Origin of the sequence: Microbacterium sp. Mcb102, from assembly GCF_024519805.1 — a bacterium.
Taxonomy (GTDB): Bacteria; Actinomycetota; Actinomycetes; order Actinomycetales; family Microbacteriaceae; genus Microbacterium.
On sequence record NZ_JALJRG010000006.1, the window covers coordinates 1 to 55,486 of the forward strand.

Annotated in this window: 55 protein-coding genes (1 of these 55 cut by a window edge); 28 read left to right on the forward strand and 27 right to left on the reverse strand. The window is 67.6% G+C overall.

Annotated features, from left to right (window positions below; genetic code table 11):
- Positions 1-134: 134 nt before the first annotated feature.
- The gene (locus OC372_RS14450; protein ID WP_410054871.1) at positions 135-917 is read right to left on the reverse strand and encodes an IclR family transcriptional regulator; all 783 of its coding nucleotides are present in this window, start codon (positions 915-917) and stop codon (positions 135-137) included.
- A gap of 58 nt (positions 918-975) precedes the next feature.
- Here OC372_RS14450 and hutH point away from each other — a divergent pair, with 58 nt between their 5' ends.
- From hutH to hutI, 3 genes are read left to right on the forward strand one after another with little or no spacing between them, the layout of a single operon-like run.
- Complete coding sequence (gene hutH, locus OC372_RS14455; RefSeq protein ID WP_262002479.1) at positions 976-2,517, forward strand: histidine ammonia-lyase; 1,542 nt, start codon at positions 976-978, stop codon at positions 2,515-2,517.
- Entirely contained in the window at positions 2,510-4,174 is a 1,665-nt protein-coding gene (hutU, locus tag OC372_RS14460; RefSeq protein ID WP_262002480.1) for a urocanate hydratase, read from the forward strand. The genes hutH and hutU overlap by 8 nt, the downstream gene beginning before the upstream one ends.
- A gap of 34 nt (positions 4,175-4,208) precedes the next feature.
- Positions 4,209-5,372, forward strand: a complete 1,164-nt coding sequence (hutI, locus tag OC372_RS14465; RefSeq protein ID WP_262002481.1) for an imidazolonepropionase — start codon at positions 4,209-4,211, stop codon at positions 5,370-5,372.
- Positions 5,373-5,391: 19 nt separating this feature from the next.
- Here hutI and OC372_RS14470 read toward each other — a convergent pair whose 3' ends face one another.
- Positions 5,392-6,324 (reverse strand): agmatinase family protein, encoded by a 933-nt coding sequence (locus tag OC372_RS14470; protein ID WP_262002482.1) that lies wholly within the window; start codon positions 6,322-6,324, stop codon positions 5,392-5,394.
- Between the two features lies 1 nt (position 6,325).
- The gene (locus OC372_RS14475) at positions 6,326-7,603 is read right to left on the reverse strand and encodes a DUF445 domain-containing protein (protein WP_262002483.1); all 1,278 of its coding nucleotides are present in this window, start codon (positions 7,601-7,603) and stop codon (positions 6,326-6,328) included.
- A gap of 34 nt (positions 7,604-7,637) precedes the next feature.
- Here OC372_RS14475 and OC372_RS14480 point away from each other — a divergent pair, with 34 nt between their 5' ends.
- Positions 7,638-7,910 carry a metal-sensitive transcriptional regulator gene (locus tag OC372_RS14480; RefSeq protein WP_029262067.1) on the forward strand — a complete coding sequence of 91 codons (273 nt, stop codon included), beginning with the start codon at positions 7,638-7,640 and terminating at the stop codon, positions 7,908-7,910.
- Positions 7,911-7,948: 38 nt separating this feature from the next.
- On the opposite strand, the gene OC372_RS14485 is transcribed toward OC372_RS14480, so the two are convergent.
- From OC372_RS14485 to OC372_RS14525, 9 genes are all read right to left on the reverse strand, one after another.
- A complete protein-coding gene (locus tag OC372_RS14485) occupies positions 7,949-9,343 on the reverse strand; it encodes an aspartate aminotransferase family protein (protein WP_262002484.1) in 1,395 nt (464 codons plus the stop codon).
- The gene (locus OC372_RS14490) at positions 9,340-9,807 is read right to left on the reverse strand and encodes an Lrp/AsnC family transcriptional regulator (protein WP_029262065.1); all 468 of its coding nucleotides are present in this window, start codon (positions 9,805-9,807) and stop codon (positions 9,340-9,342) included. The genes OC372_RS14485 and OC372_RS14490 overlap by 4 nt, the downstream gene beginning before the upstream one ends.
- Before the next feature lie 86 nt (positions 9,808-9,893).
- Entirely contained in the window at positions 9,894-11,054 is a 1,161-nt protein-coding gene (locus OC372_RS14495; protein WP_262002485.1) for an acyl-CoA dehydrogenase family protein, read from the reverse strand.
- Positions 11,051-11,809 (reverse strand): alpha/beta fold hydrolase, encoded by a 759-nt coding sequence (locus OC372_RS14500; protein ID WP_262002486.1) that lies wholly within the window; start codon positions 11,807-11,809, stop codon positions 11,051-11,053. The genes OC372_RS14495 and OC372_RS14500 overlap by 4 nt, the downstream gene beginning before the upstream one ends.
- A gap of 118 nt (positions 11,810-11,927) precedes the next feature.
- Positions 11,928-13,061, reverse strand: a complete 1,134-nt coding sequence (locus OC372_RS14505) for a hypothetical protein (RefSeq protein ID WP_262002487.1) — start codon at positions 13,059-13,061, stop codon at positions 11,928-11,930.
- Positions 13,062-13,163: 102 nt separating this feature from the next.
- Positions 13,164-15,179, reverse strand: coding sequence for a metallophosphoesterase (locus tag OC372_RS14510; protein ID WP_262002488.1), 2,016 nt, complete (start codon positions 15,177-15,179; stop codon positions 13,164-13,166).
- Positions 15,180-15,217: 38 nt separating this feature from the next.
- Positions 15,218-17,101 carry a purple acid phosphatase family protein gene (locus OC372_RS14515; RefSeq protein ID WP_262002489.1) on the reverse strand — a complete coding sequence of 628 codons (1,884 nt, stop codon included), beginning with the start codon at positions 17,099-17,101 and terminating at the stop codon, positions 15,218-15,220.
- A gap of 252 nt (positions 17,102-17,353) precedes the next feature.
- Positions 17,354-18,274: a sugar kinase gene (locus tag OC372_RS14520; RefSeq protein ID WP_262002490.1), complete on the reverse strand. Its 921-nt coding sequence runs from the start codon at positions 18,272-18,274 to the stop codon at positions 17,354-17,356.
- Positions 18,271-19,479, reverse strand: coding sequence for an MFS transporter (locus OC372_RS14525; RefSeq protein ID WP_262002491.1), 1,209 nt, complete (start codon positions 19,477-19,479; stop codon positions 18,271-18,273). The genes OC372_RS14520 and OC372_RS14525 overlap by 4 nt, the downstream gene beginning before the upstream one ends.
- A gap of 390 nt (positions 19,480-19,869) precedes the next feature.
- Here OC372_RS14525 and nrdH point away from each other — a divergent pair, with 390 nt between their 5' ends.
- Genes nrdH through nrdF form a run of 4 tightly spaced genes read left to right on the forward strand, consistent with a single transcriptional unit; the run spans position 19,870 to position 23,710 of the window.
- Positions 19,870-20,103, forward strand: a complete 234-nt coding sequence (nrdH, locus tag OC372_RS14530; protein WP_028503264.1) for a glutaredoxin-like protein NrdH — start codon at positions 19,870-19,872, stop codon at positions 20,101-20,103.
- Positions 20,104-20,109: 6 nt separating this feature from the next.
- Positions 20,110-20,544: a class Ib ribonucleoside-diphosphate reductase assembly flavoprotein NrdI gene (nrdI, locus tag OC372_RS14535; RefSeq protein ID WP_029262703.1), complete on the forward strand. Its 435-nt coding sequence runs from the start codon at positions 20,110-20,112 to the stop codon at positions 20,542-20,544.
- On the forward strand, positions 20,541-22,685 hold the full coding sequence (gene nrdE, locus OC372_RS14540; RefSeq protein ID WP_036303651.1) for a class 1b ribonucleoside-diphosphate reductase subunit alpha: 2,145 nt from the start codon (positions 20,541-20,543) through the stop codon (positions 22,683-22,685). Before nrdI ends, nrdE begins: the two co-directional genes overlap by 4 nt.
- Positions 22,686-22,732: 47 nt before the next feature.
- Complete coding sequence (gene nrdF, locus OC372_RS14545) at positions 22,733-23,710, forward strand: class 1b ribonucleoside-diphosphate reductase subunit beta (protein ID WP_017828866.1); 978 nt, start codon at positions 22,733-22,735, stop codon at positions 23,708-23,710.
- Between the two features lie 16 nt (positions 23,711-23,726).
- Here the strand turns inward: nrdF and OC372_RS14550 are convergent, their stop codons facing one another.
- The 6 genes from OC372_RS14550 to OC372_RS14575 all read right to left on the reverse strand — a co-directional run bounded on the left by OC372_RS14550 (position 23,727) and on the right by OC372_RS14575 (position 30,873).
- Positions 23,727-24,725: a hypothetical protein gene (locus tag OC372_RS14550; protein ID WP_262002492.1), complete on the reverse strand. Its 999-nt coding sequence runs from the start codon at positions 24,723-24,725 to the stop codon at positions 23,727-23,729.
- 691 nt (positions 24,726-25,416) lie between these two features.
- Entirely contained in the window at positions 25,417-26,523 is a 1,107-nt protein-coding gene (locus OC372_RS14555) for an AI-2E family transporter (RefSeq protein WP_262002493.1), read from the reverse strand.
- The gene (locus OC372_RS14560; RefSeq protein ID WP_105710990.1) at positions 26,516-27,907 is read right to left on the reverse strand and encodes a threonine/serine exporter ThrE family protein; all 1,392 of its coding nucleotides are present in this window, start codon (positions 27,905-27,907) and stop codon (positions 26,516-26,518) included. The genes OC372_RS14555 and OC372_RS14560 overlap by 8 nt, the downstream gene beginning before the upstream one ends.
- Positions 27,904-29,499, reverse strand: coding sequence for a helix-turn-helix transcriptional regulator (locus tag OC372_RS14565; RefSeq protein WP_262002494.1), 1,596 nt, complete (start codon positions 29,497-29,499; stop codon positions 27,904-27,906). Before OC372_RS14565 ends, OC372_RS14560 begins: the two co-directional genes overlap by 4 nt.
- Before the next feature lie 7 nt (positions 29,500-29,506).
- On the reverse strand, positions 29,507-30,547 hold the full coding sequence (locus tag OC372_RS14570) for a linear amide C-N hydrolase (RefSeq protein ID WP_262002495.1): 1,041 nt from the start codon (positions 30,545-30,547) through the stop codon (positions 29,507-29,509).
- Between the two features lie 71 nt (positions 30,548-30,618).
- A complete protein-coding gene (locus OC372_RS14575; RefSeq protein WP_029262697.1) occupies positions 30,619-30,873 on the reverse strand; it encodes a LapA family protein in 255 nt (84 codons plus the stop codon).
- A gap of 227 nt (positions 30,874-31,100) precedes the next feature.
- Between OC372_RS14575 and OC372_RS14580 the strand changes: the two genes are divergently transcribed.
- From OC372_RS14580 to OC372_RS14625, 10 genes are all read left to right on the forward strand, one after another.
- A complete protein-coding gene (locus OC372_RS14580; RefSeq protein WP_262002496.1) occupies positions 31,101-32,354 on the forward strand; it encodes a metal-dependent hydrolase family protein in 1,254 nt (417 codons plus the stop codon).
- 52 nt (positions 32,355-32,406) lie between these two features.
- On the forward strand, positions 32,407-33,177 hold the full coding sequence (locus tag OC372_RS14585; RefSeq protein ID WP_219860785.1) for a hypothetical protein: 771 nt from the start codon (positions 32,407-32,409) through the stop codon (positions 33,175-33,177).
- The gene (locus OC372_RS14590; RefSeq protein ID WP_029262694.1) at positions 33,174-35,120 is read left to right on the forward strand and encodes a YhgE/Pip domain-containing protein; all 1,947 of its coding nucleotides are present in this window, start codon (positions 33,174-33,176) and stop codon (positions 35,118-35,120) included. The genes OC372_RS14585 and OC372_RS14590 overlap by 4 nt, the downstream gene beginning before the upstream one ends.
- 76 nt (positions 35,121-35,196) lie before the next feature.
- On the forward strand, positions 35,197-36,606 hold the full coding sequence (locus OC372_RS14595; protein ID WP_029262693.1) for a glutamate decarboxylase: 1,410 nt from the start codon (positions 35,197-35,199) through the stop codon (positions 36,604-36,606).
- Between the two features lie 76 nt (positions 36,607-36,682).
- Positions 36,683-37,396, forward strand: a complete 714-nt coding sequence (locus OC372_RS14600) for a hypothetical protein (protein WP_051662581.1) — start codon at positions 36,683-36,685, stop codon at positions 37,394-37,396.
- 41 nt (positions 37,397-37,437) lie between these two features.
- Positions 37,438-38,514, forward strand: coding sequence for a DUF998 domain-containing protein (locus OC372_RS14605; protein WP_262002497.1), 1,077 nt, complete (start codon positions 37,438-37,440; stop codon positions 38,512-38,514).
- A complete protein-coding gene (locus OC372_RS14610) occupies positions 38,511-39,182 on the forward strand; it encodes a GAP family protein (protein ID WP_029262690.1) in 672 nt (223 codons plus the stop codon). Before OC372_RS14605 ends, OC372_RS14610 begins: the two co-directional genes overlap by 4 nt.
- A 29-nt stretch (positions 39,183-39,211) precedes the next feature.
- The gene (locus OC372_RS14615; protein ID WP_262002498.1) at positions 39,212-40,861 is read left to right on the forward strand and encodes a cation:proton antiporter; all 1,650 of its coding nucleotides are present in this window, start codon (positions 39,212-39,214) and stop codon (positions 40,859-40,861) included.
- Positions 40,858-41,763 carry a multidrug DMT transporter permease gene (locus OC372_RS14620; protein WP_262002499.1) on the forward strand — a complete coding sequence of 302 codons (906 nt, stop codon included), beginning with the start codon at positions 40,858-40,860 and terminating at the stop codon, positions 41,761-41,763. Before OC372_RS14615 ends, OC372_RS14620 begins: the two co-directional genes overlap by 4 nt.
- A 334-nt stretch (positions 41,764-42,097) precedes the next feature.
- A complete protein-coding gene (locus OC372_RS14625; RefSeq protein WP_105710982.1) occupies positions 42,098-43,645 on the forward strand; it encodes a helix-turn-helix transcriptional regulator in 1,548 nt (515 codons plus the stop codon).
- Between the two features lie 70 nt (positions 43,646-43,715).
- Here the strand turns inward: OC372_RS14625 and OC372_RS14630 are convergent, their stop codons facing one another.
- On the reverse strand, positions 43,716-44,276 hold the full coding sequence (locus OC372_RS14630; RefSeq protein WP_029262686.1) for an HdeD family acid-resistance protein: 561 nt from the start codon (positions 44,274-44,276) through the stop codon (positions 43,716-43,718).
- 38 nt (positions 44,277-44,314) lie between these two features.
- A complete protein-coding gene (locus OC372_RS14635; protein WP_105710981.1) occupies positions 44,315-45,406 on the reverse strand; it encodes a linear amide C-N hydrolase in 1,092 nt (363 codons plus the stop codon).
- A gap of 248 nt (positions 45,407-45,654) precedes the next feature.
- On the opposite strand from OC372_RS14635, the gene OC372_RS14640 reads away from it, so the two are divergent.
- From OC372_RS14640 to OC372_RS14655, 4 genes are read left to right on the forward strand one after another with little or no spacing between them, the layout of a single operon-like run.
- Positions 45,655-46,092 carry a hypothetical protein gene (locus OC372_RS14640; protein ID WP_262002500.1) on the forward strand — a complete coding sequence of 146 codons (438 nt, stop codon included), beginning with the start codon at positions 45,655-45,657 and terminating at the stop codon, positions 46,090-46,092.
- Positions 46,085-46,420, forward strand: a complete 336-nt coding sequence (locus OC372_RS14645; protein ID WP_105710979.1) for a transcriptional regulator — start codon at positions 46,085-46,087, stop codon at positions 46,418-46,420. Before OC372_RS14640 ends, OC372_RS14645 begins: the two co-directional genes overlap by 8 nt.
- Positions 46,417-47,427 (forward strand): hypothetical protein, encoded by a 1,011-nt coding sequence (locus OC372_RS14650; RefSeq protein WP_262002501.1) that lies wholly within the window; start codon positions 46,417-46,419, stop codon positions 47,425-47,427. The genes OC372_RS14645 and OC372_RS14650 overlap by 4 nt, the downstream gene beginning before the upstream one ends.
- Before the next feature lie 43 nt (positions 47,428-47,470).
- On the forward strand, positions 47,471-47,971 hold the full coding sequence (locus OC372_RS14655) for a GNAT family N-acetyltransferase (protein WP_262002502.1): 501 nt from the start codon (positions 47,471-47,473) through the stop codon (positions 47,969-47,971).
- Between the two features lie 6 nt (positions 47,972-47,977).
- On the opposite strand, the gene OC372_RS14660 is transcribed toward OC372_RS14655, so the two are convergent.
- Positions 47,978-48,589: a flavodoxin family protein gene (locus tag OC372_RS14660; protein WP_105710976.1), complete on the reverse strand. Its 612-nt coding sequence runs from the start codon at positions 48,587-48,589 to the stop codon at positions 47,978-47,980.
- A 66-nt stretch (positions 48,590-48,655) separates the two neighbouring features.
- Here OC372_RS14660 and OC372_RS14665 point away from each other — a divergent pair, with 66 nt between their 5' ends.
- Positions 48,656-48,883, forward strand: coding sequence for a hypothetical protein (locus tag OC372_RS14665; RefSeq protein ID WP_231481831.1), 228 nt, complete (start codon positions 48,656-48,658; stop codon positions 48,881-48,883).
- Positions 48,884-48,910: 27 nt separating this feature from the next.
- Here OC372_RS14665 and OC372_RS14670 read toward each other — a convergent pair whose 3' ends face one another.
- From OC372_RS14670 to OC372_RS14680, 3 genes are read right to left on the reverse strand one after another with little or no spacing between them, the layout of a single operon-like run.
- The gene (locus OC372_RS14670) at positions 48,911-49,513 is read right to left on the reverse strand and encodes a GNAT family N-acetyltransferase (RefSeq protein ID WP_029262679.1); all 603 of its coding nucleotides are present in this window, start codon (positions 49,511-49,513) and stop codon (positions 48,911-48,913) included.
- An 8-nt stretch (positions 49,514-49,521) separates the two neighbouring features.
- Entirely contained in the window at positions 49,522-49,914 is a 393-nt protein-coding gene (locus OC372_RS14675) for an ImmA/IrrE family metallo-endopeptidase (RefSeq protein WP_105710975.1), read from the reverse strand.
- A gap of 42 nt (positions 49,915-49,956) precedes the next feature.
- Positions 49,957-50,331, reverse strand: a complete 375-nt coding sequence (locus OC372_RS14680; RefSeq protein WP_262002503.1) for a helix-turn-helix domain-containing protein — start codon at positions 50,329-50,331, stop codon at positions 49,957-49,959.
- A gap of 94 nt (positions 50,332-50,425) precedes the next feature.
- Between OC372_RS14680 and OC372_RS14685 the strand changes: the two genes are divergently transcribed.
- From OC372_RS14685 to OC372_RS14695, 3 genes are read left to right on the forward strand one after another with little or no spacing between them, the layout of a single operon-like run.
- On the forward strand, positions 50,426-50,653 hold the full coding sequence (locus tag OC372_RS14685; protein ID WP_262002504.1) for a helix-turn-helix domain-containing protein: 228 nt from the start codon (positions 50,426-50,428) through the stop codon (positions 50,651-50,653).
- Between the two features lie 29 nt (positions 50,654-50,682).
- On the forward strand, positions 50,683-51,612 hold the full coding sequence (locus OC372_RS14690; protein ID WP_262002505.1) for an aldo/keto reductase family oxidoreductase: 930 nt from the start codon (positions 50,683-50,685) through the stop codon (positions 51,610-51,612).
- A 50-nt stretch (positions 51,613-51,662) separates the two neighbouring features.
- On the forward strand, positions 51,663-52,055 hold the full coding sequence (locus OC372_RS14695) for a PLD nuclease N-terminal domain-containing protein (RefSeq protein ID WP_105710972.1): 393 nt from the start codon (positions 51,663-51,665) through the stop codon (positions 52,053-52,055).
- Here OC372_RS14695 and OC372_RS14700 read toward each other — a convergent pair.
- Genes OC372_RS14700 through OC372_RS14710 form a run of 3 tightly spaced genes read right to left on the reverse strand, consistent with a single transcriptional unit; the run spans position 52,052 to position 54,340 of the window.
- Positions 52,052-53,023 carry an epimerase gene (locus tag OC372_RS14700; RefSeq protein WP_262002506.1) on the reverse strand — a complete coding sequence of 324 codons (972 nt, stop codon included), beginning with the start codon at positions 53,021-53,023 and terminating at the stop codon, positions 52,052-52,054. The two genes, OC372_RS14695 and OC372_RS14700, sit on opposite strands and share 4 nt — an antisense overlap.
- The gene (locus OC372_RS14705) at positions 53,020-53,673 is read right to left on the reverse strand and encodes a DUF4166 domain-containing protein (RefSeq protein ID WP_262002507.1); all 654 of its coding nucleotides are present in this window, start codon (positions 53,671-53,673) and stop codon (positions 53,020-53,022) included. The genes OC372_RS14700 and OC372_RS14705 overlap by 4 nt, the downstream gene beginning before the upstream one ends.
- A gap of 49 nt (positions 53,674-53,722) precedes the next feature.
- Positions 53,723-54,340, reverse strand: a complete 618-nt coding sequence (locus OC372_RS14710; RefSeq protein WP_262002508.1) for a TetR/AcrR family transcriptional regulator — start codon at positions 54,338-54,340, stop codon at positions 53,723-53,725.
- Positions 54,341-54,448: 108 nt separating this feature from the next.
- On the opposite strand from OC372_RS14710, the gene OC372_RS14715 reads away from it, so the two are divergent.
- A complete protein-coding gene (locus tag OC372_RS14715; protein WP_262002509.1) occupies positions 54,449-55,255 on the forward strand; it encodes a sugar phosphate isomerase/epimerase family protein in 807 nt (268 codons plus the stop codon).
- Positions 55,255-55,486: the 5' end (the start) of a Gfo/Idh/MocA family protein gene (locus OC372_RS14720; RefSeq protein WP_262002510.1), read on the forward strand. Its footprint extends 899 nt past the window's final position; only the first 232 of its 1,131 coding nucleotides appear in the window; it begins with the start codon at positions 55,255-55,257; the stop codon falls past the right edge of the window. Before OC372_RS14715 ends, OC372_RS14720 begins: the two co-directional genes overlap by 1 nt.

Here is a 55,486-nt window from a genome sequence, read left to right on the forward strand (position 1 = left end):
ACCGCCGGACTCCTTTTAGACAAAATGGCCACCCATCGATGGGTGGCCATTTTGCATTGTGCTGGAGAAGAACAGAAGAGCCATCCCTCGCGGGGTGGCTCTTCTGCGTTAACGCGCGCCGCGACGTCGTTGCTTCACCGCTTCAGACGAGCCTCGAGCATGGCTGCGCACTCCTGCACAGCTGCGGCCAGAAGGTTCTCGTCCAGATCCGCTCGCCCCCAAGTCACAGCCACCGCGGCCACCGGCCACCCGGCGGCGTCGAGAACTGCGGCGCCCACGCTGCGCAGTCCGTCCGCGATCTCGCTGTTCTCTGTCGCGTACCCTCGTGAGCGCACCTCGCGGAGGAGCTCCCGCAGCTCTCGTGGTGAGCGCGGCCCGAGCCCCGTCCGGTCGGGGAACGCCGACAGATCCGGGTACAGGGCCCGCACCTGCTCACGGGGGAGAGCAGCGAGCATCGCTCGCCCCGACGCGGTGAGGTGTGCCGGGAGCCGTACACCGACGTCGGTCACGAGAGCGGGCCGTCGCGGCGCGCGCTCCTCGACGATGTAGAGCACATCGCCGCCGCTCATCACTGCAAGATGCGCGGTCTCTCCCAACCGGTCGGAGAGCGCGGCCACGAGCGGTCGGCCTCTCCGCGCAAGTGGCTGCTGGCGGGTGTAGCCGCCGGCCAACTCGAATGCCGACGCGCCGAGCCCCCATCGCCGTTCCTCGCGCAGATGCAGAACGAACCCGTGAGAGGCCAGCGTGGTGAGGAGGTGGTAGACCGTCGACCGCGGCAGATCGAGCTCGCGCGCGATCGCCGACGCCGCCACCGGAGCGGGCCGCCCGGCGAGAAAGCTCAGGATGCGGAGCGTGTTGTCTGCCGCAGGTACCTGCGTGCCGACGACCGGTGATGCATCGGGCTTGTCTGGGATCACAGACAAAGCATTGCATGAACGGGTGCCGCTCACGACACGTCGGGTGTGGAATCGAGTCATGACTGTTCCTGTTCCCGTTGTCATCGGAGCGGCCCCGCTGTCTCCTGCCGATGTCGTCGCCGTCGTCCGCCACGATGTCCCCGTGCAGATCGACGCGGATGCTCTCGGCCGCGTCGCAGAGACCCGTCGCGTGATCGACGGCCTCGCCGCAGACCCGCATCCGCACTACGGAGTCTCGACGGGATTCGGCGCCCTCGCGACCACGTTCATCGCGCCCGACCGGCGCCTGCAGCTGCAGGCCAGCCTGATCCGTTCTCACGCCGCAGGCACCGGCGCCGAGGTCGAGCGCGAGGTCGTCCGGGGACTGCAACTCCTCCGCCTGCAGACCCTGAGCTCGGGGCGCACGGGCGTGCGCCCCGTCGTCGTCGAGACCTATGCGGCCATGTTGAACTCCGGGATCACCCCCGTCGTGCGTGAGTACGGCTCGCTCGGGTGCTCCGGCGACCTCGCGCCCCTCGCGCACATCGCCCTCGCCGCGATGGGGGAAGGTGAGGTCCGCGACGCATCGGGTGCTCTCGTCCCCGCGTCCGAAGCGCTCGCGACGGCGGGGATCGTACCGCTCGTGCTTGTCGAGAAGGAGGGTCTCGCCCTCATCAACGGCACCGACGGCATGCTCGGCATGCTGGTGCTTGCGCTGTACGACCTCGAGATGCTCTTGCTCACTGCCGACGTGGCTGCGGCGATGTCGGTGGAGTCTCAGCTCGGTACCGACGCGGTCTTCGCCGCCGACCTCATGGCCCTGCGCCCGCAGACGGGGCAGACCGCATCCGCCGGTAACCTTCGGGCGCTGCTGTCGGACTCCCCGATGGTCGCCAGCCACAAGGGGCCCGAGGACGGGCGCGTGCAGGACGCCTATTCGCTGCGCTGCTCGCCCCAGGTGCACGGCGCAGCCCGCGACACGCTCGCACACGCAGCGATGATCGCCGGCCGCGAGCTTGCCAGCGTCATCGACAACCCGGTCATCACCGTGGACGGACGCATCGAGTCCAACGGCAACTTCCACGGCGCCCCGGTGGCTGCCGTCCTCGACTTCCTGGCCATCTCGGTCGCCGACGTCGCGTCGGTGTCGGAGCGCCGGACCGACCGCGCGCTGGATCCGGCACGCAGTCACGGCCTCCCTCCATTCCTCGCCGACGAGGTGGGCGTCGACTCGGGCCTCATGATCGCGCAGTACGCGGCCGCGGGCATCGTCTCCGAGCTGAAGCGCCTGGCGGTGCCGGCATCCGTCGATTCGATCCCATCGTCCGCCATGCAGGAGGACCACGTCTCGATGGGGTGGGCCGCCGCGCGCAAGCTGCGCCGTGCGATCGACGGCCTTGGCCGCGTGCTCGCGATCGAGATCCTCACCGGCGCTCGCGCCCTCGATCTGCGCGCCCCGCTGCAGGCAGGACCCGCGACCGGCGCCGTACGCGACCTGGTCCGCACGGTCGCCGCCGGCCCCGGCCCCGACCGCTTCCTCTCCCCGGAGATGGAAGCGGTCACCGCCCTCGTCCAGTCGGGCGACGTCGCCCGCATCGCAAAGGAGCACATCGATGGCTGAGAACACGACCGCTGGGCCGCGTGCCGTCCGCGCTGCGCGCGGAAACACACGCACCGCGAAGAGCTGGGGCGCTGAAGCCGCCAAGCGCATGCTGATGAACAACCTCGACCCCGAAGTGGCCGAGCACCCCGAGGACCTCGTCGTGTACGGCGGGACGGGCAAGGCCGCCCGCAGCTGGGAGGCCTACGACGCGATCGTGCGCACTCTCGACGAGCTCGAACCCGACGAGACGCTGCTCGTGCAGTCGGGCAAGCCGGTCGGCGTCTTCCGCACCCACGAGTGGGCGCCGCGCGTGCTCATCGCCAACTCGAACCTGGTGGGGGACTGGGCGAACTGGCCGGAGTTCCGCCGTCTCGAGGAACTCGGCCTCATCATGTACGGGCAGATGACCGCCGGCTCCTGGATCTACATCGGTACGCAGGGCATTCTGCAGGGGACCTACGAGACGTTCGCCGCAGTGGCGCGCTCCCTCGGCCGGGATTCCCTGGTCGGCACCCTCACCCTCACCGGCGGTGCCGGTGGCATGGGCGGGGCCCAGCCCCTGGCGGTCACCATGAACGACGGCGCGGTGCTGATCGTCGACGTCGACGAGTCGCGTCTCGCTCGGCGGGTGGACCACGGCTATCTCGACGAGTACACGACCGACCTCGACGCGGCTGTCGCACGGGTCATCGCCGCGAAGGAGGCCGGTGAGGCGCTCTCGGTCGGTGTCGTCGGCAACGCGGCCGAGGTCTTCCCCGAACTGCGGCGCCGTGGCGTGCCGATCGACATCGTGACCGATCAGACCAGCGCGCACGATCCGCTCGCGTACCTCCCGATCGGGATCGGCGTCGAGGAGTGGAAGGCCGAAGCCGAGCGCGACGCCGAGGAGTTCACTCGCCGGTCGCGCGAATCCATGGCGGCACATGTCGAGGCGATGGTCGCGTTCCAGGACGCGGGAGCTGCCGTGTTCGACTACGGCAACTCGATCAGAGCCGAGGCGCAGCTCGGTGGCTACGACCGGGCCTTCGCGTTCCCCGGATTCGTGCCCGCCTACATCCGTCCGCAGTTCGAAGAGGGGCGCGGTCCGTTCCGCTGGGCGGCTCTCTCCGGAGACCCCGAGGACATCTACAAGACCGATCGCGCCATCGCCGAACTCTTCCCCGAGGACGCGGCCCTGCACCGCTGGCTGGAGAAGGCCGCCGAGAAGGTGCACTTCGAGGGACTCCCCGCACGCATCTGCTGGCTCGGCTACAAGGAGCGGCACCTCGCGGGGCTCAAGTTCAACGAGATGGTCGCGTCGGGCGAGATCTCGGCGCCGATCGTGATCGGACGGGACCACCTGGACTCGGGCTCGGTCGCCTCGCCGTACCGCGAGACCGAAGCCATGAAGGACGGCTCCGATGCCATCGCCGACTGGCCCCTGCTGAACGCGCTGCTGAACACGGCATCCGGTGCCTCCTGGGTATCGCTGCACCACGGAGGCGGTGTCGGCATCGGCCGCTCGATCCACGCGGGTCAGGTGACCGTCGCCGACGGCTCGGCCCTCGCCGCGGAGAAGCTCGAACGGGTGCTCACCAACGACCCGGGCACCGGTGTGATGCGCCACGTGGATGCCGGGTATGAGCACGCCCGCGAGGTCGCGCGCGAGCGCGGCCTGAACATCCCGATGCTCTGACACACTCGAAGGATCTCGAACGGGAGGAACGGCGATGCGCACGCTGCTGACCAACATCGCAGAACTCACCACCAATATCGCCGCCGATGGCGACCCCTGCGGAACGCTGAGCGATGCGGCCGTCCTGATGGAGGACGACCGCATCGCCTGGGTCGGCGCGGCCGCGGACGCACCGGCGTCCGATGGCACGGTGGATGCCGGCGGCCGGGCCGTGATCCCCGGATTCGTCGACAGCCACAGCCACCTGGTGTTCGCGGGCGACCGCGCGGCGGAGTTCGAGGCGCGCATGGCGGGGCAGAAGTACGCCGCCGGCGGCATCCGCTCCACCGTCGCCGCCACCCGGGCAGCGAGTGACGAGGAGCTGCGCGCGCGACTCCGCGGGTTCCTCGCCGAGATGCTCGCGCAGGGGACGACCACCGTCGAGGTCAAGAGCGGCTACGGGCTGAGTGTCGCCTACGAGGAACGGCTCGTGCGTCTGGCGGCGGAGGTCACATCGGAGGTGACCTTCCTCGGCGCGCACGTCGTTCCCGCGGAGTACGCCGACCGCCCGGATGAGTACGTGGACCTGGTCACGGGCCCCATGCTCGACGCCTGCGCACCGCACGCGAAGTGGATCGACGTGTTCTGCGAGACCGGCGCATTCACCGTGGCGCAATCACGGCGGGTGCTCGAGGCGGGGATGGCGCGCGGACTCGCGCCCCGCGTCCATGCGAGCCAGCTCGGACCGGGCGACGGCGTGCGCCTCGCGGTCGATCTGGGCGCAGCGTCCATCGACCACGGCACTTACCTGACGGACGCCGACATCGACGCGCTCGCCCAGAGCTCCACCGTCCTCACGCTGCTTCCGGGAGTCGAGTTCTCGACCAGACAGCCCTACCCCGACGCGCGACGCCTGATCGATGCGGGCGTCACCGTGGCCCTCGCCTGCGACACGAATCCGGGATCGAGCTTCACCTCGTCGATGCCGTTCTGCATCGCGATCGCTGTGCGCGACATGGGCCTGACCCCGGCCGAAGCCGTCTGGGCGGCGACCGCAGGGGGCGCCCGTGCGCTGCGGCGCGACGACGTCGGGATCATCGCCCCCGGAGCCCGCGCCGACCTCGTGCTGCTCGATGCCCCCACCCGCGTGCATCTCGCGTACCGCCCGGGCGTGCCCCTGGTGCGTCAGGTGTGGAAGGACGGCACGACCGTCGTGTGAGTCGTCGCCGTCGTGTGAGTCACCGACGGGCGGCGAGACCGGCGAGCAGTTCGAGCACGCACAGCGCCGCGAGCCGGACCGTGCGGGCATCCTCGGCATCGGCCGTCGCGTCGACCTCGGCGATGTCGGCGCTCACGACGCGGGGATCCGCGGCCACGGCACGGGTCAGCGCGCGCAGCTCCCATGCCTGGAGCCCGCCCGGCACACTCGCGGGGCAACCCGGTGCGACCGAGCGGTCGCACACGTCCACGTCGATGTCGAGGTGCACGCGGGAGTCCTCACCGGCGCCCGCGATCTCCAGGGCCTCCGCGACCACGTCGTCGACGCCGCGACGGCGCAGCTCGTCGAGGGTGATCACCCGGATGCCCCACTCAGCGGCACGCTGCGCGTAGGCGGCGGAGTTCGCGAAGTCGGCGATGCCGATCTGAACGATCCTGGACGGATCGATGCGCGCGGTGCCGAGCGACGACGCGGCAGGCACGTCTTCGACGAGGCGGCGCACCGGCGTGCCGTTGGAGATCCCGTCGCGAAGGTCGAAGTGCGCGTCGAAGGTGATCAGCCCGGTCGCCTGGGCGCCGAGGGCCACCGGATACGTGAGCGAGTTGTCGCCGCCGAGCGCGATCACGAGGTCCGTGGCACCGGTGAGCTCTCGCACGCGGGAGATGACCCTCGCCTCGCCGGCGGATCCGTCGGGATCGGTCACGTCGCCGGCGTCGGCGATGCGCAGCACGTCATCGAGTTCGATCACGGGCGGGCCCATCAGGGCGGTTCCGTATCGGGGGAGGGCTTCGCGGATCGCGGTCGGTGTCGCGTGCGCACCTGTCGGTGAAAGCGACGTGCGCCAGGTCGGTACGCCGAGCAGCACGGCATCGGCTGCACCGCTGAAGGCGGGCCAGGATCCGGCGCGCCGCCAGAGCGGGTCGTGACTCAGCTGTGGGGATGCGGGTGCCATGTCAGACTCCGGGGATCAGGGCGTGGGCGATCGTGAAGATGGCGAGGCCGGCGAGGGCGCCGACGAACGTGCCGTTCAGGCGGATGTACTGCAGGTCGCGTCCGACCATGAGCTCGATCTTCTCCGTGGTCTCGGCCGGGTCCCAGCGCTCGACGGTGTCGGTGATGATCGACGCGATGTCGTGGCGGTAGCGGTCGACGAGGAAGACGGCGGCATCGGACACCCAGGTGTCCACGCGGTTCTGCAGCGCGGCATCCGTCGTCAGGCGTTCGCCGACCTCCTGCAGCGCCTGCACCGCTCGTCGGCGCAGACCGCTCTCGGGGTCGGCGAGAGCCGCGAGCAGCCCGTTCTTCGCGGTGTTCCACGCCTCGGCGGCCAGGGCACCGACCCGAGGGCTGTCGAACAGCGACGCCTTCGCGTTCTCGAGCTTGGCGCGGGTGGCGGGGTCGTTCTGCAGGTTGTCGGCGAGGCGGCCGAGGTAACCGTCGACGGCGATGCGCGCGGGGTGCCGCGGGTCGGCCTGCACGGCGTGGACGAACTTGATCGCCTCGTTGTAGACCGTGTCGTCGACGAAGCGATGGGCGAGCTTCGGCACCCAGCCGGGAAGGCGGCGCGAGACGAGCCCGGCGAACGACTCGGCGTTGGCCTCGAGCCAGCGTCCGATGCTGTCGACCGCGAGATCGACGGCGCCGTGATGTGCATCGGCCTCGACGATCTTCTCGAGCCACGCGCCCGCGGGCGGGCCCCACTCCGGAGCGACGAGGTGCTCGCGCGCGAGGTCGGTGATGAGGTCGCGCACGTCGTCGTCGCTCAGTGCGTTGAGCACCGCCGTCGCGATGGTCGCCCCCTCGGCGCCGACGCGCTCGGCGTGCGGAGCCTCACGCAGCCACTCACCGGCACGGAGGGCGATCCGCGTGCTCGACAGCTTGGTGCGCACGACATCGCCCGCCAGGAAGTTCGTCTCGACGAATTCGCCGAGGCTCCGGCCGATCTCGTCCTTGCGGCTCGGGATGATCGCGGTGTGCGGGATCGGCAGTCCCAGCGGGCGGCGGAACAGCGCGGTCACGGCGAACCAGTCCGCGAGCGCGCCCACCATGCCGCCCTCTGCCGCGGCCCGGACATAGGCCAGCCAGTCGAACCGCTGCTGGAAGGCGAAGGCGAACACGAAGACCACGGCCATGAACACCAGAGCTCCGAGGGCGACGGCCTTCATTCGGCGGAGCGCGCGCAGGCGTTCCTGGTCAGCAGGCGAGAGCTGCGTCATCGGTGTTCGCGGCATGACGTCATCCTTTCACGGGCGGTAGCCTCGAGACGTGATCGAAGACATCAAGAAGCGCGCCCTGCACCGCACCAGCATCCTCGAGGGGCAGATGCGCGGCGTCGCGCGGATGATCGAGAACGAGGAGTACTGCATGGACATCATCACGCAGTCGCGTGCGATCCAGCGTTCCCTCGAGTCGCTGAACCGGCTGCTGCTCGAGAACCACCTCCGCACGCACGTCACCCACATGTTCGATGCGGGTGGAGACGAACGCGACAAGGCCGTGGTCGAGCTGCTCAAAGCCTTCGACTTCGACTCCAAGTAGCAGGTTCTCGTCCGCCCACCTGCGACGGACTCGACGCCTTAGAGCACCGACTGCGCGCGCGTCAGCACGTCACGGAGGATCTGCTCGATCTCGCGGAACTCGGCCGGCCCGACGGTGAGCGGTGGCGCGAGCTGGATGACGGGGTCGCCGCGGTCGTCGGCGCGACAGTACAGGCCCGCCTCGAACAGCGCGGGGGAGAGGAACCCACGCAGCAGCCGCTCGGACTCGGCGCCGTCGAAGGTCTCCTTGGTGGCCTTGTCCTTCACGAGCTCGATGCCGAAGAAGTACCCGTCCCCGCGCACGTCACCGACCATGGGCAGGTCGAGCAGCTTCTCGAGCTCGGCGCGGAAGAGCGGAGAGTTCTCGCGGACATTCGCGTTGAGTCCCTCCTCGTCGAAGATGTCGAGGTTTTCCAGGGCGACTGCCGCGGAGACGGGGTGACCGCCGAACGTGTAACCGTGCGGGAAAGAGACGTCTCCCTTCGAGAACGGCTCGTAGATGCGGTCGCTGACTATCGTCGCGCCGATCGGGGAGTAGCCGCTCGTCATGCCCTTGGCGCAGGTGATCATGTCGGGCACGTAGCCGAGGCCCGTGCAGGCGAACGTGTGGCCGAGGCGCCCGAAGGCGCAGATGACCTCGTCCGACACGAGGAGCACGTCATGGCGGTCGCAGATCTCGCGGACGCGCGCGAAGTAGCCGGGAGGCGGCGGGAAGCAGCCGCCGGAGTTCTGCACCGGCTCGAGGAACACCGCGGCGACCGTGTCGGCACCCTCGAACAGGATCATCTCCTCGATGCGGTCTGCCGCCCAGCGTCCGAAGGCCTCGAGGTCGTCGGCAGGCGCACCCATCTCGGCCGCGCGGTAGAAGTTGGTGTTCGGCACGCGGAAGCCGCCAGGGGTGACCGGCTCGAACATCGACTTCATCGCCGGGATGCCGGTGATCGCCAGCGCTCCCTGCGGGGTGCCGTGGTACGCGACCGCCCGGGAGATCACCTTGTGCTTGGCGGGCTTCCCCTGCAGCTTCCAGTAGTGCTTCGCGAGCTTGAACGCGGTCTCGACGGCCTCGCCGCCGCCCGTGGAGAAGAAGACTCGGTTGAGGTCGCCCGGAGCCTCGTCCGCGAGACGGTCGGCCAGCTCGATCGCCGCCGGATGCGCATACGACCACAGCGGGAAGAACGCCAGCTCGGATGCCTGCGCGGCGGCCGCCTCGGCTAGTCGTCGCCGACCGTGACCGGCGTTCACCACGAACAGGCCGGCGAGGCCGTCGAAGTACTCCTTGCCCTTCGCGTCCCAGATCCGATGGCCGTCGCCTTTGACGATGATCGGGACACCGGACTCGGCCATCGTGGACTGCCGGGCGAAGTGCATCCAGAGATGGTCCTTCGCCATCGTCTGCAGCGCGGACTCCGACGGGATGGTGCGTGCGGTGTTCATCTGGTCCCCCAGTTGTAGAGCTGCTTCTGCAGCTTCGCGTAGATGAAGGTCTCGGTGGAGAGGACGCCGTCGATCGGGCGGATGACGTCGTTGATCAGAGACAGCAGGTCGTCGTCGTCCTCACAGACCACCTCTGCGAGGACGTCGAAGGAGCCGACCGTGATGACGACATAGTCGACGGCATCGATCGCCGCCACGGCCTCGGCGACGTGTCGTGTATCTCCCGACACGCGGATGCCGATCATCGCCTGCCGGGGGAAACCGAGCTGCATCGGATCGGTGACCGCGACGATCTGCATCACCCCGGACTCCGTCAGCCGCTGCACGCGCTGCCGTACGGCGGCCTCGCTCAGGCCGACCACACGACCGATGTCGGAATACGAGCGGCGTCCGTCTTCCTGGAGCAGCTCGATGATCGTCTTGGAGATCGCGTCGAGTGTGGGATTCTTCTTCACCGGACCCATGGTGCGATCTTCGCACTCGTCACCGCGTCAGGCAACCGATTCCGCGGTCGCGACGTGCTTCATCGACGGAACCGGCGGGAATGCGCTCAGGACTCGATCGGACCCAGCAGTGCGCTCGCCGCAGTGGAATGCGCGGATTCGGGGTCGGAGGGGTGGAAGGCACCCGCCAGCACGTCGCGATACAGCCGGGACAGCTCGTTCGCCGAGAAGTAGGAGCCACCGCCCGCCACGAGCATCGCCTCGTCGACGACGTGCTTGGCCATCGTGATCGCGCGGTGCTTGACGCCCGAGAGCAGCGGGAACCAGCGCACCCCGTTGTCGACACGATCGTCGACGTCGCGGGCGAGCGCCGCGATCTGCGGAGGCAGCGCGTCGTACGCGAGCCCCATGTCGGCGATGCGCCAGCGGATGTCGGGGTCCTGGCTGTATGCCAGCCCGGTCTTCTTCGAGTGCCGCTTCTGCGCGGTGGCGACCGCCAGCTCGAGTGCGCGCCGGGCGATGCCGGTGTACACCGAGGCCAGGAGGATCTCGAACACCGAGAAGATGCCGAACACGATCGGGTCGGGGCTGGGACCGGGATCGATGCGGCGCACCACGTGCGCGGCATCCGCCATTGCACCGTTCAGACGCGTGGTGCGGCTCTGCGTTCCGCGCATGCCCAGGGTGTCCCAGTCATCGGAGGTGGTGACGGCATCCGTCCGCTCCACGAACGCGAACACCAGCTTCGGCGCGTCGGAGCTCGTGGTGTCGAGGCCGTGCAGTCCGAGCCGCGTCCACACCGGGGCGAGAGACGTGAAGATCTTCGTGCCGGTGAAGGCGTAGCCGCCGTCCCCGTCGGGCACGGCGGCGGTGTCGCTGCCGAAGAGCACCAGGTCGTTGCCGCCCTCGCTGATGCCGAACGCGAAGACCTCGCCCGCGACCGCGCCGTCCTGCACGAACTCGAGGCCCGGAACGCCGCGGTCGGAGAACACCTTCGCCACCCCGGTCCACACCAGGTGCATGTTGATGGCCAGCGCCGTCGCCGGAGCGGCACCCGCCAGTCGCTGCTGGAGGAGCGCGGCCTCGGCGAGTCCGAGCCCGGCACCGCCGCGTTCGGTGGGCACCAGGATCGACAGGTAGCCGGCGTCGCGCAGCTCATCGAGATCCTGCTGGGGGAAGGTGTTCTCGCGGTCGTGGATCGGCGCGCGCTCCCTGATTCGTTCGAGAAGGTCGTCGGGCAGGAAGGCTGTGGGATCGAACGTGCTCATGCGAGTGCCTCCAGAAGCTGACGGACGGATTCGTCCGGGCGATCACGGTGCAGCGAATGTCCTGCACCCTCGACGACGGACAGGGTGATCAGCGGATTCGCGGCGAGGACTTCCGCGGCGAGGTCCCCGGTGAAGATGCTGTAGACCGCGGGATCGGCGCCGATCACGTGCGTCGGCACGGTGAGGCGCGCGGCGTCGGCGCGCACGTCCCACGGCTGGTTCTGGACGCTGGTCTGCTCCACCGCCCAGGCGCTGGCGCGCAGGACGGCGTCGACTTTGAGCTCCTGGTCCTGCGGATGCCAGTGCGGGTGCTCCTGCTGCACGACCTCGAGCCGGGTGTCGGCGAAGGCGCGCTCCTGGCTCCGGCGGACGATGGCCGCGTCGCGTCCGTCGACATGGATCGCGGGATCGATGAGCACGAGGCGTCGCGTCCATTCGGGGGAGGATGCCGCCGCGACCGTGCTCGCCGCGCCGCCGAGGGAGTGGCCGATGACCGCGTCCCACGCTCCGCCGTCCGCCGGATGGGTGGCGGCGACATCGGCGCCGTAGGCGGCGACGGAATAGTCGAGGGAGCGCGGGGCATCGCCGTGACCCCGGAGATCGACGGCCGTGGCATGCCATCCGGCGTCGGCGAGAGCATCACCCAGGCGCCACATCAGCGCGCCCGAAGAGCCGAGACCGTGGACCAGAAGCGCCCGCCGCGAGGCCGACGGAGTGCCCCACGAGAGGCGGGGCAGCGTGAGCGGTGCAGGCATGGCACCAGCCTACGACCGGGAGCGATGTCCGTCTCCGGAAGCGCCCGAGCAGCTCCGACCCGAGCAGCACAGAGGGGATGCACCCGGGCGGATGCATCCCCTCTGCCGGTCGGTCCGGTCAGTCGGTGCTGATCGCGATCAGGCCCGAGGGGAACCGGTCACGCGCCGACACGTAGATCTCGCCGTCGGTGGGGTTCACCGAGACGCCGTAGACCTTGTCGCCGTAGGCATGAGCGCTCAGACGGGCGACCAGCGAGAGGTCGTCGGTCGAGTAGACCGACACCCCGCTCGCATCGAAGGTTGCCGACTGGTGTCCGGCGATGAGCCGTCCGCTCGCGGTGTCCACAGCCAGCGAGCGCAGGTCGGCGTTCGCCATCGGGATGGTCCCGACGAGCTCCCACGTTCCGCCCGCGAACACCCGCACACCGTCGGTCGAGCCCTCGGCGTCCGCCGTGCCGACGTAGAGGCGGTCGTTCACCCCGTCCCAGGCGACGCCATGCGAACGCCAGGGCGACGCGCCCGCCGGTGTCACGGTGATCGGCGCCCCCGTCGCGGCATCAATGATCTCTACACCCGACCCGCGCGTGGCTCCGAACACCAGGCCCGCCTCGGGGTCGACGTCGATGCCGCGCACGTTCGCCGTGAACGCGTACGGACCGCGCTTCAGGTCGCCGCTGGCCGCGTCCATCACGAGCCACTGGTTCGAGTAGGCGACGTACAGCTCACCCGTCGACTCGTCGAGCGCGACGTCTCGCACACCCTCGTCTGCCGCGGTGGGGGCCGGCACGTCGAGCGTGCGCACCAGGGCGTCCGTCTCCGGGTCGATCTCCCAGACGCGCGCCGGGCGCATCTCGTTGCCGACGAAGAGGTTCCCGGTACGACTGTCGACGGCCGATCCGACCGGTCGATCATCCGACTCGGGGACGTCGGTCGCCGAGGGGATCACGGTCAGCGAACGGGCCGTGAACTCCGGGGTATCCGGATCTGTCGGGTCCGTGGGATCGGTCGGGTCCGTGGGATCCGTCGGATCGGTCGGGTCCGTGGGATCGGTCGGGTCCGTGGGATCGACCTTGCGGATGCTGACGGTCACGGCGGCGGAGGTGAGTTCCTCTCCTGGCGGGTTGAGGCGGAAGTCGCGGTTGGAGACGAACACGCGCTGGTGCTCCTCGTCGACTGTGATGCCGTAGCCGTCCTTGCCGTACTTCGCCCCGGCGAAGTCGCCGAGCAGTGCACCTGTCGCCAGGTCGTGCACGGAGAATCCGCCGCGGTCGGCCGTCGTGCCGGTGTAGCCGATGTAGAGCAGGCCATTGGTGGAGTCGATGTCGAGCTGACGCGGATTCGCCCTGCGAGTGGCCTACCAGAGCTTCGCGAACCCGTTCGACGCGTCGAAGGCCTCCAGGTTGATCACGTCCGTGAGGTCGTGGAACTTGGTGCTGACGACGGTGCCGGTGGTGGGGTCGGCGGCGACGTAGTAGGCGTCTGCGGTGCCGTTGATGACTCCGAGGGAGGCTCCGGTGTCGACGTCGAGGACTTCGATGCCGCGGGAGGGGACGGCGACGTAGACGTGTCCGAGTTTCGGGTCGACGTCGATCGAGCGGTTGGACTCGATGGTGGGGAAGGGTCCTCGGACGACTTGTCCGAAGGTGTCGGGGGCGATGGATACGACGAGCCAGTTGCGGTTCTGCTGTCCGACGTAGAGGAGGTTCTTCTCGTCGTCGATGCCGATGTCGCGGATGTTCTCCGGCAGTGTCATCTCGCCCAGGACCTTGTCGGTGTCGGGGTCGATCTCGAAGATCTTCCGGCTGTTCTGGTCGCCCAGGTACAGCAGGTCGCGGGACTCGGAGTAGGCCATGCCCGCCGGCAGGCTAGCCTTCGAACGATCCACCGACGCCAGGTTCCCGGTGACCTCGTAGTCGACCTCGCCGGTCGGCACCTCGGGCGTGACCTCACCGGGGTCGGGGTTGCCGCCGCAGCCGAGGCACGGTTGCACGGGACCGGTCGGGATCTCCTGCGGGTCCACGCCGTCGGTGACGAGCTTGCCCTTCTCATCCTTCTTGATGGTCACACCGTCGAAGAACTCGCCATCGGCCGTGCGCGACTCATAGCGCAGCGTGCCCTCGGTGACATCGACGAGCTGGTAGAACTGCTTGCCGCCGTCGAGGCGACGCAGGTGCGCGCCGTTCTCCTTCCACAGGCGCGGCCCGTATTCGTACAGCTTCACGCTCGCGCTCGAGCCGACGTAGACGGGTCCGGTCGCGCTCTTCTTTGGGTCGGCGCCCGCCGGGAGGTTCTCCTCCGCGGCGAGTGTGTTGCCCCGGCCGTAGGCGTGGTCGTGGCCCTGGAGCACCAGGTCGACGTTGTACTTCTCCAGGAGGGAGCCCCAGACGGTGCGGATGCCGAGGTTGTTGCGGCCCTCGTCGAGGGAGTACACGGGGTGGTGGAACAGCACGACGGTCCACTCGTTCGCGTTGTCGGCGAGCACCCCTTCGAGCCACTCGGCTTGGACGCGCAGGCCCTCCTCGGACGAGATGTTGCTGTTGAGGGAGATGAAGCGCACCCCCTCACGGTCGGTGAAGTACACCGTGCCGGCGAGCTCGTCGTAGATGTCGCCCTCACCGCTCGGACCGTTGTCCGGGTAGGGGAGCTGCGCGCGCCAAGTGCGGGACAGGCCACCGTCGTACTCGTGGTTGCCGGGCGTCGTGATGAGGTTCTGCGTGCCCAGCGAGTAGGAGAAGGCGTCGAACAGCTCGCCCCACTCCTCGTCCGAATTCGCATCGTTGACGAGGTCGCCGATCTGCACCACCGCATCCGCGTTCGGCCGGTCGCGGAAAGCGTTGCGCAGCACGCGCGAGCCGTCGCTCAGGATGCCGTTCTGGATGTCGCCGAGGAAGATGAACGAGGTCGTCTTGTCGGTCGCGCTGGCTGTGGCGAAGTCCTGCCACTCCGAGAAGTTCGTCCCGTCGCCCACGCGGTACATGTACTCGACACCGGGCTGCAGGCCCGTGATCGTGGCGGTGTGCATGTTCTGGGTGTAGCCGATGTCGGTGGTGACCTCGGTGTGCGCGGCTTCCGCCTCGAGCACGCCACCCGGGTAGGGGGCCGGCGTCATGGTGCGGTACTGCACGAGGCCGCGGTCGGTGGTCGCCGAGGTGCGCCAGGTCACACTCTGCTGCGTGGTGGCGTCGGCTGCGGGAGTGAGGACGATCCGGTCAGGGATCGCGGAGGGCTCCCAGCGGGAGGGGGTGTCCTCCGCGGCCTGCGCACTGGGCGCGGGAGCGGCCAGGACGCCGCCCGACAGGAGCACGGCTCCCGCGAGGGCGCAGGCGGCGAGCCACCACGGGGAGCGGCGCCGCGTGAAGGGGGTGGTCATCGAGATCAATGCCTTTCGGGAAGAGAGGAAGGGGCCGGTCACGCGGCGGAGCGGGAACGGGCGCGGAGGATCACGGCGGCACCGGCCGCGGTGATGAGGATGCCGAACAGGGCGAGGCCGCCTCCGGCCCACCCGGTCGCTGCGAGGGAGCCGCCGCCGTCCGACGGCTGCGTCACGATGATCGCGATGCGTCCGGTGGCGTCGGAGCCGAGGCCGGTCACGACGATCTCGTGCTCGCCCGGGGCGGTGTCGGCGGGGATGCGCACGGTCGCCGCCAGTGCACCGTCGGCGTCGCTCGAGGCGACGGCGAGCTGCACCGGTGTCGAGTGCAGCTCGATCGAGGCGCGTTCGCCGGGCTCGAGTCCCTTCGCCTGCAGTTCGATCTCCTCGCCGGGAGCCACCTGTGCGGTGGAGAGGGTGATCGAGACGCCATCCGGGTCGACGGGGTCCACCGGGTCGACGGGATCGACCGGGTCGACGGGATCGACCGGATCGACCGGGTCGGTGGCCCCCGGCAGGCCGTCACGCGTCGAGCCGGGTCCTGCCGCCCATGCCGTGTCGTCGCTCACGAGCTTGCTGCCGTCCTTCGCCATCTCGATCGTGAAGGAGTCGAACAGGGCGCCGTCGACGGTGCGGGCCTCGACGTGGAACTCGTCGTCGGTGACGTCGACCGTCTGGAACAGCTGCACGTCGCGTCCGACGACGCGGAGGTTCGCGTCGTTGGCTGTCCAGTTGTTGGCGTCCTCCGGGTCCGGGATGTACATCTTCGGTCCGGCGACGGAGACGAGGTACACCGGTCCGGTGTGGCTCTTCGCCGGGTCGGCGCCCGCGGGCAGGTTCTTCTCGTTGGCGATCAGGTTGCCGCGACCGTAGGCGTGGTCGTGGCCCTGGACGACGAGGTCGACGCCGTACTTCTCGAACATCGGCATCCACGCCTCGCGCAGCACCGCGTTGTCGCGGCCGGACGTGACCGAGAAGACCGGGTGATGGAAGGCCACGACGGTCCAGGTGTTCGGGTTCTCAGCGAGCTGGCCCTCGAGCCATTCGGTCTGCGCCGACAGGCTCGCGGGGTCGAACGCCTGGGTGCTGTTGAGCGTGATGAAGCGCACGCCCTGGTAGTCGACCGAGTAGACGGTCTCCCCCAGGTCAGCGCCCTCGGGGCCGTTGGCCGGGTATTCGAACTGCGCGTCCCAGTGCTTCGAGAGCTCCGGTCCCGGGTAGTACTCGTGGTTGCCGGTGGCGGCGATCACATTGAGGTACTGGTTCGAGAAGGCAGCGGCCTCGTGCCACTCTCCCCATTCGGCATCCGAGGTCTCGGTGTCGATCAGGTCACCGGCGTGCACGACCGTGCGCGCGTACGGGCGGGCCTCGAACGCGGCGCGGAGGGCGCGCGAGGTGAACGCCTTGTTGTCGTTCTGCGCGTCTCCTTGCACGAGGAAGCTGAAGTTGCCTGGCTTGTCATCCGCCGTGGTGAACTCGAGCCACTCGCTCCAGGTCGTGCCGTCGCCGACCCGGTACAGGTACGTCGTCGCGGCCTTCAACTCATCGACCGTGGCCGAGTGATGGGCGATCTCGTAGCCGAAGTTCGACTCGAAGCCGGTGGTGGTGGCGGTGATCGTGCGCGCCGCAGCCACGTCGACGGGCGTCGCGGTCAGAGGGGCGAGCTGCATCTGCGGCGACGTGACGTCCGAGGACGTGCGCCAGCTGACACTCTGGCTCGTCTCGGGAGTCGCGGTCGGTGTGAGGATCACGCGATCCGGCACGGCCGACGGGACGAACACCGTCGCGGGGGCGACGGCAGGCGGGTTGAGGCCTCCCGCGGCGACGGCGACGCCGCCTCCGAGGAACGTGAGGCCGACGGCGGCGGCGAGGCCGCCCGCGGTGAACGCGGCACTGCGCCGCAGGGTCAGGGATCGTGGCAAGCGCGCCATCGCAGGCAGCACCTTTCGTCGGGATTCGAGAGGGGTGATGGCGCGCTGCAACAGGGTGGAGGAGGCGCCATTCGCGAAGCTACTAGCGCGGGGCGCAGCGAAACGGCGGTTCCTGCCACCCGTCATCCGTCGTTCATCGAAAGGCGACGAGCGTTCACCGAGCAGTCGCTTGACGCCGCTCGGCGATCTCTGAACGGGCGTTCAGTGAAAGGGGAGAGTCTTCCCCGGAAGCGATCCCGAGTGTCAGTCGAGCGGCGGCAATGCCGGCAGGTCCGCCGCGATCAGCAGCACCCTCTCGGCGGCGGCGTGACCCGCGGAGAGGCGTGCGGCGAGGTCGGCGCCGTCGAGGGTCGCCGCCAGGAAGCCGGAGGCGAAAGCATCGCCCGCGCCGACCGGCTCGACCACGTCGACCACCGGAGCGGGGACGAACACCGGCTCGGCGTCGCCGTCGTATGCGGTCGCGCCGATGTCGCCGTCCTTGACGATCAGCAGCGCGCAGTTCGGCAGGAAGGCCCGGATCTCGGCCGCCGTCGCGGTTCCCCAGATGCGTTCGGCCTCGTCGCGTCCGACGAAGGTGATGTCGGCGGCGTCGGCCAGGCGGGCGAGGGTCTCGGCCGCATCCTCTCGACTCCACAGGGGGCGGCGGTCGTTCACGTCGAAGGACACCAGCGCACCGGCTGTGCGTGCGTCGGCGAAGAGCCGGTCCACCATCTCGCGGCAGGATGCGGAGAGCGCGGGCGTGATCCCGGTGGTGTGCACGATGCGCACGCCGTCGAGCCGCTCCGGCGTCAGGAACCCCGCCTCCATGCGAGAGGCCGCGGAGCCTCGGCGGTAGTAGTAGACGGAGGAGGACTCGACGCCCGGATCCTTGAACATCACGCCGGTCGGGCTGGTGTCATCGCGCTCGACCCACAGCTCCACGCCGCGACGCTCGAGCTCCGACGCGATGCGGTCGCCGAGCGGATCGGCGCCGAGGCGTGATGCCCACGCCACGCGGTGCCCGGTCGCGGCGACCCCGGCCGACACGTTCGACTCCGCCCCGGCGATGCCGATCGTCGCGTGACCCGCTTTCGCGAGTGCGGCATCGGTCGGTGTGATCAGCGCCATGGTCTCGCCGACGCAGACGATCTCGGGTGCGGAGACGGGGGAGGAGGTGGAGCTCATGAGGGGGTGACCGCCAGGGGTTCGGTGTCGGGAGACGGGCTCGCGTCGCGATGACGCAGGTCGGGGAAGGAACGGACGAAGACCATGGAGACGAGCAGGCCGACCGCGGCGAAGATCGTGGCGGCCAGGTAGGCGCCGCGCCAGTCGCTCGCATCGACGAGGAACCCGGCGACGGCGGATCCGGCTGCCGCGCCGATCAGCTGCCCGGTGCCCGCCCAGCCGAAGGCTTCAGCGGTCTCGCTGAACTTCACGCTGGCCGAGGTGATGGCGAAGAGCACGGCGAGGGCGGGAGCGATGCCGATGCCGGCGAGGATCAGGGTGCCGCCCAGCCAGAACACGTTGAGCATGACCATCGTGAGGCCCAGGCCGATCGTGACGATCAGCAGGCGGCGCGCCATGGCCCACGGCCCGATCGGGATGTGGCCGAACGCCAGGCCGCCCGCCAGGCTCCCCGCCGAGAACACGGCGAGCACGAGTCCGGCCGCGAGACTGCCGTGCTCGAAGGTCGCGACGACGCCCACCTCGACCGCGGAGCAGGCGCCGATCAGCAGGAAGCCGATGACGGTCGCCAGCAGCACGGGAGGTTTGAGGACGACCTTGCCCAGCGCATTGCGGCTGCGCGGGATGCGCACCCGACCGACCTCGGGGGAGAGGATGAACCAGGCGCCGCCGCCGACGAGGATGATCGCCACCAGCAGCAGGCCCTCCGCCGTGCCGATCTGGGTGGAGACCAGGGTGATGACGACCGGCGCCAGCACCCAGATGATCTCCTGCAGCGAGGCGTCGAGGGAGAACAGCGGCGTGAGGTTCGAGGAGTTCACGAGCTTCGGGTAGATCGTGCGCACGGCGGCCTGCACGGGCGGGGTGGAGAGCCCCGCGACCATCCCGAGCAGCATGTAACCAGGCACGTCGAGCGGAAGCAGAGCGAGGCCGAGCACGGTGACGACGCACACCGACAGGGTGAGGGTGATCACGCGTCGCATGCCCCAGACGCCCATCCACCGACTCGTGATCGGGCCGGCGACGGCCTGCCCCACGCTGGTCGCGGCGAGGACGAGGCCGGCGGAGCCGTACGACCCGGTCTGCTGCTCGACGTGCAGCAGGATCGCGAGGGACATCATGCCGTTGGGGAAGCGCGCGGTCAGCTGAGCCGCGATCATGCGCGCCACTCCGGGCGTGCGAAGAAGGTCCCGATATCCCGCCACCAGACAACGGTACCGGGCCTCGAGTGTGGTCGTGGAAGAGGCCGTGCGGCGACACGCCCGCGACACGCCGAAAGTCCGATTCCACAGGAAACGAAATGTCTGAGGGGCGGCGTAGCGTGCCCCCTGTGGATGGATCGTTCACAGGGGCTTCCCAGCCGCGATTTCTCGCGGTTCGCGAGCCTCGCGAAGGGGCCTCAGCCTGTGGAAGAAACGGTGGAGAACCTGTGTTGTATCTGTAGAGAACGGTGGATAACTACACGGATGTAACTACTACCCCTTGTGGTCGCCCCCAATGTCGGTCCCCATATGTAGTATTGAAGTCCCGGCAGGGGGTCTACCGGGAAACAGCCTGATGAGAAGCAGGCCAGAGATTTGAGGGGTTACGAAAAGATGTCGATCACGGTCTACACAAAGCCTTCCTGCGTTCAGTGCAACGCCACCTACCGCGCCCTCGATGCCAAGGGCATCGAGTACGAGATCCTCGACCTTTCCGAGGACCCGACGGCGCTCGAGCAGGTCAAGGCGCTCGGCTACCTGCAGGCACCCGTCGTCGTCACCGACGAGGGTCACTGGTCGGGCTTCCGTCCCGACAAGATCGACGAGCTCGCCTCCCGTCTGGCGTGACGCCCCATGAGCGCCGTCGCGACCGCAGCGCCGCTCCTGATCTACTTCTCGAGCGTGTCGGGTAACACTGCGCGCTTCATCGAGAAACTCGGACTCCCGTCCCGACGCATCCCCCTCCACCGGCACGAAGAAGATCTCGTCATCGACGAGCCGTTCGTGCTGGTCACCCCCACCTATGGCGGGGGCGCGGGGCGCGGCGTCGAGAAGGGCGCCGTCCCCAAACAGGTGATCCGGTTTCTCAACGACGAGCGCAACCGGCGCCACATCCGCGGAGTGATCTCCGCGGGCAACACCAACTTCGGCGATGCATTCTGCCTCGCCGGTGACATCATCAGCCGCAAGTGCCACGTGCCGCACTTGTATCGGCTCGAGATCTTCGGCACACAAGACGATGTGGATCGCGTGAGCGACGGATTGGAACGACGGTGGCAGCTTCAGTGACCGAGACAGTGGCATTCAAGGCGAACCCTGCATACGAGGGTCTCGACTATCACGCCCTCAACGCGATGCTCAACCTGTACGACGCGGACGGGAAGATCCAGTTCGACGCCGACAAGCGCGCGGCGCGGGAGTACTTCCTGCAGCACGTGAACCAGAACACGGTGTTCTTCCACTCGCTCAAGGAGCGTCTGGACTACCTCGTGGAGAAGGAGTACTACGAGGGTGCCGTCATCGAGAAGTACTCGATGGAGTTCATCCAGAAGCTCAACGATCTCGCCTACGGCAAGAAGTTCCGCTTCGAGACGTTCCTCGGCGCGTTCAAGTACTACACGAGCTACACGCTCAAGACCTTCGACGGCAAGCGCTACCTCGAGCGCTTCGAGGACCGTGTCGTCATGACCGCGCTCGGCCTCGCCGACGGTGACGAGAAGCTCGCCGTCGCCCTCGTCGAGGAGATCATCTCCGGTCGCTTCCAGCCGGCCACCCCGACCTTCCTCAACGCCGGCAAGGCACAGCGCGGCGAGCTCGTCAGCTGCTTCCTGCTGCGCATCGAAGACAACATGGAGTCGATCGCCCGCGGCATCAACTCGGCACTGCAGCTCTCCAAGCGCGGCGGCGGCGTGGCACTGCTGCTCTCGAACATCCGCGAGTCGGGTGCGCCGATCAAGCAGATCGAGAACCAGTCCTCGGGCATCATCCCCGTGATGAAGCTCCTCGAAGACAGCTTCAGCTACGCCAACCAGCTCGGCGCCCGTCAGGGTGCGGGGGCGGTGTACCTCAACGCGCACCACCCCGACATCATGCGCTTCCTCGACACCAAGCGTGAGAACGCCGACGAGAAGATCCGCATCAAGACTCTCTCGCTGGGTGTCGTGGTTCCCGACATCACGTTCGAGCTCGCCAAGAACGACGAGGACATGTACCTGTTCTCGCCGTACGACGTCGAGAAGGTCTACGGCGTGCCGTTCGGCGACATCTCGGTCACCGAGAAGTACCGCGAGATGGTCGACGACCCGCGCATCAAGAAGACCAAGATCAACGCGCGCGAGTTCTTCCAGACCGTCGCCGAGATCCAGTTCGAGTCCGGCTACCCGTACGTCATGTTCGAAGACACGGTGAACAAGGCCAACCCGATCAAGGGTCGGATCAACATGTCCAACCTCTGCAGCGAGATCCTGCAGGTGAACACGCCGACGACGTACAACGACGACCTGTCGTACGACAACATCGGCAAGGACATCTCCTGCAACCTCGGCTCGATGAACATCGCGCTGTCGATGGATGCCGACGACCTGGGTCAGACCGTCGAGACGGCGATCCGCGCTCTCACCGCGGTCAGCGACCAGAGCCACATCGGCTCGGTGCGCTCGATCGAGGACGGCAACGACCGCTCTCACGCGATCGGCCTCGGCCAGATGAACCTGCACGGATACCTTGCCCGCGAGCACGTGTACTACGGCTCCGAAGAGGGCATCGACTTCACGAACATCTACTTCTACACGGTGCTGTTCCACGCGCTGCGTGCGTCGAACAACCTCGCCATCGAGCGCGGCACGACGTTCGACGGGTTCGAGGACTCGACCTACGCGTCGGGTGCGTTCTTCGACAAGTACATCGACCAGGCGTGGGTCCCCGCGACCGAGAAGGTCAAGGAGCTCTTCGCCGGCAAGCACATCCCGACGCAGGATGACTGGGCCGAGCTGAAGGCGTCGATCCAGAAGCACGGCATCTACAACCAGAACCTGCAGGCCGTCCCGCCGACCGGGTCGATCTCGTACATCAACAACTCCACGTCGTCGATCCACCCGATCGCGTCGAAGATCGAGATCCGCAAGGAAGGCAAGCTCGGTCGCGTGTACTACCCGGCGGCGTTCATGACGAACGACAACCTGGAGTACTACCAGGACGCATACGAGATCGGCTACGAGAAGGTCATCGACACGTACGCCGCTGCCACGCAGCACGTCGACCAGGGCCTCTCGCTGACGTTGTTCTTCAAGGACACCGCCACCACGCGTGACATCAACAAGGCGCAGATCTACGCATGGCGCAAGGGCATCAAGACGATCTACTACATCCGCCTGCGTCAGCTGGCGCTCGAGGGCACCGACATGGCCGAGTGCGTCTCGTGCATGCTCTGACCCGTTGACCCGCTGCTGACAGCTGAACCCGAGAAACGACGAAGAAAATGACTCCTGAAAGACTCAAGCTGGTCTCCAGCGTGCAGGCGATCAACTGGAACCGCATCCAGGACGACAAGGACCTCGAGGTCTGGAACCGTCTGGTGAACAACTTCTGGCTGCCGGAGAAGGTGCCGCTGTCGAACGACGTGCAGTCGTGGAACACGCTCACCCCCGACGAGCAGCTGCTCACCATGCGGGTGTTCACCGGTCTCACCCTGCTCGACACGATCCAGGGCACCGTGGGTGCGGTGTCGCTGATCCCCGACGCGATCACGCCTCACGAAGAGGCCGTGTACACGAACATCGCGTTCATGGAGTCGGTGCACGCGAAGAGCTACTCCTCGATCTTCTCGACGCTCGCGTCGACGAAGGAGATCGATGAGGCGTTCCGCTGGTCCACCGAGAATCCGAACCTTCAGAAGAAGGCTCAGATCATCATGGACTACTACCAGGGAGATGACCCGCTCAAGCGCAAGGTGGCCTCCACCCTGCTGGAGTCGTTCCTCTTCTACTCGGGCTTCTACCTGCCGATCTACTGGTCGTCGAAGGCGAAGCTGACGAACACGGCCGACCTGATCCGCCTCATCATCCGTGACGAGGCCGTGCACGGCTACTACATCGGATACAAGTTCCAGAAGGGCCTCGAGAACGAGACCCAGGAGCGTCGCGATGAGCTCAAGGACTACACGTTCTCGCTCATGTACGAGCTCTACGACAACGAGGTGCAGTACACGCAGGACCTCTACGACGGCGTCGGCCTGACCGAAGACGTCAAGAAGTTCCTGCACTACAACGCCAACAAGGCCCTCATGAACCTGGGCTACGAGGCGATGTTCCCCTCCAGCGTCACCAATGTGAACCCGGCGATCCTGTCTGCGCTCTCGCCGAATGCCGACGAGAACCACGACTTCTTCTCGGGGTCGGGCTCGTCGTACGTCATCGGCAAGGCCGAGGCCACGGAAGACGACGACTGGGACTTCTGACCCGTCCGAGATGAGCTCAGGCGCGCCCGTCGGCCAGGCGGGCGCGCCGCTCCTCCTCGCGCTTCGAGTACGTGGCGGCGCGGATCGCGTCGTCGGATTCCAGGCCTGTGCCCAAGGCCCCGCCGAGAGTCGCCGCCGATGCGACGAACCAGGTGAGCACGAACAGATCGCCGACGCTGACTGTTCGGCCGAGGGCTTCGCTCATCACCGTCGTGTCGAGCACGAACAGCGCCCAGGCCAGGTTCACGAGGTACAGCGCCAGATAACAGATGATGATGCCGATAGTCAGAGTCAGCAGCGTCGAGGTGTTGTAGAGACGGGATCTCTCCCGCGCTTGAGGTGAGTCATCGTCGGGGCGGTCCCAGAGTCTGCCGTCGATCACGATCCAGGCGATGATGATCGCGATGGAGGCCAAGGTCGCCGCCGCCAGGCGCCAGCCCGACAGCGAGATGGCGAGCGACCACACCGTCGGTTCGATCGTCGCCACCGCGCCGGTCGCCAGGGCCGCGACCAGGGCGGACTTGAGCCCGGCGGCGAGCAGCCACGGGCGGTTGGCCAGCACCATGCCCAGAAGCACGCGCCCACGGGCGCTGACCCGGGGGAGAGGCAGACGCTTCGCCTCAGGTGAGGCGGGTTCGGCCATCCCGTTGACGAGCCCTTGCACCGCATGTCGGGCGCGGGCCTGCACCCGGAAGCCGCCCAGAGCGGGCAGCGACAGCACCGCGCACAGGCGTCGAGGATCGATCGCCGCCAGCAGATAGCGCCCGTCATCATCGCGAAGCGGAAGCTCGGTGACGCCGATGACGATATCCCACCGGTTCTGGTCGGCGTGCGCACGGAGCCGTTCCAGGGCGACGTCGACGTCTTCGGAGCCGAGGGTGAACGGTTCGCTGACGAGTTCGACGATCCAGCCGTCGGCGTCAGCCGCGAGCGGTGGCGTGAGGTCGGTCATCCGGCGCGCGACGGCGGTGGGCGAAGCCGGGTCGGCCACGAGGCCCACGCGGATCGGCTCCATCTCCGCAACCTACACCTCCGACACGTCGCCCGCATCGGTATCTGCGAGTTCTGCGCTGCCTACTTCTGGTTCGCCGCGTGGTACGCGAGCAGGGCCTTGATCGAGGCGTCTGCCCAACGATGGCCGACGCATCTCCGTCGATGGCGGGAGCGATCTGCATCGCGACGAGCTGATGTCCCAGATCGTGTCCTGGGTGACGGTGATGTGCTCGTGCAGGGCGATCAGCTGGTCGAGCACCTGCCTTTCTCTGTCGACTGCGCGCCGGAATCGTCGGCAGCTCCACGAGCGATCAGAGCGCTGAAGTGCCGGAATCCGCGGATGCTTGACGAGCGGCATCACGGGCTCGTGTCCAAGGGCTCCCGCGCAACGTTCGCGCGGGTCGAGCTTCAGTAGCATCGAGCGGAGACCGAGGCGAGGAATCGCTTCGACGCCGCGGGCGAGTGCGTCGTGACGTAGATCGGCCCGACTTATCTCGGCGCAGTTCGCAAGAATCTCGGTGTGATGTGAACCTCGCAAGAGCAGTCGTGCCATATCGATGACACTGTGCCAACAACGCTGACGATCTACAGAAACGCTGGTCAGTCTAGGATTCGCTGACACCCACGAAGCCCCCGCCCGGCGGTCCTATCGACCACCGTGCGGGGGCTTTCTCGTTTGAGGTCGCCAGCTGCGCCGTTCATCATGGGCGTGGCTACGGGGATACTGTCCGCGAATCCTGTCTCGGTATGAGGACCTGCTTCACGATGAGGAGGATCGAGGCGGTCACCGGAATCGCGATCAGAGCGCCCAGGAGGCCGAGCAGGGTGCCGCCCACGAGCGCCCCGATGACCACGAGTGCCCCGGGTACGGCGATCGCCCGATTCATCACCTTCGGCGTCAGGACGTAGGCCTCGAGCTGCATGTAGATGAGGTACGCCACGGCGAAGATCAGCGCTGGAAGCCATCCGGAGAAGAGTGCGAGCGCGGTCGCGACAGCCCAGTAGAGCACGGATCCCACCAGCGGGATGAGGGTTATGACGAATGCGACGACCGCCATCAGCAGCGCGAAGGGAAGGCTCAGGACGAGGTGCAGGACGAGCGCGACAACACTGTTGAAGAACGCCAACACGACCATTCCCATGAGGTAGCTGCCCACGGAATCCGTGATCTGACTTGTCATCGAGTCGACCCCGGACCGGTTGTACGCGGGGAAGAGACGGTTGAATCCCGCCTTGATCGCCGGCAGGGAGGCCAGAAAATACAAGCTCAGCACGAGCACGATGACCACGCCGGAGACCGTCGAGACGATCGACACTCCGACCTGCAGCACCCCCTGGCCTATCGCCGCGATGTGGGAGGGCTGCGTGAGAAAAGTCGTGACGTCGTGCACGAGGGTGGTCGCTTCGCTCCCCAGGGCATCGTGGAGCCAGCCGTAGAAGCGTGATGCTTCGAAACTCTTGATCAGCTTCGGTCCGTCGGCGATCACCTGAGCGACTTGGCGCACCGCGGTCGGAACGATCAAGAGCAGAGCGCCCACCACCGCCGCAGCGAAAGTCGCGTACACGATCAGGATTCCCCACGCGCGCCGTACCCCGCGGGTCTCGAGCTTGCGCACCACGGGGTCGAGTCCGAGGGCGGCGAAAAGGGCGAATGCCACATAGATCAGCACCGTGGAGAGGTGCGTGAACGCCACACCCGTGCCGAAAGCGAGAAGTCCGCCCAACGTCAAGATGTACCCCGACGAGAAGGGACGATTGAGCGATGTCAGGGTCTCGCGAAGCCGGCGCGGATTCTCGTCGACGGCAGGATGGTCAGTCATGGTGCATTCGCTCTCCGTCGCTCGGCTTCGTCGGTCCGTTTGCGCCACCCCGTCCGCGCGCTTGCCTCCACCCTCGAGACATCGCCGCGACGTCACGGCTCAGCCCTGCTCCCAGCAGCATCCCGATCGCGATGGCAGTGAGGGAGCCGAAGGTCCGCATGATGGTGTCGGTGGCGCCGGAGGCGCCCGATGCCGCCTCGCTGAGACCGATGAACCCCATCGCGCCGGGTACCAGGAGCCAGTACGCACAGGTGAGCATGACCGCGGTCGAGGGGGATGCGGAGAGGCGGCCGGCGAGCATCACGGCGGGGATGACGATCAGGGCGCCGATGAGCCCCGACAATTCGGCTCCGACCAGCATGTCGCCCAGCAGCTGTCCCGAATAGGCCACGACGAGCGCATAGAGGATCCACACGAGTGATCGTCGCGGCGCTGCGGAGTACAGGTAGTAGCCGAGTGCGACCAGGACGATCCCCGCCCAGGGCGCCCATGCGCCGAGCTGCATCGGTGCGGCGGTGGGAGCCGGAGGCTCCCCGGCGATGGAGATACCCGCGTACACCCCGAAGGTGAGAAGGCCGAGCCGGGCGATGCCGGAGACCAAGCGGCTCGCCCCCGCCATCATCTGCCCGGAGGTGAGCTCGACGGCGGCGATCGTGAGCGTGAGCCCGGGGAGGAAAGAGACCAGCGACGGCGCCACGAGCCGGAGCACATCGTCGTGCACGAAGGGACGAACGAGCAGCGATATGAGGAGTGTCACGGAGAAGGCGGTGAGCACCGGCAGGATGAGGGACAGCGTGGCGACGCGATTGCCGATCAGAACGATCGACCCCACGACCACGCCGAGCAGCACATAGACCGGAAGAGCGGTCACGGTGGGATTGAGCACCAGGCCGAACCCGACCGTGAGCAGGGTGTATCCGAAGACGGTGAGCACCGGTCCGAACCGTGCGGATTCCGATCGGATCTCGCCGAGTCGAGCGACGACGTCTTGCGGTGGCGTCGTACTCCTCGAGGCCTCACGCACGAGTCGCTCGACGGCGTCGACCTGGTCGAGGCGCAGCGGAACACTACCCACGGCGAAGAGGGAAGTGGCGGATGACGAGTTGCGCGGATCCTCGACCATCACGATCGTCGGGAGGACGAACACGCGGAGATCTGCGCGGTCGTATTGCTGCGCGAGACGGTTGAGTGTCTCCTCCACATCATTCGTCGCCTGCGACGAAGCCAGTAGCGAGGCGCCGAGCATACCGAGCATCGCGATCACGTCGGCACCGGGCTCGGCATCATTCCCGACCACAGAACGCGGGCGCAGGGCCTGGAGAGCGCCCCGTGCCCGCCCGATGATCCCTGGACTCTGATTCGTCTCGCGGTCGAGCGGTGTCATGATCGGGGCGAGACTTCGGAGGCGAGTAGATGCAGTCGGGATGCGATGCTGACGGCGTCGTCGCGCGTCGAACACCCGAGCTTGCGGTAAAGCGATCTCAGCTGCGACTTGATCGTGTTCGGTGAGACGAGCAACGACGCGGCGAGAGCGGCGGTCGTGGCATGCAGCGGAAGAGCTTGGAGAACACGGAGTTCACTCGCGGTGAGGGTGGGCGGACGTGGGCGGTCGGCGGCGGCCAGCCCCCCGGTCGCGGCCGCGAAGGAGGTTGCTTCCTCCGGGGAGAGGCGTTCCTGCACCCGGGTTATCAGCTGGAGGGGAATCTGCGAGACGAGTCGCCGCCGCCCCGGCCTCGAAGCGATTCGCGCGACCTGCGCAGCCGTCTCCGAGGCGACCGCATCGGTGAGTGCGCACTCCAACCACGCAGACAGGAGGATCGACTCCGCGCGTGCACCCGGCCCCAACGATCGGGCGGTGGACATCTGACGCAGTCCCGAAGCGGCGACATCCAGGCGCGACTCGAGAAGTGCGTGGCGGATGATCGCCATGCGCGTGAGCGGTCCCGATCGAGCGGTCTCCTCGGCGATCCGTCTGGCGGCGGTCGTGTCTCCGGTAGACCAGAGTGCGTCGATCGACACGGAGTTGATGACGTCGGTCGCGAACGAGCCGTGCTGATCCGGATGCGCGTCGCGTGCGAGAGCAACGGCCTCGATCGCATCGTCGGGATGCTGCAGCACGAGCAGTCGCCGTGACCGCGCGAGCAGCGCGAACGGCCAGGTCAGCTCGATGCTGTCATAGGTTTCGAGCTGGCTGAGGAGTTCGTCGGTGTCCGGGTCCATGCTGTCGACGGCGAGCAGAGCGCGTGCGCATCGTTCCGTCATAGCCGTCGCCGTCAGATGGGCGCGTGTGGGTTCAGGCAACGTGGCGAGCTCTCTCAGCGAGCTCTCGGCATCGTCGATCGAGCCGCGAACGGCGTGGGTGAGTGCGGTGCGCCCGAGCGCCATCCGTTCCGCATCGGTCTGCTGCGACAATCTCCCGAGGTCCCGGGCGGTGGCGAATTCCAGCAGCGCGGCCGCGGATTCTCCGGCCGCGAGCAGGGTCGATCCGATCTGCTGGTGATAGAACCAGAGCGGTCCGTCCGGGCGCTCGCGGGATTCGACGCGGACTTGCAGGATGCGGTCTTGCAGGCGACGAGCGTAGATCATCGCGGCCGCCACGTCTCCGCTCAACCGGAAGGCCACCATCTGCACAAGCGTGAAGATGTCGAGTTCGTCCGCGCTCATGTTCCGCGCGTCGTCGGGATAGATGAGGGGTTTGAACGGGCGGTTCGTCCGCGCCAGCACGGGCGTCATGCGGTGCACGATGCGCAGCACCGGGTACCGCTCCAGGAGAGGCGTCGGAAGTGACTCGACGGCGGACACGAGCTCATCGGCGTGCACGCTGTACAACGGCCAGATGTTCATCATGGCCGCGTGAGCCACCGCTTCGCTGCTCTTCGAGAGCACGGCGCTCCGCAGCGCCTCGATCGCCCGCGTGCTGTCCGTCAGGTTCATCGTCTCAGCGCGCGCCGAGGCGCTGCGCGCGTTCTGTGGCATCGGAGACTCAGCTCGGACGGGACGAAGCCACCGCACCGTGTCCGGCGGCGAGACGACGGAGATCGGTGAGGGACAGGAAATGCAGTTCACCGCGCTCCTCGAACTTCGTCGAGACGTTGCCCGCCAGGCCTCCTTCGATCGCGAGACCGCTGCCCAGATCGAGGACCAGCGGGGGGCTGCCCTCGGCGAAGTCGACATCCGCGAGGTCGACCCACACGATGTTCGGGCGCGTCGTCGATTCGAACACATAGCGGAGGCGGGTGAGATCCGCGACGACCTGCCAGATGGTCTGCGATGCATCCGGTCTGCCTTCGTCCGGCAGACGGAAGGGCTGGGCGGCATTGCGGATCACGCTGAACATCGACGCGATGGCCTCGAGTTGGGTCCTCGGCTGCGGCAGACGACGGACGTAGTGGGCGGCACGGGCGAAACGGTCGGGGGCGAGCGTCGTCCCAGGCAGGGGGTTCTCGCCGCCGAACCCGTCGATCTGTGAAAGCAGCGCGAGCTGCTCGTCATACTTCGGCGAGTTCGTCATCACCCGAAACTCCGCCCCGTGGTGGACCTCGACGTCGCCGTCGATGTACTCGATGATCGCGGAATCGCCGGATGCGTCGTCCAGGGCCAGATGAATCGTGGGGACCTCACCCGTGACGGGGTCCGTGAGCTGGACCACCTGCACGCGGTTCGAGGTGATCCACCCCACGGCTTCCGCCACCGTGGCGAAATTGTCGAGGAAGTACTGCAACCAGACGGCCTGACTCAGCGCTGGTCGTGACGGATCGAGCTCTCCGTATGAGGATTCGGCGAGCCAGAGAACGTGCCCGGCGAGCCCCGCCTCGTTCACCCCGTCGACCGTGATCATGTCGAAGGCCGTGGCGACGATGCTGCCGTACCGGGACTGCCAGGCCAGAGCGCCGTCGACTCCGTCGTCGCGGCGCGACCCTCTCGGCAGCTTCCACAGATTGGTGCCCAGATCGCGGTGGTAGTCCATGTTCCGTCCGACGATCACCGCTCCGTCGGCGTCGGGCCAGACCACTCTTGTGCACATGTCGGTGTCTCTCTCTCGGGTTCGTCGGGGATCAGCAGGATTGCGCTTCTATGCCGGAGCAGGAATGAAGGTCATCCACGCTTCCGCGGTCGGAACCAGGGGAACAGGGAACCGATGACCACGCCGGCAGCCAGAACCGCGAGAAACCAGCCCCAGGCGGGCATCGTGAACTCCAGGAACAGGAATCTCAGCGTCGCGGGAGCCACATTCGAGAACACGAAGGAGAGCGCGGCGATGGCGATGATGATGGCGATGATCGCCTTCGCGCCGTTCGCTTTCGCCTTCTGTTCCGTACCGCTGCCTGTCGTGCTTTCCTTCTCGGGCATACGTCTCCTCCTCCTGCTCCCGCGCGCTCGCGGGCCGCTCCAGGGAGGAGACTACTCACCTTTCGTGCCGCTCCACGAGAGGATGAGAGCCGGGTGAAGGGCAGGGGGCGGACAGGGTCATCACCCGAATGACGGGTCGGGGGAAATCTCTCGCCGGGACGCATCCACCGCGCAGCCCGCGGCATAGTCTCGCGGCCATGGCCCCAGGGACGCATGCACCTCAGAGAATGATCATTCGCGACGCTCGCGTCTTCGACGGCGTGAACGCGAAGACACAGGACAACGTCGATGTCCTGATCGAAGGTCCCTTCGTCGTGGCCGTATCCTCGGCTCCCGTCGCCGGCGACGCCTCCGACGGCGTGATCGAGATCGACGCGAAAGGGCGCTTCCTGATGCCGGGCCTGAGCGATGCCCACGTGCACCTCATGGGCAACGCCAACAGCATGATGGAGTTCCTGCAGGGTCCGACCGGCGCGCTGTACGGGAACACGATCGCCGAGGCGAAGCGGATGCTGCTGCGCGGGTTCACGACGGTGCGGGATATGGGTGGTGACACCGCTCCGGTGAAGTCGCTCATCGATCGCGGTGTATTCGAGGGGCCGCGCATCTTCCCCAGCCAAGCGATGATCTCGCAGACATCGGGACACGCTGACTTCTCGTTCGTCTACGACGTTCCGGAGGAGTTCGGCGGTGCACCGAGCCGGACCGAGGACATCCACTTCACCCGCGTCGCCGACGGAGTGCCGCGCGTGTTGGCGGCTGTCCGGGAGCAGCTCAAGATGGGGGCGAGTCAGATCAAGCTCACCCTCGGCGGTGGGGCTGCGTCGATGTACGACCCGCTGAACACTCTGCAGTACACACCGGATGAGATCCGAGCCGCCGTGCAGGCGGCGACCGACTACGGCACCTACGTGGCCACCCACGTCTACACGCCCGCCGGAATCGCCCGCGCTTTGGATGCCGGCGTCACATCGATCGAACACGGACACCTCGCCGACGAGGCGACGATCGCGCTGATCGCCGAGAAGGGCGCCTGGCTCTCGATGCAGCCCTTCGCCGAGGACGACCACCACTACCCCGACCCGGTGCGTGCCGCCAAGAACACCGAGATCTGCCATGGCACCGATGAGGTGTACGGCTGGGCGAAGCAGTATGGAGTGAAGACCGCATGGGGGACCGATCTGCTGCTCGAGCCGCAGTCCGCGGCCCGCCAGAGTGTCATGGCTGCGCGCCTCGGTGACTTCTACAGCAATGTGGACGCCCTCACGATGCTCACCTCCGGCAACGCGTCGCTGTTCGAGCTCGCGGGGGAGCGCAACAGTTACCGAGGCGCGAAGCTCGGCGTCATCGCGGAAGGATCCTGGGCGGACCTGATCCTCGTCAACGGAGATCCGATCGAAGACCTCTCGCTCATCGCCGACCCTGACGCGAACTTCGCGCTCATCGTCAAGGGCGGCCAGGTCATCAAGAACGAGGCCTGAAGCCATGTCGGCTCCTATCGGCAATCTCAGGGCGAATCGAAGGGGAAGAGCGATGGCAGCTCCGACGGATCAGGGTGAGACCGATGAGGGTCTCGGCACACGCAGTGGCCACAGCGAGACGTTCGGCGAGGTGCTGATCACCGCGACCGGCATCGGTGTCGACGCCTCTTGGGGGCACATCTACGGACCGGTCGATCTCACGGTCCGAGCCGGCGGCGTCACGGTGCTCGTCGGCGCAGGAGGCCGCGGCCGCCAGGCGCTCCTGCTGACGTTGAGCGGGCGGATGAAGCCGACCACCGGACGACTCGAAGCCTTCGGACGCATCGACAAGCCGCATCATCTCTTCGGTCAGGCGGCGATCGCCAACGTCGACGAGGTCGACGGCATCCCGCAGACGATCCGCGTGCACGACATCGTGACCGAACAGGTGCGGTGGGCCGCCAAGTGGTACCAGTGGGTGCCGCAGTCGACCGACGAGGATCTCGAACGCATCTGCCGCCCGGTATTCGGTGACTATTCGCTGCCGACGATGGACGCGATGGTCGAGGAGCTGCCGGAGTTCACGGCAGCCCTCTTCCGCATCGCCGTGGCCAACATCCGAAAGCCCCCGCTGCTGGTCGTCGGTGGCGTCGACACCCTGGCCAGCGTCGAGGGCTCCCGGCGTCTCCGTGAGCGCCTCATCGCTCTCGGTGCCGAGCAGACCGTCATCATGGCCGACGTCAACGGCGTCGAGAAGCAGGACGGCATCACCGATGTGATCGAGGTCCACAACCTCACCGACCACGAATTCGCGGTCCTGGAACGAGAGGTCACCGGCCGATGATCGCCGCATTCTCACCCGGTAGCGATTTCAAGCGCTACTACCGCGGGCGCATGCCGCGTCTCGCCGTCGCCGTCATCATCCTGATGCCACTGCTGTACGGCGCACTGTACCTCTGGGCGTTCTGGAACCCGTTCGGCAACGTGAACCATCTGCCCGTCGCCATCGTCAACCTCGACGAGGGGGCCGACGCGATGGGCGAGCCGCTCGATGCGGGTACTCAGGTCGTGAAGGGGATCGTCGATTCCGGGCAGCTCGAGACCCACGTCGTGGATGAGGCCGAGGGCACCGCAGGCCTCGAACACGGACGATATGCGTTCACGATCACGATCCCTGCGGACTTCAGCGAGGCGATCGCATCGGCGGCGACGGGGGACCCCCGCCAGGCCGACCTGATCTTCACCTACAACGACGCGAACAACTACCTGTCGACCGTGATCGGTCAGGATGCTGCCGCTGAGGTCATCAACGACGTCACGGCGCAGGTGGGGGAGCAGGTCTTCCTCGCCGTCGCGACCGGGATCAAGGGGGAGCTGCCCACGATCCGCCAGGCCGCGGCCGGTATCGAGACGCTCAACTCCGGGGTCGACGAACTCAGCGCGGGAGCCGATCAACTCGCCACGGGTCTGGTGACGGCCAAGTCGGGCGCGGGGACGCTTTCCGCCGCCCTCGATGAACTCGTGGCCAACGTGGACGGTGCCGTCGGGCAGGTCGAGCGAGCCGTCAACGCCAACGGTCTCACGACCGGCGAACTGCAGCAGTTCGCCTCGTCCATCCGCACCAGCACCGACAGCCTCGACGGCGCACTGGCAGGTATCGCGGAAGCGAACACGCGTGCGCGGGCAGATCTGCAGGCGGTGATCGACGACGTGCGCGCCTCCGGCGACGACGAGCTGGCCGAGCGGCTGGAGAATGTGCAGCGATCGATCGAGCAGAGTGGTGTCGGGCAGGAGGTGTCGATCGCCTTCGACCGTCTCCGCAACGACGTCGACACCCTCGCCGGCGAGTTCGACAACCCGAGCAGTCGCGTGAACGTGATGCTGCGGGCTGTCGAGTCCGGCGGCATCAACAACACCCTGAACCAGGTCACGGGGAAGGCCGACGAACTGCGATCGGGCGCGGACCAGCTCGCGAGCGGCCTGGTCCAGCTCAGCGACGGTGCGAACGAGATCTCCGCGAACATGCCTGCGCTCGTGGCCGGCACCGCGGAACTGGCCAGCGGCGTCGAATCGGGGATGAAACTGATCCCCCACTGGAACAGTGATCAGCAGTCGAGCTTCATCAAGACGCTGGCCGATCCCGTCGTGATGAAGCAGGTCACGAACAACGAGGCGAAGACCTTCGCCTACGGATTCGCACCGTTCTTCTTCGGGCTTGCGCTGTTCGTCGGCGGCATCATCGCGTGGATGCTCTTCACTCCGCTGCAGGCGCGTCCGCTGGCGCAAGGGCTCGGGTCCTTCCGAACCGTGCTCGCCTCCTATGCGCCCACGCTGGCGGTCGGCTTCCTGCAGGCGGCGATCCTCTACCTGGTCGTGCGGTTCGGACTGGGAATGGAGTACGCCAACCCCTGGGGCACATTCGGGTTCATGCTGCTCATGGTCGCGATGTTCATGGCCATGATCCAGATGTTCAATGCCGTCCTCGGGCCGGCCGTGGGCCGAGTGCTCACGCTCGCCTTCCTCATGGTGCAACTCACTTCCGCCGGAGGCGTGTACCCGGTCGCGGTGACGACGCTGCCGTTCCAGTACATCCATTGGATCGATCCGATGACGGCCACCGTCACCGGGCTGAGGTTCATGATCCTGGGAGGCGCGGACTACCGGCTGTGGGTTGCGATCGGCACGATCGCCCTGCTCACAGTGGTGTTCCTCGCGATCTCGACGTTGGCCGCCCGGCGCAACAGGCAGTACAACATGGACCGCCTCTACCCACCGGTCGAGGTATAGGAGGAGAGTCACCCTCACCACACGTCCTGGCACCTCATCCCACTTCACCCGTCCGATCTCTTCGTAGGAGCGAAAAGTGACCACCAACACGCACAAGGCCCGGCAGTCGACGAACATCGACTCGACCATCAGCATCAATCCCGTCTTCGTCCGACCGGGCGAGGCCACCGAGTTCGACAAGTTCACATTGCCGACCGGCCCGAGCCTGCCGGAGACGGCGTACCAGATCGTGCACGACGAGTCGATCCTCGACGGCAACTCGCGACTCAATCTCGCGACGTTCGTCGGCACCTGGATGGATGACGAGGCCAAGAAGCTGTACCTCGAAGCGGCCGACAAGAACATGATCGACAAGGACGAGTACCCGGCGACCGCGGCGATCGAGGATCGCTGCTGGCGGATCCTCGCCGACCTGTGGAACGTCCCGGACAAGAGCGACACGATCGGCACCTCGACGATCGGCTCGTCGGAGGCGTGCATGCTCGGCGGGCTCGCTCTCAAACGCCTGTGGCAGGAGAAGCGCACCGCTGAGGGCAAGTCGACGGACAAGCCGAACCTGATCATGTCGGCGGCTGTCCAGGTCGTGTGGGAGAAGTTCTGCAACTACTGGGACGTCGAGCCGCGTTACGTGCCGGTGAGCCCGGATCACATCATCCTCGACGGCTACAACCTCGAGGACTACGTCGACGAGAACACGATCGGCGTGGTGTCGATCCTCGGACAGACGTTCACCGGACTGTACGACGACACCATCGCGATCTCGAAGAAGCTCGATGAGATCCAGGCGAAGACCGGCCTCGACGTGAAGATCCACGTCGACGGGGCTTCCGGCGCGATGGTCGCACCGTTCTGTCAGCCGGACCTGGTGTGGGACTTCCAGCTGGACCGGGTGAACTCCATCTCCACCTCGGGCCACAAGTACGGCCTCGTCTACCCCGGTGTCGGGTGGGTGGTCTGGCGCAACACCGCCGTGCTGCCCGAGAGCATGATCTTCCACGTGAGCTACCTCGGCGGGGACATGCCCACGCTCGCGCTGAACTTCTCTCGCCCCGGCGCGCAGGTGCTGCTGCAGTACTACCAGTTCCTCCGTCTCGGATTCGAGGGCTACCGCGAGGTGCAGCAGAACTCGATCGACGTCGCCACCTACCTCTCGAGCGAGATCGCGAAGATCGGCCCGTTCGATCTGATCAGCAAGGGAGACACGATCCCCGTGTTCGCGTGGGTGCTGAAGGACGGACACACCGACAAGTGGACTCTGTACGACCTCGCCGATCGTCTGCGGATGAAGGGGTGGCTCGTCCCCGCCTACCCGATGGCCGATGACATGTCGGATGTCGTCCTGCAGCGCATCGTCGTGAAGGTCGGGCTCAGCCGTGACCTCGCATCGGCTCTGCTCGCGGACATCCGGGGCGAGGTGGCGTTCCTCGAGGCGCTGACCACCCCGCTTCCCGATACCGCGAGCAGCGGATCACACTTCCACCACTGATCCGTCCGATCGGGGAGGGCGCCGTCGCGCGCCCTCCCCGATCGCGCCTTCGAGTCACACAGAGAGGAGTGCGACGATGACCGTTGCAGCGACCAGCATCGATCCACCCCGCAGGCTCTTCGTGCCCAATGTCACGAAGCAGTGCTGGGGGTTCATGATCGGCTCCGCGTTCTTCGCCGTCGGCTCCGCGCCCGGCCTGAGCGAGGCATTGGGCTCGAGCGGGTCCAACCTGCTCTTCTTCATCGGCGCCTGGTTCTTCACCGGCGCCGGACTGATCCAACTGTTCCTCAGTGGTGCCGTGGCCGTGAGGGTGGCCTACGCGCCGGGACGGATGGTGCGGGCGGAGTGGCTCGCCGCTGCCACGCAGTCGTTCGGGACGATCCTGTTCAACGTGAGCACGACCGGTGCACTGCACGCGCGGAGCATCGCTGCACAGGAGAAGCTCGTCTGGAATCCCGACGCCGGAGGGTCCGTCGCCTTCCTCCTCAGCGGCATCCTCGCATTCGTGGCCTACGCCCATGCCCGAAGACTCTGGGACCTGGGGCGCCGTGCCTGGTGGTCGGTCTTCATCAACATGGTCGGATGCATCGCGTTCGGTGCCTCGGCAGTGGGCGCGTTCATCCTGCCCAGCGGAGATGCGTTCAACAACGGTCTCGCGAACTACGGCACCTTCGTCGGGGCGCTCTGCTTCCTGCTGGCCTCTCTCATCGTTCTTCCGTTCTGGGATCGGGGACGCCATCACCGGGGCAGGGCGGGCTCCGGCCCCGACGACGAGCCCGTTCTCCGATGACGCGCACGCGGACGCCGGTGGCGAGGGAACGGGAGACGGCGATGGACAGGACGACATCGATCGACACGAGAGCGAGTGCGGGGGCGGTCGGCACCCGCAGCCGGGTCCGGCGTGCGCTCGACGACGAGTCGTTCGCCCTCACCTTCGGCGCGTTCGCCTTCGCCGGAAGCGCCATCGTCGCGATCTTCGTGTTCTGGGGCCGCGAGCTTCCGATCGATGGCCGACACTCTCTCGGCGAGTTCGCGGCGATCGCCGGCGCCGTGGCCGCCGCTGCCGGATTCGCGACATCCCGTCTGCGTCCGCATCGCGACACACCGACCGACATGCGCGCCGCCGACGGCACCCGGTACTGGTGGTTCGACCTCGTCGCATTGTCGGCCGCCTACGCTGCCATCGCTCTTCTCGGGTGGATCGGCGTGGCGACCATCCTCGATCACAGCTTCGTCGGGGCGACGGTGTTCGCGTCGCCCGCGGTCGTCCTCGCGGCGGCATCCGCGGCGCTCAGCGCATATCTCGCCTTCGTGAGCGGGGCGAATCTCACGCCCCGCCATCTGTCCCTCGTCCTCGCGGTGTTCCTCGTGGTCGGCATGGTGACGGCGATGTTGAGTGCGACGGACCCGCAGTGGTGGCAGATGAACCTGTCGGCGCTCGGCATCACCCACGACATCTCGGCGCTGACGTTCAACGTCACACTGATCGTGTCGGGCGTCATCGTCACGACGATCGCGCGGTTCGGGACCGCGTCTCTGCCTTCGGAGAAGGACGCGGATCGACGGCGGCGAGGCACCGTTCGGGGGCTCTTCGTTCTGCTCGGTGCGTTGCTCGCCTGTGTCGGGCTCTTTCCCGTCGACCGGTTCTTCCTCCTGCACAACACGGTCGCCACCGGCATGTGCGTCGCGTTCGCGGTGCTCGTGGTCGGGCTCCCCTGGCTCATCCCGACCATGCCGAGAGTCTTCGTCGCGCTGGGCTTCGTCTACGTGGGGGTGATCGTGATCCTCGCGCTGCTCTTCTCCGCCGGCATCTACAACCTGACGGCCGTCGAGCTCGTCTCGGCTCTGCTCATCTTCAGCTGGATCATCCTGTTCCTGCGTAATGCGCACCCGGTGGTGCGCGCATGATCGCCGTCCTCGCAGATCTGCTGACACTCGGCGTCGCCGTCGCGATCAGCCCGTTGTCCATCGTCGCCGTCATCCTGATGGCGACATCGGGCAAGGGGCGCACGAACGGCACGGCGTTCATCCTGGGGTGTTATGCGTGGGGCATCCTCTTCGTCGGCGTCCTCGTGCTGATCGGCCGAGCGGCGGGGGCGGAGGACCCGGACTCCGGGCCGCACATCACGATCGACATCATCGAGATCGTCCTCGGTGCGGGTCTGCTCGTGCTCGCGCTGCTGCAGTGGCGCGGCCGTTCTTCGCACGAGACTCCCAAATGGATGGCCAGTCTCGACGGGCTGACCGCGTGGAAGGCGTTCTTCGTCGGCGTCCTGATATCGGGACCGCTGTCGCCCAAGGATCTGCCTCTGCTCGCCGCCGCGGGGGGCCGCATTTCGCAGGCCGTCCTGCCGGTCGAACAGGTGGTGGCCGTCGTGCTGATCTTCGGCATCTTCGGCATCTCGGCGGTGGCGATTCCGTGGATCATCAGCGTCGTCTCGCCGAGCAAGGTCGAGGTGCGCCTCTCCGGCATGCGCAACTGGCTCGTCACCAATCACGCCGTCATCATGGCGGTGCTCTTCGTCATCCTCGGTTTCAAGCTCATCGGCGCCGGCGTCGCCGACCTCGCGGGGTGAGTCGTGGGTTCCGATCGTGAGGAGTCCGGATGCCGGTAGAGGTCCTCGTCTTCGTCATCGTCGCCGTGTTCGTGATCGTGTTCGCGAGCTCGCTGTCGCAGCGGACGGGCATCGCGGGGCCGCTGATCCTCGTCGCCGTCGGCGTGGGGGTCAGCCTGATCCCCGGGGTGGCCGCCGTGTCCGTGCCCCCGGAGTTGATCCTGGTCGGCGTGTTGCCTCCACTGCTGTTCTCGGCGGCTGTCTCCGCCCCGGCGATCGAATTCCGGCGTGATCTCGCCGCGATCGGCGGCCTATCGGTGCTCCTCGTGATCGTGAGCGCCGTGGTGCTCGGGCTGTTCTTCTTCTGGGCCATACCCGGTCTCGGCTTCCCGCTGGCGGTGGCGCTCGGTGCGATCCTGAGCCCGACGGATGCCGTCGCGACGTCCATCGTGCGCCGACTCGGAGTGCCGCGACGCGTGGTGACCGTGCTCGAGGGGGAATCCCTGCTCAACGACGCGACCGCACTGGTGCTGCTGCGCACGGCGATCGTCGCGGCGGCGTCCGGATTCTCTTTCCTCACGACTCTCGGATCGTTCGCCTGGGCGGTGCTCTCCGCTGTCGCCGTCGGTGCGGGCGCCGGGTGGCTGGCGCTGCGCCTGCGGGCATGGACCACGAGCGCGACGGCGAACACCGCCCTCGGCTTGACGATCCCGTACATCGCCTATCTGCCGACGGAAGCACTCGGAGGTTCCGGCCTCGTCGCGGCGGTCGTGGCGGGCGTGGTCTGCGGGCAAGGGGCCGTGCGATGGCTCACACCCGAACAGCGCATCTCCGACAAGCTCACCTGGCGCACGATCGCGTTCCTCCTCGAGGGCGCCGTCTTCCTTCTCATGGGGCTCGAGTTGTGGGGGATCGTCGAGAGCAATCTCGAGGCAGAAGAAGGGCTGCTCGCAGGCATCGCCATCGCCGCGGTGGCACTCGTGATCCTGATCGCCGTCCGTGCCGCCTACGTCTTCCCCATGATGCAGGTGCACACCGCCAGGGTGGCGAGATCGGTGCGCCACCGCCTCTCCGTGGACGGAGCCGAGTCCGGAAGGCGCACTGCGGGACGGATGCGCGCCGACATCGAGTACTTCGACGCGTCGCCGCTGACCTGGAAGCACAATGCGATGATCGTGTGGGCCGGCATGCGTGGTGCGGTCACCCTCGCGGCGGCGCAGACGCTGCCCGCAGAAGTACCGTCGCGCGACCTGCTGGTCTTCATCGCGTTCCTCGTCGCCGCGGGGAGTCTGCTGCTGCAGGGGATGACCCTTCCTGTCTTGGCGCGGCTCCTCGGACTCCGGGCGGCTGGGGCGAGCGGCCCGCCGCGCGACGAGATCCGCAGCATCGACGAGCAGCTGCGTGACGCCGCCCAAGCGGCGATCGACGGTGACACGCTGCAGCGTCGTGGGCGCACGCCGTTCTCCGACGCGCTCTCTTCGCTCCCGAGGGCGGGATTCGTCGCGCCACTCGATCCCCGTGGCGGTGCGGATGCCCCGGAGGCGCTCGAGTTCCAACTCGCCCTGATCGCCGTCATGCGGGAGCGCCTGCATGAACTCGGCCGGTCCGGACATCACAGCACGACCGCCCTCCGATATGTCCTCGATGAGCTCGATGCCTTCGAGATCAGTGTGAAGCTCCACCTCGAAAGCGAGAGATGACCATGGAACTCGACTCGGCACCTCTGATCGGCATCGCTCTGGCGGTCGGATCTGCCGCTGCGCTCGCGGTCGGCAATCTGCTGCAGGCGCGAGGTGTGCGTGCCATGGAGGCCGCAGCGGAGCGCGGAGTCGACGGTTCGAAGGCCATGAACCTCCTTCGCAACCACTTCTGGCTGCTCGGCACTCTCCTCCTCGGAGTCACCGTGCTCCTGCAGATGGGCAGTCTCACATTCGCGCCCTTGATGGTCGTGCAACCGGTGGGCGTCGTCGCACTGGTGTTCACCGCCCTGTTGACGGCAGTGTTCGCCAAGAGAGCGCCCTCCCGTCAGGTGGTGCGAGCCATCGCCATCTGCGTGCTCGGGGTGGCCGGGTTCGTGACCGTCGCGGCGATGGTGAGCACGCAGCACGCGATCACCGATGTGCAGCTCATCGCGGTGCTGGTCGTGCTGACCGTGCTGCTGGTCACCACGGCGGTGGTCGGGATCGTGGGGCGGCGCCGGCGCACGCCTCCGGTCGTCTGGGTGCTTCTCGGCGGCATCTACTCGGCCTTCGTGGCGACCCTCGGCAAGACAGTCATCCTCCGCGTGCAGTCTGCCTTTCAGTCGGGCGGTCTGAAGTGGGATGTCGCCAACCTTCTGACCATCGCCTGCATTCTGGGCATCGGAGTCGCCGGGGGACTCTCGATCTACTTCGTGCAGAAGGCCCACGCTTTCAACCGCCCGGAGGTCGTCGTCGCGGGGCTCACCGTCGTGGATCCCGCGGTCGCCGTCGTGCTGGGCATCGCGATCCTGGGCGAGGCGAGCGGCGCGCCGATGTGGGCGTACCTGGCGTTGGCGGCGGCGGGAGCGGTCGCGATGAGCGGGGTGTTCGCCCTGTCACGGGCGGAGGCTCGCACGGAATGAGCGGTGCGGGTCGGGTCCTCAGCGGCCCGGATGCCGGACAGCCCGGGTGGTCGCCCGGGTGTCACCGGGGTGAACACCCGGGTGATGTCCGACGGTGATCTGCGCCCCGAGCCCGCCAATATATTAGGAAGGAGTCAGCGAGGAACCGAGGGGGTTGGTTTCTCGTCTTACAGGACCGGCGCTTCCCCAGAGCGTCGGCAGAGCAGGGGGTAACGATGCTTCGAGCGACCGCTTTTAACGACAAGTGCACGACTGTCCTACGTCGGGAGCTCCTCCGTCCCGTCGTGGTGCGAACACCTCGAACCTCTCCGGAAAGAGCCTGGGTGGGGCCCGCATGAACCTCACCGACACGGACCGCGCCCGCGATGAGCTCGCGAAGGCAGTGCGTGCCGGACATCCAGAAACCATCGCCCGCACCGTCGTCTCCAACGTATGGCCGCTCTACACGACGCATCCCGACGCGTTGACGGCAGCGGTCGTCGAGCTCCCGAGCAGTCTGCTCGACCGGCATCCCATTCTTCGAGTGATCCATCCGATGACGGCCGTGCTCGCCCGCAGGGCTCGGGCCTATCAGCCGGTCCCGCACGCCCAGGATGCGCGCCTGATGAGCGCCGATGAGCTCGACTTCCTCACTCTTGCCCAAATGCTCTCGTTCCGCGTCAACGGCGACGTCACGGCCGCCATGGTCTACGCGCGGCGGCTCGAGGATCGCCTTCTCGAGACGGCAGCCGAGGGCCGGGAACGCATCGACGGGCCCCTGTGGTTCCTCCATCATCAGATCGGGACCACGATGCTCGCCGCCGGCGACTCGGGGCGGGCGCTGTTGGAGTTCGCGACGGCTCGTCAGCTGGGCAAGTTCTCCGGGCAGGAGTACGCCGAACGTATGGCTCTCGCCCGAACCGCACTCGCACACGCGATCCGCGGCACTCTGAGTGAGGCGGAACGCGCGCTCGCCGAGGCGGAGGAGATGCCGGAGGTGACCGCCCTCCATGCGAGCGCGACGATGTCGTCCGAGCTCATCGCCAGGGCGCTCATTGCCGTGGACCGCCGGTCGGGTGACGTCGACGAGTTGCTGTCGGGAGCGTGCCCGGTCGACAGCATCGAACTCAACTGGCCGTTCGCTCTGCTGGCCCGTTGCCGCGCCTATCTCTCGCGGCATCGGCCGGAGGATGCGCTCGAGGCGATCCGACTGGCTTCGGACGGGCATCCGACTCAGCGGGGCTCGTTCGCCGCCGACGTCGTCGCCTCCTCGACCATCGAGGCGCTCATCGCCACGGGTGACTCCGCGTATGCCTGGACGGTCGTCAAGGAAAACCCCAAGGTCGGCGTGCTCACCCTGCTGGCGACCGCCCATCTCGCGCTCCACGACGGGCGGCTGGACACGGCGGCACACGAGCTTCGCGCGCTGGCATCGGACCAGACGCTCGGACCTGCGCAGCGCGCCGAAGCCGTGCTGCTCTCCGGGTGGCTCGAGCTCGCGCGAACGGGCGAGATCGATGCGGAGACCGCACGCCAGATCTCGAGGATCTCCCAGCGCGCCGACCGCCGACGCCTGCTGGAAGTGATGCCGCGACAGCTCGTGGATCGCATCAAGGAAGTGCTGGATGCGGAAGCCGCCGAGGAGTGGGTCGTGGTGACGGAGGGCATCGTGTTCCGGGATCTCCAAGCGCGACCGTCGCTCACCTCGGGCGAACTCCGTATCCTCAACGCGCTGCCGGCACAGCGGTCGACGGCGAACATGGCATCGAGCTTCCACGTGTCGCCGAACACCGTGAAGTCGCAGCTGCGCTCGATCTACCGCAAGCTGGGGTGCTCCACTCGAGAAGAGGCGATTCGCATCGCGACGCGCATGCGTCTGCTCGCTGCCTCCATGAGCGACTGATCGCCTTCGCCGCATCGACCACGGACGGTCGCGCTGGCCACGTTCGGGCAGCCGGCGCGACCGTCCGTGATCAACGCTGCATGCGACCGAACGTGATCGCTCGCACGATGTTCACCACGCCGAGGACGATGAGCGAGATACCCATCAGCATCCACAGCACCATGGCGCCCCACAGCGGTGCGAACAGCAGCACCGCTCCAGCCACGATCGAGAAGATCGCGAAGACGATCGACCAGACCCTGGAGCCGGTTCCGGAGAGGGTGCTCAGAGCGACGATGCCCTCGACGATCCACAGGATGCCGACGAGCACGCCGAGGAAGGCTCCCAGCCAGACCGCGGTCTGACCGAGGCTCGTGAACGCGATCACCCCGGCGACGATGAAGATCAGGCCGAGCAGCACGTGGCCGACGCGCGCCCATCCGCCCTTCGTCCTGCTCAGCCCGCCGATGGCCGCGTAGATGACACCGGCGACGATCGCGTAGGCGGCGACGAGAGCGGTGACGGCCATCGCGGTCTTGCCCGGCCAGACGAGGATCACCACCCCGACGACGAGGGCGAGCGATCCCCCCACGCCGATGGCGATGCGGATGCCGTCGAAGGCGGTCTTCGTGGACGTGGGTGCAGCGTGCATAGGCGTTTCCTCGAGAGTCGATCGGGCGGTGCCGGGCGTTATGCGGCGTGGGGCTTCTTCTCGCCGACCAGGCTCTGAACGGCCTTCGTGATCGCGGCGAACTCGTCCTGCTTGCGCGCCACGAACTCGAGTGCTTCGGTCCCGGTGGCCAGCACCTGCTGGCCGAGCTCTCCGACATCCGCGAAATGGTGGCTGGCGTTGCCGACCAGGCCGCCCTCCAAAGCCAGTCGCCCCACCAGGTCGAGCTTGAGGATTTTGGTGCCCTCGTTGAAGCTCATGTCGGCGAAATCGACCCAGACGATGTTCGGTCGGGTCGTCGATTCGAAGGCGTAGCGCATGTTGGTGAGGTCGAGCACCACCTGCCAGATGGTCTGCGACGCGTCGGGTTTGCCCTCCTCCGGCGTTCGGAACGGCTGTGCCGCGTTGCGGATGATGCTGAACATCGCCGAGATCGCCTCGATCTGAGTCTTCGGCTGTTTCTGGTGCGCCACGTAGAAGGAGGCGCGCGCGAAGCGATCACTGGCCAAGGTCGACCCGGGAAGCGGCTTGTCACCGCCGAGGCCTTCGACCTCCTTCACGAGGTCGAGCTGCTTGTCGAACGTCGGGGAGTTGGTCATCACCTGGTACTCGCGGCTGTGGTACACCTTCGGCTTACCATCGGTGTACTCGATGATCGCCGAGTCGCCGGTCGCGTCGTTGATCGCCAGGTGCAGCGTGGGAACGAGGTGCCCCGTCGGGTCGAAGAGCTGAGCGATCTGCACCTGCGACTCGTTCGTCCACGCGACGGCCTCGGCGACCGTGGCGAAGTTGTCGAGATAGTACTGCAGCCACACCGCCTGGCTCAGCTGAGTCGCATCCGCTGCGGGTCTGCCGTAGTCGGATTCGGCAAGCCACAGGATGTGACCCGCGAAGCCCTTCTCGTTCATGCCGTCGCACGCGATGAGGTCGAAAGCCGTCGCGATGATGCTTCCGTACTTGGCCTTCCAGGTGAGGGTGCCATGGACACCGTCGGAGCGCTCGATGCCACGGGGGAGCTTCCAGAGGTTGGAGAGCAGGTCCATATGGAAGTCCATGTTTCGGCCAACGATGACTGCACCATTGGCATCGGGCCAGACAACTCGTGTGCACATGAGCGCCGCACGTCCTCTCGTCGATGATTCGCCCGCGGCCGGAGGAGTCACGGGCTCTCTGGTGATTATTGGTCGCGCTCGCCCGTGCGGACGTGGCGACGACGCGAAATCACCCGCAACGCTCACCCGGGTGCCACCCGCACCTTCACCCGCTCCCAACCCGTTTCGTACCGAATCGCTCCGCAGTGGTTGCCCGCGAGGAAACTACATGTTAGTTTCTTCTCGGGAAACGAAATTCGAGGGGAAACATGGACAGCGACGAAGCAGCGGCCCGCCTCGCGGCCGTGAAGCAGACGAAGAGCGTGTCGGTGCGGAACGGGGCGTGGGTCGCCTCCCTCGTGGCGTCGGCGGGAGCGCTGGCGATCGGGTTGATGATCGACATGGACATGATCTACCTCTCGGCACTCGTCGTGCTGGGGATCGTCGGGCTCTTCTCGATGCTGTCGATCCGGCTGCGGCTGACCTGGTCCGACCGCGCCGGCGCCTGGCTGGTCTGGGGCGGTGCCCTGCTGGCGCTCGCCGCATTCGCCGCCGTGCAGTTCCCGGTGCGTGCGGCGGGATGGATCCTCCCCAACACGATCGGAGCGCTCGCCGCCGTCGTCGTGATCCTCCTCGTCTGCCGACCGGGTCTGCAGCGCCTCGCGAGTGCACCCACCCCGGTGGCATCCGGGAAGCGAGATGAGTGACGCGCAGGGAGAGGATGCGGTGGCGCCGCGCCTCGATCCGCTGCTGCACGAGCCGGTGCGTTTGAGCGTGCTCTCCGCCCTGGCCCCCGCGGACTACATCGAGTTCTCGACGCTGCTCCGCCTGGTCGGGGTGAGCAAGTCCGCGCTGTCGAAGCACGTGTCCGCTCTGACGGATGCGGGAGTCGTCGTCGTGACGAACAGCCCCACCGATCAGCGCGCGCGTCGCATCGCCCTGACCGAGGCGGGGCGGGAGTCCTTCGACGCCTATCTCCGCCGGCTCGAGGAGATCGTCCGCGCGGCACGCGGGCAGGCGGGCGGATCCCGATGACGGAGAACACCACCGCCGACGCGCGGGTGCGCACGACCGTGACTCGGAAACTGGTGCGCAACCCGCTCCTCTGGGGCGCGGTGCTGCTGCTCGCCGCCATCGTCTTCACGGTCGCGGGCGATGACTTGAGCTTCTTCCCCTTCCTGCTCATGCTGGTCGGCGGCTGGTGCTTCGGCTTCGCGTTCGTGAATGCGACGTTCGACATGGTGCCCGCGCGCAACGGCGCGATCCTCCACGTGATCGTGGCCGTGGTCCTGGGCGTGCTCGTCGCCTCGGTGATCGAGTTCGGGGGAGACCTGCTCGACCCGTTCCCCGCTGCCGTTCGCGGTGTCGCCGTGGTGCTGCAGATGGCGGCGATCCCCGCGGTCGGATGGATCTGGCTCGGGCTGCTCAGCCGCGTCACCGATCTGCTCGGGCGCCGGGATGCGAAGAAGCGCCCGCTGCCCGTGGCCCCGGAGTGGGAACGCGAGGAGAGCGGCGACGGTTCGGTCGTGCGGTTCCCCGGCATCGAGCTCCGGATGCGCAGCCTCACGCAGGCGATCGTGGCGATCGTCGTGGTGTTCGGGCTCCTCGGTGTCGTCGCGCTGATCGCGCTCGACGACCTCGCGATGCGGATGGGCCCGCGCCTCGCCATCCTCCTCCTCGGGATCGTGGTCGGACTCCCCGTATACCTGGCGTTCACCGCGATCCTGCGTCGCCGCACGCAGCAGTGCGCTGTCGCCTTCGGCAACGACGAACTCCGGATCCGCGTGGGGGAGGCCCGTTACTCGATCCCGTTCCGGGACCTCGAGCTCCTCCGTTGGCGGACCCGCAGCGACTACGCACGCTTCGAAGCGCGCGGCGGGTCCGGTGTCGACCTCTCGGTGGTCACCGGGATCGCGAAGCCGCCCCGAGGGTTCTCCGCCGAGCTGCCGCCATTGCCGAGACGGGTGTATCGGCGCCTCGAGCTCGCCGGTCTGACGCTCGAGAAATCGCGCCGGGATGAGGTCGTCACCTTCCGTCGGTGAGCCGATCCGGTAGAGCGTCGGTGGCTCATGCGAACATCCGTGCATGGATTCCCTCCGCCTCCGACTCTGGTCCGAGAACGACCTCGAGCTGCTGCATGCCGCCAACACCCCCGCGATGACGGCTCATCTGAACGGTCCCGAGACCGAGGAGCAGGTCGTGGAACGTCAGGCCCGCTATCTGCGGCTCGTGGCCTCCGGCGAGGCACGGATGTTCGTGATCGAAGACGCCGAGGGGGCGTCGCTCGGTTCGATCGGTTACTGGCGCATGGACTGGCGGGACGAGCCCGCGCTGGAGACCGGCTGGTTCGTCCGCCCCGAGGCGCAGGGGCGCGGCGTGGCATCGAAAGCCCTCGCCCTGCTCATCGACGATGCCCGCGCACATCGAGGTGACAGGCGTTTCCTCACCGCATTCCCCGGCGTCGACAACCCCGCGTCCAACAGCGTCTGCCGCCGGAACGGCTCCGCCCTGGTCGGCACGTTCACTGAGGCGTTCCGGGGCGCAGAACTGACCGTGAACGAGTGGGTGCTCGACCTCACGGGGTGATCGACATCACCCCGCCGGGTACTCCTGCGCCTTGAGCAGCCGAGCGAGGTGCGCGGCGTTCCGCGCCGCCGTCCCGATCGCCGAGGCGACCTTCTCGGGGGTCTCGTCGAGGTCCTTGTAATCGGTGGTGTGCATCGCCTCCCCGTTCCAGTAGACCGAGCCCTGGGCCGGGATGGTGAAACCGACGTCGTTCAGCGACTGGAAGAGGATCGCCGCGATGTGGTGGGCTCCGTCCTCGTTGCCGACGATGCCCGCGATCGCGACCTTGTCGAAGAGGGTGGGCCGTCCTCGCGCGTCTGTCTCGCCGAGCTCGGCGTCGAGGCGTTCGAGCACGCGCTGCGCGACGCTGGAGTGCTGTCCCATCCACGTGGGAGTGGCGAACACGAGGATGTCGGCGTCGAGGATGCGTCGGCGCACGCTCGGCCACTCGTCGCCGTCACCCATGTCCTTCTCCACGCCGGGGCTGATCGACAGATCGACGGCGCGGACCAGGTCGCCCGTGATGCCGTGACCGGCGAGGGCCTCGAGCAGCTGCGTGGCGAGAAGGTCGGAACTGGAGGAGGCGGGCGACGGCTTCAGGGTGCAGGAGACGGCGACCGCGGTCAATGGTGTCTTCATCCTCCGAGGACACCAGGCCGCGAGTCCGGTGCACAGGGGGTTTCCGCGCCGGGGCTATCCTGGTAAATGGCACCGACGACAGGAGATCCCGTGATCCTCAGCTTCCTCTTCTTCATGATCCTCTTCATCGGAGGCATCTGGACGATGGGCATCTCGTTCGGGCTGCCCGACTTCCAGGCGCTCGCGTTCTGCGGCGGCCTCCTCCTCGTCACGCTGGCGATGGCGTTCATGCTCCGCCAGGGAGGGTCGGCCACCCGCCGGTCGAACAACTGGTCGGGCAACGCCACCGAGTGAGGTATCGCGGACGGCAATGCCGTCCGCTCAACGTCGTTTGGCGAGCCTCGCCTCGAGGTTGGCCTGCACCGCGGGCCACTCCGGCTCGATGATCGAGAACTCCACGCTGTCGCGCAGCGCGCCGTTGCGGTAGCGGCTCATGGCCCGCATCACGCCGTCCTGCTTGGCTCCGAGCCGCTCGATGGCTGTGCGCGACTGGAAGTTGACCCACTGCGTGGTCAGGCCGACGCGGAACACCCCGAGCGTCTCGAAGGCGTGCCGGAGCAGGAGGAGCTTGGACTCGGCGTTCGTACCCGTGCCGTGGGCGGACGGACGGTTCCAGGTGTAGCCGATGTGCAGACGCGGGACGTCGGCGACGATGTCGTAGTACGAGGTGAGTCCGAGGATGCGTCCGTCGGCGCCGAAAGCGGTGAACGGCACCATCTCGCCCTTCTCGATGAGCGAGAGGCGTCGGTCGACTTCTGCGCCCACGCCGTCGGGGGCCGGAACCGAGGTGTACCAGGCCGTCTTCCACAGGTCGCCCTCCTGCACGGCGTCGATGAGACCGTCGACGTGCGAGCGCTCGAGCGGACGGAGTTCGACGAGTTCGCCGGTGAGGGTGACGGGGGCGGGAGCGACGAGGAAGGCCATGACGGTATTCAACCAGCGACCGGGACGGCACCCTGACGCAGGAGCTGCTGGTAGGCGGTGACCAGCTCGATGGTGACCCCGAGCTCGAAGGCCAGACTGGCCAGGTGCGGCCCGCGGAGCTCTTCTGCCTCGGCATAGGCACGTGAGGTGATCAGCCGACAGGCCGCCCACTCGTCGGCCTGGCGCTCCTGCTGCGCGCGGATCACGGGCACGCGCGCGGGAGTGTGCCCGAACTGCGCATGCCCGAGCTCGTGGGCGAGCACACTGCGTGTGGTGCGCGCGCTCATACCGGGACTGAGTCGGATCGTGCGGGTCAGGGGATCGAAGCCGCCGCGCGTGCGGCCGGGACCCTCGACGATGCGCAGTCGCTGTTCCTCGGCGAGGTGCAGAAGGTCGTCCATCGCTCTCCTCCTCGCCGTGCCGGGGCGGCAGCGTGTGCGCCGCTAGTCGTAGAGGTCGTCCGTATCCGAGTCGTGCGACGTGCGGGATTCGAAGGCGACCTCGCGGGTATCTTCTCGCGGACCGGCGACATCGGGGGTGGGGCGGATCGGGGTGATGCGCGCGGTCGTCTCCCCGTCTGCTCTGAGGCGTTCCTCTGCGCGAGCGAAGAGCACGTGGGGCTCGAGGCCGAGAGCGTCGCAGACCGAGTAGACGACCGGGACTGGGATGGCACGCTTGCCGGTGACGTAGTTGTCGAGGGCGCTGCGCGCGATACCGATGGTGCGCGCCATCGCCGCGATGCTGCTCCTGGACGCGGCGATCTCGCCGCGGATCTGGCGCCCCACGGCGTTGTTGAATTCCTCGGCCGGTGTCTTCACCCGGCTCACGATAGCAGCGCACCGACTCCAGAATGCCGCCATTATGGTGCAATCGACAGGTCTGCGTGTCCGTGCGGGGTACTAGCGTAGGCGTATGGGGACAGAATTGCGTCAGATGTTGGCATCCACCGTGAACGGCGCGCGAATGCACGCCGGGCTGTCGTTCGCTCGACTGTCCGAGCTCTCGGGCATCACGCCGGACGCGCTCTCGGAGCTGCTGGAGGGTCAGGTCGACTTCACGGTCGTCGACCTCGCCAGCATCGCCGCGGCGCTCGACATCCCGATCACGAGACTCCTCCCGGCATCCACGGCCGACGACTGACGTCGGACGCGCACAGTAGCGTGGTCCGTATGAAGCCCGTGCCGTTCGGATCGTCCACCGCCCCCGCCGTCGTCGCCGGCATGATGCGCATCAACGATAAAGACGAGGCGCACATCCGGGCGCTCTACGCCACAGCGCGGGAGTCCGGCATCGACTTCTTCGACCACGCGGACATCTACGGCGGGAGCATGCACCAGTGCGAGGCGCGCTTCGCCGATGCGCTGCGGCTCAGCGCCTCCGAGCGCGACGAGATCGTGCTGCAGACCAAGTGCGGGATCGTGCCCGCGCAGGGGACGTTCGACTTCTCGTACGAGCACATCGTGACCCAGGTCGAAGGCTCGCTCGCTGCCCTGCAGACCGACCGCCTCGACGTGCTGCTGCTCCACCGCCCCGACATGCTCGTCGAGCCTGAGGAGGTCGCCCGTGCGTTCGACGATCTGGAGGCCTCGGGCAAGGTCCGCGCCTTCGGCGTCTCGAACCACACGCCGCGGCAGATCGATCTGCTCCGCACGGCCGTCCGGCAGCCGCTGGTCGCCAACCAGCTGCAGCTGTCGATCACCCATGCGCCGATCCTCGCTCAGCCGGTCGCGGCGAACATCGCCGGCCACGAGCAGAGCGCCGTGCGCGACGGTGGCGGCATCGTGGAGTACTGCCGCATCAACGGCATCACGATCCAGGCCTGGTCGCCGTTCCAGGACGGCCGCGGTCACGGCGTGTTCCTCGGCAACCCCGAGTACCCCGAGCTGAACGCGGTGATCGATCGCCTCGCGGCGTCGTACGGCGTGACTCCGCTCGCCATCGCGACCGCCTGGATCACCCGTCACCCCGCCGGCATGCAGGTGGTCCTCGGCACGACCACACCCCAGCGCGTGCGCGAGGCCGCGATGGGCGCCGACCTCGAGCTGACCCGGCCCGAGTGGTACGAGCTGTTCCGCGCTGCCGGACACCTGCTGCCGTAGAAGCGGTTCGGGTCGGCGCGGTCCGGCACACCGTCGTCTACCCTGAACTCATGCCGTTCCTGTTCTCGCTCCTCGTCATCGCCCTGATGATCGGCGCACTGATCGACATCATCACCCGCGACAGCGCCCTGGTGAAGCACCTGCCGAAGATGGTGTGGATCATCATCGTGATCCTGTTGCCGTTCGTCGGCAGCGTGCTGTGGTTCGCCATCGGACGGGAGTACGGCGAGGCCGGCATCTCCATCCCTCGCGTGCGTCGTGCCGAGCGGCCGACCGCCACCCGCACCGACGTGCGCCCCTCGCCGCCGGCGGACACGCGCACGACCGAGCAGCAGATCGCCGATCTCGACCGCGAGATCGAGGAATGGCGGCTCCGCGAGGAGCTCGAGAAGCGCCGCCGCGACGGGGACGCCGCCTCCGGATCCGCCGGCGCCGCCTCCTAGGCCGAGACCCCTCCGCGGTCGAAGGACTCGCGGATCGCCTCTTCCAACTGCGGGTGGCGGAACTCGAAGCCCGCGGCGGTGAGCTTCTCCGGCAGCACCCACCGGCTCTTCAGGACGAGTTCGGTCTCGGTACGGATGCCGATGGCGCCGAGCTCGAGCATCCAGCGGGGCAGCGGCGGGCCGATGCGAGTGCCCAGCACGCGACGAACCGTCGCCATGAACTCGACGTTGTCGACCGGATTCGGGGATGCGACGTTGACGGGACCCTCGAGTGACGGCGTCTGCTCGATGAAGTCGATGATGCGTGCGACGTCGTCGATGTGCACCCAGCTGAATCGCTGACTCCCGCGGCGCGCGCGGAAGTGGTGAACGGTCCCGGCCCGGCGTCGCGCGGCGCTCGCGGGCCACCGGCCGTCGTACTGCGGACCGCCGAGCCCGAGCCGGACGAGGTTCTTCAGGGGCCCGAGCACGCCGCCGTGGCCGAGCACGATCGCGCTGCGGAGGGCGACGCGACGCGTGGCGGGCAGCTCTCCGGCGAACAGCGCCTTCTCCCAGGCCTTCGCGACCTCGACCGAGAAGCCGGTGCCGAGCTCGCCCGTGGATTCGGTCATCGGACGGTCTTCGGCGTGCCGGTAGATCGTGGCCGTCGAGGAGTTCACCCACAGGGCGGGAGGCGCAGATGCGCGGGCGATCGCCGTACTCAGCGAGGTGGTGGTGTCGAGCCGGGACCGGAAGATCTCGGCGCGGTTCTCCGGCGTGTACCGGCAGTTGACGCTCTTGCCGGCAAGCCCGATCACCAGGGACGCACCGTCGACCGCGCGGTCGATCTCGACCTGATCGCCCCAGCGGATGTCGGCGCCGGAGCGCGAGATCGTGACGACCTCGCGGCCCTCGGCGCGGAACCGGGAGACGAGGTGGCTGCCCATGAATCCCGTGGATCCACCGATCACGACTCGGCCTGTGTTCATGCGGACTGCTCCTTATCTGCGATGCGGGGGACCTCTGCGAGGGGCGGGACGCGGTACTCGAAATCGCCGCGGTATTCATACACGCGGCCGAGGAGAGGCGCGTCGATCGTGAGTGCCACCTGCTGCCGGTCGATGGCGTCGTCGAAGCGCTCCGTGAGGCGGACGACGGGTGCGATCAGGCGGGGGATGCGCATTCGGAGCCGCCCCAGTCGCACACCGACGGCCCGACTCGTGAGGTGCAATGCGCCGTCGCGCACGTCGACGTCGAAGCAGGCCGCGATGAGTCCGGGTTCGCCGAGTTCGTCGAGCACGCGACCGTGCCGGGTGAGCGCGACCGCATCGCGCATGACCCACGGGCCGCGGGCGAAATGGAACGTGCGCTCGCCGATGGCTCGGGACGCGATCGTGCGGTTCTCGACGCGGAACGGCACGTCGCGCTCCCAGACGGCGGCGACGACGCCGCGACGTTCGAGGACGCGGAGGACGGGCCAGAGCCACCGCCGCGGCGTACCGACGACGTGGAACACGCCCTCGCCGATGCCGACGGCGCCGTCGGGGACCGCCGAGAAGTAGGCGCGCAGCCGAGGGTGCAGCTCGTCGATGCGCTCGCCGAGTGCCCGGGCGTAGGGGGATTGCGGCACGGGCGTCACGTTTCGAGCCTAGCTCGACGGTGGGTGCGCCCGGCCGGTCCGCCGCCGCTCAGGCGGGTGGGCGCAGGAGCCGGTCGAGCAGGGCGAGCGCCTCGTGCTGCGGCGCGGTCTCATCCAGCAGCCACTGCGTCTGGAGGCCGTCCGACGCCGCGACCACGAGAGCCGCGACGGCATCCGCGTCGACGTCTTTCCGGATCTGCCCGTCTTCCTGCTGTCGTCGAACGGTCTCGGCGAGCCGTTCGCGCAGACGTGCGAAACGACCGGTGGCGAACGTGCGCGCCGCCGGATGCCCCTCTTCGAGTGCCGTCGCGACGAGCGTCGAATACAACTGCACGAGGCCGGGGATCGCGCGGTTGAAACGTGCCGACTCGATCATCATCTCGACCGGCGTCGCATCCGCCGACGGGGGATCGGGCTGTCGCCCCGGCGCGTTGCTCTCCTCGTAGACGGCGACGAGCAGCTCTTCGAGAGACCCGAAGTAGTGGGTGAGGGCGGCGTGCGTGACGCCCACTTCGCGCGCGATCGCCCGCAGGCTCGTGCGGTCGGAGCCGCGCGCGGCGAAGACCTCGATGGCGCGATCGAGGATCTCCTGTCGGCGAGCGATCCCCTTGGCGTAGGTGCCGCGCGGGCGGGGCTGCTCGGCAGGCTCTGGCGTGTCGGCGGGCATGGGGGGAGTCTAGCGAATCAAAACTTCCACGTGGAGGTATTTGGTGGTAGCGTGCCTGCACGGGGTAGTGACCCCCACATGTCACCGAAGACCGAAGGAGCACGACCGATGACGATTCAGACCTCCCTGCAGCTGTTCACGATCAAGGACGAGCTGGAGGCCGACCTAGAGGGCACGCTCTCGGCGGTCGCCGCCCGCGGCTTCACGGCCGTCGAGCCCTACGACTTCGTCCGCCGCGCCGAACCACTCGCCGCCGCGCTCTCCGCCGCCGGACTCACCGCCCCGTCCGGGCACGCCTTCCTCGCTTCGGAGTCGTTCGTGAACCCCGACGGCAGCGGCACGACCATCCCCGTCCCCACGCCCGACGTCGTCTTCGCCGCAGCCCGGGTGCTGGGCATGGAAACGGTCATCGACCCCTACACCGAGCCCGCGCGCTGGGAGTCCGTCGCGCAGATCGAGGAGACGGCCCGCCTGCTGAACGCGGCCGCCGAGATCGGCGCGACCGTCGGCGTCCGCGTCGGGTATCACAACCACGCCCATGAGCTGGAGGCCGTCTTCGACGGGGTGACCGGGCTGGAGGTCCTCGCGGGGCTGCTCGACGAGCGCGTCGTGCTCGAGGTCGACCTGTACTGGGTGGCTCGCGGCGGCGTCGACCCCGTCGCGCTGCTGCAGCGCCTGGGCGACCGCGTGATCGCCGTGCACGCGAAGGACGGCACGCTCGACCCGGCGCTCGCCGGCGCCTACCCGCCCGCCGACCAGGTGGCCGCGGGCGAAGGGTCCGTTCCGCTGGTCGAAGCCATCGCCGCCGCCCCGGCGCTCGAGCTCGCGATCGTCGAGTTCGACCACTACGAGGGCGACCTGTTCGACGCGATCGAGCGCAGCCGTGTCTTCCTCGACGAGAAGGTCGCCGGCTGATGGCGGGTCCCGTCGGAGTCGGCATCATCGGTGCCGGGAACATCAGCGACCAGTACCTGTCGAACCTCACCACCTTCCCGGACGTCCGTGTGATCGCGGTCGCCGACGTCATCGAGGAGCGTGCGAAGGCGCAGGCCGCGAAGTACGGCGTCCCGCGTGCCGGCGGCGTCGACGTGGTGCTCGACGACCCCGAGATCGACATCGTCGTGAACCTGACGATCCCGGCGGTGC

What these genes read in the sequence shown, in the direction of transcription:
- hutH (WP_262002479.1), top strand. Translation starts at nt 976, where the DNA reads ATGACTGTTCCTGTTCCCGTTGTCATCGGAGCGGCCCCGCTGTCTCCT.
- hutU (WP_262002480.1), top strand. Translation starts at nt 2,510, where the DNA reads ATGGCTGAGAACACGACCGCTGGGCCGCGTGCCGTCCGCGCTGCGCGC.
- hutI (WP_262002481.1), top strand. Translation starts at nt 4,209, where the DNA reads ATGCGCACGCTGCTGACCAACATCGCAGAACTCACCACCAATATCGCC.
- OC372_RS14470 (WP_262002482.1), bottom strand. Translation starts at nt 6,324, where the DNA reads ATGGCACCCGCATCCCCACAGCTGAGTCACGACCCGCTCTGGCGGCGC.
- OC372_RS14475 (WP_262002483.1), bottom strand. Translation starts at nt 7,603, where the DNA reads ATGCCGCGAACACCGATGACGCAGCTCTCGCCTGCTGACCAGGAACGC.
- OC372_RS14485 (WP_262002484.1), bottom strand. Translation starts at nt 9,343, where the DNA reads ATGAACACCGCACGCACCATCCCGTCGGAGTCCGCGCTGCAGACGATG.
- OC372_RS14490 (WP_029262065.1), bottom strand. Translation starts at nt 9,807, where the DNA reads ATGGGTCCGGTGAAGAAGAATCCCACACTCGACGCGATCTCCAAGACG.
- OC372_RS14495 (WP_262002485.1), bottom strand. Translation starts at nt 11,054, where the DNA reads ATGAGCACGTTCGATCCCACAGCCTTCCTGCCCGACGACCTTCTCGAA.
- OC372_RS14500 (WP_262002486.1), bottom strand. Translation starts at nt 11,809, where the DNA reads ATGCCTGCACCGCTCACGCTGCCCCGCCTCTCGTGGGGCACTCCGTCG.
- OC372_RS14510 (WP_262002488.1), bottom strand. Translation starts at nt 15,179, where the DNA reads ATGACCACCCCCTTCACGCGGCGCCGCTCCCCGTGGTGGCTCGCCGCC.
- OC372_RS14520 (WP_262002490.1), bottom strand. Translation starts at nt 18,274, where the DNA reads ATGAGCTCCACCTCCTCCCCCGTCTCCGCACCCGAGATCGTCTGCGTC.
- nrdH (WP_028503264.1), top strand. Translation starts at nt 19,870, where the DNA reads ATGTCGATCACGGTCTACACAAAGCCTTCCTGCGTTCAGTGCAACGCC.
- nrdI (WP_029262703.1), top strand. Translation starts at nt 20,110, where the DNA reads ATGAGCGCCGTCGCGACCGCAGCGCCGCTCCTGATCTACTTCTCGAGC.
- nrdF (WP_017828866.1), top strand. Translation starts at nt 22,733, where the DNA reads ATGACTCCTGAAAGACTCAAGCTGGTCTCCAGCGTGCAGGCGATCAAC.
- OC372_RS14550 (WP_262002492.1), bottom strand. Translation starts at nt 24,725, where the DNA reads ATGGAGCCGATCCGCGTGGGCCTCGTGGCCGACCCGGCTTCGCCCACC.
- OC372_RS14555 (WP_262002493.1), bottom strand. Translation starts at nt 26,523, where the DNA reads ATGACTGACCATCCTGCCGTCGACGAGAATCCGCGCCGGCTTCGCGAG.
- OC372_RS14560 (WP_105710990.1), bottom strand. Translation starts at nt 27,907, where the DNA reads ATGACACCGCTCGACCGCGAGACGAATCAGAGTCCAGGGATCATCGGG.
- OC372_RS14565 (WP_262002494.1), bottom strand. Translation starts at nt 29,499, where the DNA reads ATGCCACAGAACGCGCGCAGCGCCTCGGCGCGCGCTGAGACGATGAAC.
- OC372_RS14570 (WP_262002495.1), bottom strand. Translation starts at nt 30,547, where the DNA reads ATGTGCACAAGAGTGGTCTGGCCCGACGCCGACGGAGCGGTGATCGTC.
- OC372_RS14575 (WP_029262697.1), bottom strand. Translation starts at nt 30,873, where the DNA reads ATGCCCGAGAAGGAAAGCACGACAGGCAGCGGTACGGAACAGAAGGCG.
- OC372_RS14580 (WP_262002496.1), top strand. Translation starts at nt 31,101, where the DNA reads ATGATCATTCGCGACGCTCGCGTCTTCGACGGCGTGAACGCGAAGACA.
- OC372_RS14585 (WP_219860785.1), top strand. Translation starts at nt 32,407, where the DNA reads ATGGCAGCTCCGACGGATCAGGGTGAGACCGATGAGGGTCTCGGCACA.
- OC372_RS14590 (WP_029262694.1), top strand. Translation starts at nt 33,174, where the DNA reads ATGATCGCCGCATTCTCACCCGGTAGCGATTTCAAGCGCTACTACCGC.
- OC372_RS14600 (WP_051662581.1), top strand. Translation starts at nt 36,683, where the DNA reads ATGACCGTTGCAGCGACCAGCATCGATCCACCCCGCAGGCTCTTCGTG.
- OC372_RS14605 (WP_262002497.1), top strand. Translation starts at nt 37,438, where the DNA reads ATGGACAGGACGACATCGATCGACACGAGAGCGAGTGCGGGGGCGGTC.
- OC372_RS14610 (WP_029262690.1), top strand. Translation starts at nt 38,511, where the DNA reads ATGATCGCCGTCCTCGCAGATCTGCTGACACTCGGCGTCGCCGTCGCG.
- OC372_RS14615 (WP_262002498.1), top strand. Translation starts at nt 39,212, where the DNA reads ATGCCGGTAGAGGTCCTCGTCTTCGTCATCGTCGCCGTGTTCGTGATC.
- OC372_RS14620 (WP_262002499.1), top strand. Translation starts at nt 40,858, where the DNA reads ATGACCATGGAACTCGACTCGGCACCTCTGATCGGCATCGCTCTGGCG.
- OC372_RS14625 (WP_105710982.1), top strand. Translation starts at nt 42,098, where the DNA reads ATGAACCTCACCGACACGGACCGCGCCCGCGATGAGCTCGCGAAGGCA.
- OC372_RS14630 (WP_029262686.1), bottom strand. Translation starts at nt 44,276, where the DNA reads ATGCACGCTGCACCCACGTCCACGAAGACCGCCTTCGACGGCATCCGC.
- OC372_RS14635 (WP_105710981.1), bottom strand. Translation starts at nt 45,406, where the DNA reads ATGTGCACACGAGTTGTCTGGCCCGATGCCAATGGTGCAGTCATCGTT.
- OC372_RS14640 (WP_262002500.1), top strand. Translation starts at nt 45,655, where the DNA reads ATGGACAGCGACGAAGCAGCGGCCCGCCTCGCGGCCGTGAAGCAGACG.
- OC372_RS14645 (WP_105710979.1), top strand. Translation starts at nt 46,085, where the DNA reads ATGAGTGACGCGCAGGGAGAGGATGCGGTGGCGCCGCGCCTCGATCCG.
- OC372_RS14650 (WP_262002501.1), top strand. Translation starts at nt 46,417, where the DNA reads ATGACGGAGAACACCACCGCCGACGCGCGGGTGCGCACGACCGTGACT.
- OC372_RS14655 (WP_262002502.1), top strand. Translation starts at nt 47,471, where the DNA reads ATGGATTCCCTCCGCCTCCGACTCTGGTCCGAGAACGACCTCGAGCTG.
- OC372_RS14660 (WP_105710976.1), bottom strand. Translation starts at nt 48,589, where the DNA reads ATGAAGACACCATTGACCGCGGTCGCCGTCTCCTGCACCCTGAAGCCG.
- OC372_RS14665 (WP_231481831.1), top strand. Translation starts at nt 48,656, where the DNA reads ATGGCACCGACGACAGGAGATCCCGTGATCCTCAGCTTCCTCTTCTTC.
- OC372_RS14670 (WP_029262679.1), bottom strand. Translation starts at nt 49,513, where the DNA reads ATGGCCTTCCTCGTCGCTCCCGCCCCCGTCACCCTCACCGGCGAACTC.
- OC372_RS14675 (WP_105710975.1), bottom strand. Translation starts at nt 49,914, where the DNA reads ATGGACGACCTTCTGCACCTCGCCGAGGAACAGCGACTGCGCATCGTC.
- OC372_RS14685 (WP_262002504.1), top strand. Translation starts at nt 50,426, where the DNA reads ATGGGGACAGAATTGCGTCAGATGTTGGCATCCACCGTGAACGGCGCG.
- OC372_RS14690 (WP_262002505.1), top strand. Translation starts at nt 50,683, where the DNA reads ATGAAGCCCGTGCCGTTCGGATCGTCCACCGCCCCCGCCGTCGTCGCC.
- OC372_RS14695 (WP_105710972.1), top strand. Translation starts at nt 51,663, where the DNA reads ATGCCGTTCCTGTTCTCGCTCCTCGTCATCGCCCTGATGATCGGCGCA.
- OC372_RS14700 (WP_262002506.1), bottom strand. Translation starts at nt 53,023, where the DNA reads ATGAACACAGGCCGAGTCGTGATCGGTGGATCCACGGGATTCATGGGC.
- OC372_RS14710 (WP_262002508.1), bottom strand. Translation starts at nt 54,340, where the DNA reads ATGCCCGCCGACACGCCAGAGCCTGCCGAGCAGCCCCGCCCGCGCGGC.
- OC372_RS14715 (WP_262002509.1), top strand. Translation starts at nt 54,449, where the DNA reads ATGACGATTCAGACCTCCCTGCAGCTGTTCACGATCAAGGACGAGCTG.